This is a genomic window from Lysinibacillus louembei, from assembly GCF_033880585.1.
GTDB classification, from domain to species: domain Bacteria; phylum Bacillota; class Bacilli; order Bacillales_A; family Planococcaceae; genus Metasolibacillus; species Metasolibacillus louembei.
Window position 1 is genome coordinate 3,881,920 of the sequence record NZ_CP137624.1, and the last position, 57,671, is coordinate 3,939,590.

The following is a 57,671-nucleotide window of genomic DNA, read 5'->3' on the forward strand; positions in this document are numbered from 1 at the left end:
TCATCTTTTCATCTATTATAAAGCTTTTATGCCATTATGAACACGAAAATTCATAAAAAACAGCGATATTTATGATTTTTGCTCTAAACGTCCTATTTGTAATCGGATTTTATCCTTTTTTGTTCGTCCTTCAGTCATCAGTATTTTGAAGCGTCCGAAGCCTCTGACAGATACGATATCGCCTTCCTGCAATTCAAAGCTTACATGCTCACGCTCTGTCCAATTGACCTTCACTCTTCCTGATGTTACTAAGCTTTGTGATTTTTGACGTGACATATTTAAGACAGTAGCAAGTACAACATCCAGCCTCATCGATGAAATAAGCACAAGCTGCTCTCCCCATTCTTCCTCTGTTTGAATTAAAGGAGCTTGTTCATCTAATTCCTCGACATGAATCTTTACTTTGCCAATCGATGTTAAATTCGCCCTCACATAATCAGCTACTTCTGTCGCGACGGCAAACTGGGCTGTACTGTCTGCTACGCGAATATCACCAAATTTACTGCGATCTATGCCGAGTGACAATAAAGCCCCAAGCACATCTGGATGCTTTAATTGGACAAATTTAGCCGGATAATTGACACGAAATATCGTAATTTGGAAATCTTCTGCTACTGCCTCAAAATAGCTTGGCGCAATCATCATGCGCTCACGCTCAGCAGTATCAAACACGCCTGCTGATTTCACTTGCAACTCATCCACTTGTCCAACAACTGACATCACAATAAAGCGTTGACGCGGATCTAAAAAATCCGTCAATTTTGGTGCATAGCGATCCTCTACCTCTCGTTGCCAGCCAACAACTTGTTCAATAAAAGGCTGCTCATCTTTGCGAAAATGCTGAATTAAATGTTCCATCTTTTCTCTCCATTTGTCAGTAAATATAATAAAAGCCCCCTAAAAGGAGGCAAATGTTTAAAATACGATATAGCTTGCGACAGTAATAACTCCTTGCTGAATAAAACGCAATGCAAACAATGCAACGATTGGGGAAATATCAATCATCCCTAGTGGTGGAATGAATTTTCTAAAAATCCCCAAATAAGGTTCTACTAATGTTGCTAAAAAACGACCTACTGCTGAATCCTGTGCTGCTGGTATCCAAGACATTAAAATATAACCAATAATCATAAATGTGTATATTGTAAAAACTTGGTTAATAATTTGAAAAATCATCATATAAATTATATCCTCACTAATTTTAAATATCTTCTAAATAGCTTGAAATCTCTCCTGAAACCTCAACATTATCCGGTGTACATAAGAAAATATCTACACCTACTCGTTGAATATCGCCACCTAACGCATATACTGTACCGCTTAAAAAATCAATAATGCGTCTACCTTGATCAATATCGATACGTTGTAAATTGACAATCGTTGCACGCTTATTTTTCAAATGCTCTGCAATATCCTGTGCTTCTGCGTAGACACGTGGCTCAATCAATATCACCTTCGAGCCTTTTGATGACACTGCTGCCTGTAAGCTTACGACATTATTCACAGCATGCACTTGTGCGGGCTCTTCATGCACTTGAATTTTACGTTCTTTTTTCACGCGATTATTAACGACTGGTTTGGGCTGTTCTTGTTGCTTCGGCGGCTCATATGAAGTTTTGGGCGTTGATTGCTGCGCTACTTCCATTTCTTCTTCCTCGTCTAAATAAAAGAAATTTTTTATTTTATTTTTCATGCTCATATTTTATCCCTTCCTTCTAGCCAACAAGAGCTGTGCCGATTCTTACAAATGTCGCACCTTCCTCAACGGCAATTTCGTAATCGTTGGACATCCCCATTGAAAGTTCTGTACAAGGCGCATATGGTAGTTTTAATGCCACAACTTCCTGCTGTAATTTTTTCAAATTGCGAAATACTGACCGTATCAGCTCTTTATTATCTGAATATGGAGCCATTGTCATTAAACCAACAACTTCAATTTTTGTCATATTTGCTAAGCTATGCAGAAAATCAATTGTTTCTTCAGCAGTTAACCCATGCTTTGATTCTTCGCCTGACACATTTACTTGCACAAAGCATTTCACAACATGCTGTGCTCGCTTTTCAATTTCCTCAGCTAGGCTTAAGCGGTCTAGTGAATGTAAATAATCAATTTCATTAATTACTTGCTTTACTTTACGCGTTTGCAATGAGCCGATGTAATGCCAATTAGCAAATTGCTGTATCGCTTCTCTTTTCACTAATAATCCTTCTGGACGGTTTTCACCTAAATGTAACAAGCCTGCATCAATCGCTTCTGCTGTACGTGCTACATCTACTTCCTTTGTAACAGCAATAATCTGGACTGGCTGCCCGTAATTACTTCGTTCTTTCGCCTGGTCTATATTCACTTGAATTTGTGCTAAGTTTTCAATAATTTTTGCCAATGCTTTCCCAACTTTACATTCAAAATTTATTCACTTTAATTGTATTATATATGAACAAATGCTCACGATAAATCAAAAATTCTATGAGCTGTTGTTTATTACTAACGTAGTATTAGTCTTTCAAGTATTTTTACTTTGTTTCATTGTAACAAGCCTACTATAATTTATCAATGAATAGCTTAAGTTATTATCATTCTTTCCCTCTATGCCAAAACACCTTTTACTAAAATAACATCCTTACCAATTGTCAAAATATCATTTATAGAAATTTTTCGTGTTACTTCTTCCCCCTGAAAAATATGCAATATTTTTTTCGGCTCTGCTACAAGAAACCCTGTAATCATACCGCTCTTTTCGCAAATTTCAGCATCAACAATATAGCCGATAAAGCGGCCACTTCCTGCCTCAATAATTTCCTTTTGCTGCGCCACTGAAAAACGCATCATATCCACTCCTCGAATTGTGTCTAAATTGTAGGTGTGCCTGGCACTCTAAAATAAAAAAATCCACTTACAACGAGTGCGTCTAAGTGGATTTTCATTATTATATCGTCTGAAAGTGGCACGTTAGACCGCTTTCTTCTTGAAATATTCACCATTAAGAAAATGGTTACTTTTATGGACTTCAAAGTCTTTTTTTTTAATTTTAAAACAGATAAGTGCAAGTAGTGCACTAGCAACGCTCACCTATTACTGCAAATAATCGGCCTGCATCATTTCGATTGCGCTTTTTTCTAAGCGTGAAATTTGTGCCTGTGAAATGCCCAATGATTTAGCAATCTCCGTCTGCGTTTCACCATAGTAAAAGCGTTTCGCTACAATAAGCTGCTGTCTTTCATCTAATTTTTGCAGACTTTCCTTCACTGACACATAATCAACCCATTGATCCTCAGACACATCGCCCTTTAGCTGATCCATTAAATACATCGCATCACCGCCATCGGAATAAATTGGCTCCTGCAATGAAACAGGATCTTGAATGGCATCGAGTGCAAATAGCACATCCTCTGGCTTCATTTCAATCGCCGCTGCTAATTGTTCAATCGTTGGCTCATATAAATTTTCCGTGATAAATCGCTCTTTTGCCTGCATCGCTTTGTAAGCAATGTCTCGCAATGAGCGTGATACACGCAGCGCATGATGGTCACGCAAATGTCTGCGAATCTCTCCGATAATCATCGGTACAGCATATGTCGAAAAACGTACATTATGCTTTAAATCAAAATGATCGATTGCTTTTAATAAACCGATACAGCCCACTTGGAATAAATCATCAGCCTGCTCACCACGATATGAAAAGCGTCCTACAATACTTAATACTAAACGTAAATTACAAATAACAAGCTCCTCACGTACAGCGATATTTCCCGCTTGTAATTGAACGAATAACTCACGCATTTCCTCATGTTTTAACACTGGGAGCTTTGCTGTGTCTACACCACATAGCTCTACTTTTGTTCGCATCAACTATTCCCCTCCGAACGATTATCTTTCGTTCAGTTTGTCCCGGGATAAAGTAGGCTATGCGTAAAAATGGACGGCAAATTCATCCAAGTTATGCAATTGGCGCATTTAAATATTCGCGCAATTCCAATATTATTTTTTTCTCTAAGCGTGAAATGTATGATTGCGAAATTCCTAAATGATCAGCTACTTCCTTTTGTGTCATTTCTTCTTTACCATTTAAACCAAAACGACATTCCATAATGTATTTTTCTCGTGGGTTTAGGCAATTAATTGCACTAAACATATGTTGACGCTCGATTTTGCGCTCCACATCATTCGTTATAATATGCACCTCTGTACCTAAAATATCCGATAGCAATAACTCATTGCCATCCGCATCAGAATTCAGTGGCTCATCAAATGATACTTCACCTTTCATACGGCTTGTTTTTCGTAAATGCATTAAAATTTCATTTTCAATACAGCGTGAAGCATATGTTGCGAGCTTTATATTTTTTTCTTTATTAAATGTTTCAATCGCTTTAATTAAGCCAATCGAACCAATACTAATTAAATCCTCAATCGGTGTACCTGTATTATCAAAGCGTCTTGCGATATAAACAACGAGACGCAAATTTCGTTCAATCAATGTATCTCTTGCGGATAAATCCCCATTCATAAAGGCTTCAACGACAGTTAATTCTTCTTCTCTAGTCAATGGTACTGGCAATGAATCATGTCCTCCTATATAGTATGTTCCTTTGCGAAAGAACTTACTCCAAATATTTTGCAAATACGCTACTAGTTTTTGAATCAATCATTCTCCTCCTTTATTGTTGACTGGAAAGCGCTAAAACATGAAGCATCATATCAGCTTGCTGCGGAAAATTGGCATCATTTTTCGTTAGTACGACATAATGTCCCGTCACCTTTTGTTCATTAATCGTCCATTCTGTTAAACGAAATGCAGGTACAATCGCCTTACTTTGCACAGTGGTCAATGGTATTAGACGAATAGATGTTAACCACTCACGTGGAAACATCGACAAATTATAAGGTGATGCCGCATCCCATAAAGTGATTGCCTCATTGATAGCATCAGGTAGCTTATCCTTAATCATCTGATAGGAAATAAAATGTACAGGTTGTTGACTAATAGGCTCTGTACACATATTTCCCGTATCGATAAAGCCCCGTAGCTCCAATTTTGTATCACCTAAATGCAATTTACATGTTACTACATAGCTTGCCTGTATTTTTTGTTGCCAAAAGTTGCGCCATTTTATTTCTGCCCCTTTTGAGCTAAAAATGGCAAGCAGGCTACAAAGTACAATATAAAAAAGCAATGAACGACCTGCTAAAAAAGGTTGTACTGCTGTTAATAAGCCTCCTAGAAATATCGTTGCCACAACAAGTACTGCTGTTTGTTTCAGTAAAATACGATATTGGAATGAAAAGGCTATGCCAGCTAATAAAAGGGCACTTATAACAGCAACCATAAATGATTGTGTGAAAATTGCACTAATTGCACCACTTATAAAAGCAGCAAATAAAGCTCGCCTTTTCGTCACATAGACATTAGTTATTTTGCTTATAAACAAGACGAGTAAATAATTAAATAGTGTATTTATTAATACAAGCCATTCGCCAACCATGTATCGCTTCCTCCTAGTTAGAAGCTTACCATTAACACTATGTTAGAAATTGTCACTTCATTGTATTCATTTCATAAAAAATTTAGACAAGAAAACGCAAAAAAATTGGGAAATTGACAAAATAGGCAGGGAACGATAGAAAAAATGAGAGTAATACAGCACTCTTTCTGTAGCTATTCGTATTTTCTTTAGAAATATTGACTAGTAAAAAAAGTAAAATAGAGAGGCCTTGTTGTGAGGTCATTATAGAAGTGAATCTCTTTATCGGCTATTTTCATGAGCAAAACAAAAATGAGGATGTTAGGAAAAGCTTTTGCCTTTCCTAACATCCTCATCATTTGCTACCCACGATTTCTACGGTTACGTAAAAATGTTGGAATATCTAGTGTATCTTCTTGTTGATAGTTTTGTGTTTGACGTGGTGCTTCCTGCTGTACAGGCTCTTGACGAGACGTTTGCTGCTGTGCAGGAGCTTGTTGCTGTCTCGCCCCCATACTCGGGCGCACGTTTTGACGTTGTGTTAATATATCATCTGAGAAGCCTGTCGCAATAACTGTTACGATAATTTCATCATCTAAGTTATCATTAATAACAGAACCAAAAATCATATTTACTTCTTCATCTGATGCAGAAGCCACAATATCTGCTGCTTCTTGTACTTCGAATAAGCTTAAGTTTGTGCCACCTGTAATATTCATGATAACACCTTTTGCACCATCGATTGATGTTTCAAGCAGAGGGCTTGAAATTGCTTTTTTAGCAGCCTCTGTCGCGCGGTTTTCACCAGCAGCGATACCAATTCCCATCAAGGCTGAGCCTTTATCAGACATAATTGTTTTCACATCGGCAAAGTCTAAGTTGATTAAACCAGGTGTTGCAATTAAATCTGAAATACCTTGTACCCCTTGACGCAATACATTATCTGCCTCACGGAATGCTTCTAGCATAGGCGTTGATTTATCAACAATTTGTAATAGCTTATCATTTGGGATAACAATTAATGTGTCGACAGCTTCTTTCATTGCACCGATGCCACCTACAGCTTGTGTTTGACGCTTACGGCCTTCAAATGAAAATGGTCGTGTCACAACCCCTACTGTTAATGCACCTAAATCGCGTGCAATTTGAGCGATTACTGGAGCTGCACCAGTACCAGTACCACCGCCCATACCTGCAGTAACGAATACCATATCAGCGCCACGTAACACTTCTTCAATTTGCTCACGGCTTTCTTCAGCCGCCTTTTTCCCTACTTCCGGGTTTGCACCTGCTCCTAAACCTCTAGTAAGCTTTCCGCCAATCTGTAATTTATGTTCGGCTTTTGATAAATTTAAAGCTTGAGCATCAGTATTTACAGCGATAAAGTCTACACCTTGTACACCATGTTCAATCATACGATTTACAGCATTATTACCGCCGCCACCTACACCTATTACTTTAATGACAGCAAGCTGATCACTACTTGTATCAAATTCTAACATTCATTTATCCTCCCACTTCACTCGACTTTTCGTAAGCCTACTATTCAAAGAACTTATTAAAGATATTTTTTGCTTTATCAATAACGCTCACTTTATTACTATTATCTGTGTATTCTACTTGCTGAGATTGCTTTTTAGTAGGAGCTGCTTGCGATGTTACCGCAATATATGGTGAAGCATCTGTGACCGCACTTCTTCCGTAGAACTTATCATCTGCATATGCATAACGAATTAATCCTACTGATGTTGTAAATGCTGGGTCGCGTACACCTATATAATCTGGTACAAACACCCTTACACGTGTTTGCATTACTTCTCGTGCAAGCTGGGCAAGACCTTCTAGCTGTGCAACACCACCAGTAATAACAATACCTCCTGGCAAATCGCTAACACCTAGACGTGCTAGTTCATCTAGCACGAGCTCAAACATTTCTTCTAGACGTACCCCAATAATTTCAGCAATATAACGTTGATTATATTGATCTGTTGCATCTGTCCCTACTACAGGTACTTCAAACAACTCATCATCTGAGGCATCATCATAGAAAGCATGTCCAAATTGTCTTTTTATTTTTTCAGCTTGCTCAGTCGGTGTTTTTAGGACAATCGATAAGTCTTTTGTAATATGTTCCCCACCTACTGGGATAACTCCTGTATGCTTTAATAAGCCTTCTTCAAAGACAGCAATTGTTGTTGAACCGCCACCTAAATCGATGTAAGCAGTGCCCTGATTTTTTTCATCTTCTGTCAAAGCAAAATAACCTGCTGCTAAAGGCTGTAAATAAATTTCTCGAATTTGTAAACCAGCTCGCTCTACACAACGCAACACGTTATGTAGTAAAGTTTTTGAAGTTGTAATCATTGTTGCATCCATTTCTAAACGAATGCCTATCATACCGCGCGGGTCTTTAATTTCATCAAGATTATCCACAATAAACTGCTTAGGTATTAAGTTTACTAACTCACGCTCTGGCGGGATAGACATAACTTGTGCAGACTCAATGACGCGTTCTAAATCGTCATCACCAATTTCACGATTTTCACTATTTACAGCAACGACACCTTTTACCGGTTGTAAAAATGTTTGATTTGCTGGCACACCTAGTATTACATCGTGTATTTTAATCCCTGTCATTCTTTCAGCTTGCTCAACTGCTTTTTTAATTGATTGTACCGTTGCATCAATATCAACAATGGCGCCTTTACGAATTCCAGTCGATTTTACATGACCGACACCAATTACATGTAATTGTTGCTCACTCATTTCACCTATTAGCACTTTAATAGAGGATGATCCAATATCCAGCGAAATATAAATATCCTGTTGACTCAACTCGCTGCACCTCCTTCTAATACTCCTAATGTTCATTCTATTGCAATTTTTCGTTGTTGTCTAAGCTTATTCGCTTTTGTAATGAAATTTTAATGAGATTTCTCTTCATTCAGTACAATACTCCCACCTCTATCGTTAAAGAGATAGCTACTTTTTTAATAAATGTCTAAATACCTATTAAATTGCGCTAGACTTACAACGAATATGATAACTTAGAAAATGAAGCAAATTGGCTATCTATATATACTTTACCGCTTATTTCCTAGCAATTCACTCTAAAAATTTATTATATTTCTTGTTTTTTTACTTTTCTTTCATCCAGTTTCGTTAATAGTATACGTCGAATGACCGCTATATTTTGAAACAAGCGAACACCAAATGCAAAAATTGCGGCTAAATATAAATCAACACCGATATGGACACCTAAAAAGGCAAGACCTGCTGCAAGTGCAATGTTAAAGAAAAAGCCTGATATAAATACTTTATCATCGTATACTTCCTGCAATTTTGCGCGTATACCACCAAACATTGTATCAAGTGCAGCCAACACTGCAATCGATAAATAATTTTCATACACTGCTGGAATTTGAATATCCGTTAATAGACCTAGCGCAACACCTAAAATCAGTCCTAATAATGGCAGCCACATATTCTAATCCCCTTTAGTTGCTTCGCTCAAATAGCTCTTAGTTATTTGAGTTGCTATATTTTTAATTTGAATAAAGCTTTTCACATCGCCAACAACGAGCTCTAGATTATCAATATAAAACTCGTCCATTAATGAAGATGAAAGCAAATAATTATACAATTTTTGCGCTAGTTCTTTAGATGGCATAATAATTTTCACTTCGACATCCGTTTTGCTAATTGGCACACTATTAATTGTTGTGGCTCCATTAATATCTCGAATAGCTGAGGTATATAGAAGTCGCTGACCATCAATTTCAACATATTGACCACCATTCCGATAAATATCATTAACTAAACGAAATAAAAGCTCTGGAGAGATTGCCTCTATCTCATAGCCATACTCAATTAATTCTTTGGCAGGTTTAATTGTAAGCGTTAAACCTGGTCCTGTAACAGGTGCTAATCCAATTTGACGATGTAAATCAAGAACTGTTTCTTGCAATACAAGCTCTGGATTGCTTGAGTTCACATCCTCGTATTTACTTACGACTTCATTCATTGCTTGAATATTTGTTAATAATTCAGAATGGCGCTTTTTTTCCTCGGATAGTGCTTGTCTAATTTCCCAAATATCCCTCGTATCTCGTTCCTCTGGATTTTGCATCGTGTTATACTGCACAGCTAGCATAAAGCCTATGACAAAAGAAATAAGCGTAATATGCAAGCTTTTATTCTTCTTCATTTACCTCCCCCCTCAACTTTCTGCCGTATTGGAAGGCATGGAAATTAAATTGCTTTTTTCAAAGGTCACATTAATTTGCTCATTTAATAATTGATCAAAAACGCCTCCTGGAATTTCTAATGAGGCAATAAGCGTATTCGGCTCTCCTATCGCTTCAATAACAAATGGCGCTGGCGATTGCTTACCATCAATCGTAATGACAGGACCATTACAGCTTATATAAGAATTTGTTTTTAAGCGCTGGCCGTTAATAGCAATTGCCTCTGCTCCTGCAATTTTCAGCTCTGTTAGCACTTTAAAAATATGGCTTTCATGCACGATATAATCATTTGGATTCGTCGAATTTGGATCATACGCGCCATCTGCTAACGTTAAGCGGATGCCTTGTCCTTGCCCCGCAATATCACCAAGCAAAAGTCGTAAGCGCTCCGCCTCTGCCACTAAATCCTCATGCTGCTCTGCATTAGCTGTTAAATTCTTCTCATAGCTGCGAATGGTTTGCTGCAAATGATTCAGCTCATCGGCTAGCTCTTTATTACGCTCTTGCTGAGTAATGAGCTCTTCACGATATGTTTCCTGCTGTTGTAAATAGATAGGTGAGCGTGAGCTTAATTTCTTATTATCCTTTGTTAAATTATAGGAAATACCAATGATAAAGCCTATCATGATACAAACAATCAGCATAATAAAATATTTACGTTGAAACAAGGAGGGCCTATTATTCCTCTGATTGTTCTTCATTTTGCTCCACTCCTTGTTGCTCGTCCTCAACGTTCTCAACTTGGGCATACTCTTTGACATAAGAGCGATAATACTCCCCTACTTCAATGTCAATAACGCCTTTTTCATGCCCCTCTGTATTTTCAATTACTGCCACAATTTTTGGATAATGATTTAGCTTACTCGCAAGCGTTGTAATTTCTGCACGTACCTCATAGCCATCATTCATAAATAAAGTAATTGCATAGGGGTCAGTAGCTGTTGGTGTTGCTTTAATTTGTGAAATCATCGCTAACACCTCTTTATTTAGCTTGGCAAGCTCCTTTAATAGACGTTTGCGAACTTTTTCATCATCAAACTCAAGAAATATCGGTGCATCAATTGGCACAAGCTTGTCCTGCCATGATAAAATCACACCATTTTCTAGCATCGGATAAAAGTTACTATCCTTTGCTATATAGGCTACCTTGCTCCATTCCTCTATTTGAATAGAAACTGTTGTCAGCCATTTTCGCTTAACAGTGACGGCCTTCACCCAATCTTGCTTCAATATTCGAGCCTCAATATCATTTTCTTTAAAGCTCCACATAGAGTCTCCAACATTCAAGCCTGATTGCTCCTTATAAAATGTCTCATCTTCAATACTTCCACCGGTGACATCAATTGTTTTAATATCACTATAAGGTGATTGGAAGTAAAGGAGTAAAAATAAAATCACACCGAATATTGTTGTTAATAAAATAAATTTAACGTTTGAGCGCCGCCGACGTTTCGCTCTTAGTGTAGGGATACGTTCTTCTATATCAATTACTTTTTTCAATTTTTACTCCTCCTTCCTGTTGTATTCATTTACTATTTTTCATTGTCCTAAGAGAGAAAAATTGCTTTTCAATATCAAATTCATTACGTCTCGGCGTAATTGATTTTTATAATGAGCGCAACCGTTATCCAAATAACGATTAATGAAGTGCCACCGTAGCTAATGAATGGTAGCGTTACCCCAGTTACTGGTAATAGACCAATAACTACACCAATATTCAAACAAGTTTGTAGCACGAGCATCGTCGTTAAAGCACTTATCATATAAAATTGCTCTAAACCATATGCTCGAATGGCTAACGTATAGCCGCAATAAAATAAAGTAGCAAATAAAACTAATATTACGCCCCCACCAACGAATCCCATTTCCTCTAATATAATCGAGAAAATAAAATCATTTTGTGGCTCTGGTAAATACAAATATTTTTGGCGACTTTGCAAAAAACCATGTCCAAATAATCCTGCTGGTCCTATAGCCATTAAAGATTGCACTGCCTGAAAGCCACTGCCAAGCGGATCAGACCATGGATCTAAAAAGGATTTAATACGCTCTAAGCGATATGGTGCTGAAATGATGAGCCCTATTAAGCCAGCTCCACCAGCTAGCATTAAAAAAATATACAGCTTAATCGGATACTTTGCGATAAAAAGTACAATAAAGGCTGTCACAACTAAAATAAAAACAGAGCCAAAATCGGGCTGTAGCATAATCAAAATCACTGGTAAAAATATGATGATGAAATGCTCTAGCTTTACAACTTTTTCAAAGGACTTCACCTTTGAAAGCCGTGCACTTAAATATAGCAATGTTGTAATTTTCACAAGCTCTGCTGGCTGAAGTGTTAATGGACCAATACCAATCCAGCTTCGAGAACCGTTACGCCAAATCCCAATACCTGGTATTAACACAAGCACAAGCAGCAATAAAGAAAACAAATAAAGCATGAAAAGCTTTTTTTCAGTTAACGCTGGACCTTTTATAATCATGACAAATACAAGACATGCTATAACAAAATAAATCATTTGTTTAATATAAAAGGGCGTTTGTCCTTCATAATGAATTGCGCTCCAATATGTACTAGCTGAGTACACAAATACAATTCCAATTATCGTTAACAGCAATGCACAAAAAGCGAATAGCTTCTGATAATAGTGCGTCAGTAAGGGCATCCTTTCTTATAGGACTTTTTTAAATAAGCTTCATTACCGCATCAATAAACAAATCACCACGAATTTCAAAGCTCGCATATTGATCCCAGCTTGCACATGCTGGCGATAATAGCATGACATCTCCTGCTGTTACAAGCTTCGCCGCATACATCACCGCATCCTCAACATTCGTCGCTGCAACAGTTTGCTCGACACCACACGATTTAGCAAACTCAATAAAGCGTGCCCCTGTCTCACCAAATGCAACAACCGCCTTTACATTTCCCATGACATTGCGCAATTCCTCAAAGGAATGTCCACGATCAAGACCGCCAGCTAAAAGAACAATCGGTTGAGAAAATGCGGATAAGGCACTTTTTGTCGCAAGACAGTTTGTCGCTTTGGAGTCATTATAAATTTGCACACCTTGCCAATTGCGGACAAATTGCGTGCGATGCTTAACGCCAGCAAATGTTGCTAAAATCTCCTTTATCGCAGCAAGTGGACATTCCACTAACAATGCAGCCGCTACAGCACATAAAATATTTTGTAAATTATGCTCTCCAGGCAAGACGATGCTAGAACGATCAAATAAATATTCTCCCTGCCAATAAATAGCTGTCGCATCTGCACTAATTCCTTCTGCAGCTCTTCCGCTTGTTGTAAAAGGAATTTTTTGTGCCTTTGATTTGGCCGCATACGCTGCTACAATTGGCTGCTCTGCATTGTAGATGAAATAATCATGCTCATCCTGATTGCGTGTAATCGCAAATTTTGCATCAGCATATTCCTCAAAGGAGCTATGATAGTCTAAATGCGCCTCATAAATATTCGTTAAAATGGCAATATGCGGCTTAAATGTGCGTGTCCCCATTAATTGAAAGCTTGAAAGCTCTGTCACTAAAACTTGCTCTTTCGTTGCTGCGGCAGCTACACTACAAGCAACCGTTCCGATATTCCCTGCAATTAACGGCTGTCGATTGCCATGCTCTAGCATTTCAAACAGCAATGTCGTTGTAGTTGTTTTACCGTTTGAGCCAGTAATGCCAATAAAAGGAGCCTCACTTACTAAATATGCAAGCTCCATCTCCGTAATGACTGGTAATTGCCGATTTATTGCATCTGCTATAATCGGATTGCTATACGGAATACCTGGATTTTTGACAATTAACTCAAATCCTTCATCAAGTAAATCTTCTGGATGGCGACCACAAATAACGGTAATCCCCTTTGCTAAAAGGCTTTGCGCTTCTGGGTTTGCATCAAATGACTTCGCATCATTTACTGTCACAAATGCCCCGAGGTCATGTAGTAATTCAGCAGCTGCAACACCGCTTTTCGCAAGACCTAATACGAGCACTTTTTTATGCTGCAATCCTGTATAGTGAATCATAGAAACGCCTCCATTATTACTGCGATTAATGCCACAACTAACCCTGTAAACCAAAATACTAAAACAACCTTCCACTCAGACCAACCAGATAATTCAAAATGGTGATGGATTGGGCTCATCTTAAAAATTCGCTTTTTGCGCAATTTAAAGCTTCCTACCTGCAAAATAACTGACAATGTTTCAATAACAAACACTAACCCAACTAATAACAATAAAAGCTCTGCCTTGATTAAAATTGAAATCATCGCTAGTGCTCCACCAAGTGCTAATGAGCCTGTATCACCCATAAATACTTTAGCTGGATTGATATTAAAAATTAAAAACCCTAGCAATGCGCCTGTAATTGCAAATGCAACTAATGCGATGTCTGCCTGCTCATTAAACAAGGCAATGACAGCAAAGGCAGCAAAGGCAATGGATGCCGTTCCTGCAACAAGACCATCTAATCCATCCGTTAAATTAACAGCATTAGAGAAGCCGACAAGCCAAAAGATTAAGAAGGCTACATAAAATAAACCGAAATCAATTGAGTAATCTGTAAATGGAATTGCGACAGCTGTATCAAATGTTCCTAATCGCAATAACATAAATGCAGCAATCGCAATAATAATTTGACCAAGTAATTTTTGTAAAGACGTCAAACCTAAATTGCGCTTGAAAATTACTTTAATGCCATCATCTAAAAAGCCAATCACACCAAAGCCAATTAATACAAGTAACAGCACGACTGTATGTGTTGTAAATAAATTGAAGATATTAGCTGTAACCAATGTAGTCACAATAATAGCTACTAAGTAAATGATTCCACCCATCGTCGGCGTACCTGCTTTTTTCATATGCGATTGTGGACCTTCTTCTCGAATGCTTTGACCAAACTTCAATCTTCTTAAAAGTGGAATTGCGATAGGTGCTAACACAACCGTTAATATGAATGCTGTTGTTAAAATGGTCAATGTTGTTGCAAGTTTCATGTTAAATCTCCTTTAAGTTCATCAATGTTCATGTTTTTCTTCTGTTAAATATAAATGTATTGTACCTTGTTGTTCAAGCTTGCTCCCCGCAGAAGGCATTTGCTCAGAAACAATCGTTCCTTCACCGTGCCATTCAATCGTTAATGGATAATGCTGCTGTACGACTTCATCAACAGTTTGCCCAACAAAATCAGCTACCTCCACCATAATTGGATCTGTCCAAACCGTTACCTTTTCAATTTGTTCCTTTGACTTTTCAATGCCAACAACTGGTGCAACGTCCTCTATAATTTGCCCAACAATTGGCGCTGCAATAAGCCCACCAAATTGCAAATGATTTTTCGGATTATCAATTGCTACATAAACGATAATTTCTGGTTTATCTGCTGGAGCGAACCCAATAAATGATACAATATAATCGCCTTCTTTATATCGTCCATTTTCTACCTTTTGGGCTGTTCCTGTTTTCCCACCTATTCGCAAGCCTTCGCGAAATGCTTGCTTACCAGAGCCCTTTGCAACAACAGACTCTAATGCATGGCGCACTTGCGCTGATGTTTGTTCACTAATAACTTGGCGCTTTGCTTCTGGCGTATGCTCCACGATGACCTCTCCATCATCTGCAACAATTTTGGATACAACATGTGGCGTGTATAGCGTCCCTCCATTAATAGCAGCCGCTACAGCTTGCATTTGCTGAATCGGTGTCACAGAAATACCTTGCCCGAAGGATGTTGTCGCATGCTCAACAGGTCCAAAAGCCTTTTCAGAAAATAAAATACCACTTGCCTCACCTGCTATATTTGAGCCTGTTTTTTGACCAAAGCCAAAATCCTTAATATACTGCAATAGCTTTTGTGATCCAACACGCTGCCCGAGTTCAATAAAGCCTGGGTTACAGGAATTTTGAACAACCTCCAAAAATGTTTCATCCTTATGCCCTTCACGCTTCCAGCAACGCAAGCGTGCACCCTCAACCATCGTATAGCCAGGATCGTAAAAGTGATCCTTCTCCAAATCAACGACTCCTTCTTCTAAAGCAGCGCTCAATGTAATGATTTTAAAGGTAGAGCCTGGCTCATATGTCATGAAAACAGGTAAATTTCGATTGTAAATTGATGAATCAACTTTTTTAAAGTTGGTCGGGTCATATGTTGGAAAAGAGGATAAGGCTAAAATTTCACCTGTATTTGGATTCATTGCAATGCCAATCGCTTGATCCGCATCGTAGCGTTGCATTGCTTGCGCTAATTCTCTTTCCATTACTTGCTGTATTGTTAAATCAATCGTTAATTGAACGGTTGCACCCGACTCCCCCTCTTTCCATTCATCATCGACATGCTCCATCTCCATATTTTTCGCATCTGTAAATAAACGAATGGCAGCATTATTACCTGTCAGCATTTCATTATATTCATATTCAATTCCTGCTAAACCCTGGTTATCATAGCCCGTAAAGCCCAGAAATCTTGACAATAATGAACCGTATGGATATTGCCTTACATAATCAACACCGCTATATAAACCTTTAATTTTTAACGCCTGTATCGCCTCCACTTGCTCCTCCGTGATGTTTTTCCCTTCTGGTGCTAGCTTCACTAAATACACAGACTTCTTCATCTTCTCAAGCAATTCTGCCTCACTTGCCTGTAAAATTGGGGCAATCTGCTTTGCAGCAAGCTCCACATTATCATTTTGCTTCGGAATAAAGTAGAGCGTTGGTGCCAGCTTATTCGTTACAATCACTTCATTTTTCCGATCTACAATATTCCCACGCTCTGTAACAAATGGAATTTCGCGGTCCCAATTTGCCTTTGCAAGATCCGTTAGCTCATCATGTTGAATAATTTGCACATATACTAATCGTGCAATAATTGCGAGCCCGTATAAAAAAAAGGCGTACACAACAATTTTCAAGCGCTTTTTTGAAAGCAGTGAAATCCACTTCATTCGACACACTCCGTTTTTAACAAAGTATGTACAGAAGTGGACTTCTATTCTAACTATACAAAACGAACAACCTTAGTCTTGTGGTAATTGCTCGCCGTCTTCGTCAGTGTTTTCCACTTGCGGTGCAAAGCTTTCTTCAGGTGTTTTTAACTTTACAACGATTGGTGCTGTATCTTGAATAGCGGTATTTTCTGAGACGCTTTGACTATCTACATAGCCCTCACCAACAATTTCAATTGGCAAGCCAGATAACGCTTTATATATTAATACATTGCGCAACGACCAACCGATAAATGATGGCAACGTAATCGTTCCCTCCGTCTTTAAAAAGACGATGCTTCCTTTAGCTACCTCAGTATCTTTTGCAGGGTATTGCTCCACAATTGGTCCACCCTCACCAACAATGACTGGCGTTAAGCCTTGGTTAATAAGGTCTACTTGTACAGTTTCAGCGGATTTTTTTTCATAATCCGCTAATTTTGTTAGCTCTACCTCAGCACTTTCCTCAGGGTTAATATTAAAATATTTCAAGCTATTTTCCATTACCATTTTAAATACAGCTGCTGTTGGTTCAGAGCCAACTTCTGTTTCACCAAGCTTTGGTTTTTTCACAGCAATATACATAATAAGCTGTGGGTCCTCTACTGGCGCCATCCCTAAAAAGGAATACAAATAGTGATTTTTCCCTTCATAATAGCCTCCGCCATGCTCGTTAGCAATTTGTGCAGTTCCTGTTTTTCCGGCAACCTCATAGCCTTCTAGTGCAAAGCGTTGTGCTGTTCCTTTATCACTCGTTACAGTGGATGCCAAAATTTCCCGCACTTGCTTTGCTGTGTTTGCTGAAACAGGCTGACCTTTGACAATTGGCTCATCATCTAAAATCACTTTTCCTGTGCTTGGATCAACAATTTTATCAATGACATATGGCTGCATCATTTTGCCATCATTCGCAATGGCCGTCATCCCTTGAATAAGCTGCATTGGTGTTACAGTAGACCCTTGACCAAATGCTGTCGTTACTTTATTAACTGGATATTTAGATAGCAATGTACCTGTTACTTCGCCAGGCAAGTCAATACCTGTTTTCTGTCCAAAGCCAAAACGATCTAAATAGTCATAAAAAGTATCTGCCCCCATAATGGATAGCATATGTGCCATCCCTGTATTGGAGGAGCGTTGGATTCCTTCTAAATAGCTAATTTTCCCCCAGCCTACTCGGTTGTGGTCACGAATTTTGCGATCATAAACTACATATTCCCCTGACTGAAATTTCGCATTCGGATGCCAGTTACCTGAGTCAACCGCTGCTGCTAATGTGAAAGTTTTCATTGTCGAGCCTGGCTCGATAACATTTTCAATCGTTTCATTGAGCCAGTTACTTTCTAAGCCTACACGGTCTGCAGGATCAAATGTTGGACGCTGTGACATCGCTAAAATTTCACCTGTTTTAGGATTCGCAACAATCGCTGTCATCGATTCAGGATTATATTGCTTGTCCACTTGCGTCATTGCCTCATCTAAAAAGTTTTGAATTGTTTTATCTAATGTTAAGTAAATGTCCGCACCGTCTTTTGCGGGCTGAATCATTTTTTCACTATTTGGCAATAAGTAGCCTTTGCGATCGCTCTCATAGGATATTGAGCCAGGTGTACCTGTTAATTGTTCATTATACGTGTACTCTAGCCCCATTTTCCCAACAGTTTTTATTGTATTATCCTCCTGCTTTTCCTCGACTGCAAAGCCAATTAAATGCGAAGCGAACGGTCCATTTGGATAATAGCGCTTCGTATCCTTTTCAAAAATAATACCTGACAATCCATGCTCTTCAATTGCTAATTTTGTATCATAGCTAATCTTCCGTCCTGCCGCACCAAATTCAACCTGATATGGCGTTCTACCATCTGATAGCTTTCTCGTTAAAATTTGATAAATCTCTTGTTCATCCATTTCAATGTATTGCGCTAATATTTTTGCTGTTTCTGCTGGATCGACAACATGAACAGGCTCTTTTGAATTTTTAGATGCATCTTCATTAACAACTGCGACAAGCTTATATGCTAAAGTGTCTTCAGCAATAACATTGTCATTACGATCTAAAATACGCCCTCGATTTGCTGCAAGATGCACCTCTCGTGCATATTTAGCAGCAGCCTCCGCCTGTAATGAATAGCCATTTACTTCACTAGCCGTTTGTAAATGGACTATCCGCCAAAATAATAACAAAAAGAGCCCTCCATATAGTAAAAACATCAGGAAGGCTCCTTTTTGGAAACGAAATGTACTCTTTTTCATTCTCCCGGCACTACCTTTACATTTTTCTCGTTAAGAGTTAAACCGAGTTCTTGTGCTCTTTTCAAAATTCGTTCATAAGCCGACAACTCACTAACCTGCACTTTCAAACCTACATTTTGATTCGCAATTTCAGATATTTCTTTTTCGATTTGCTGTATTTCCATACTTGTTGTTTGAATTTTACTTTGTGTATGTAGGATTGCAACTGCCATAATTGCTACTACTACTAAAAATAACATGTATAAAAACTTTTCTCGTTTAGAAATAAATGCTTTGCTCTTTTTATAGTTCGGTTTCTTGCTAGGCTGCTGTGGTGGTTGTGGTGATACTGCAGGTTGTTGGATATACGGTTGTTGTCTTACACGTACTGCCATCGTCAGCCACTTCCCTTATTGATTAATTTTTTCAGCGATACGAAGCTTCGCTGAACGTGAACGGTTATTAGCCTCTAGCTCCTCTTCTGTCGGAACAATTGGCTTTTTCGTAATTAATTTTAGCCTTGGCTTCATATTATCTGGAATAATCGGTAAACCTGGCGGCAATTCCGGTAATGAAGAAGCCTCTTTAAATATCGTTTTGCAAAGACGATCCTCTAATGAGTGGAATGTAATAACGCTAACTCGTCCACCAATCGCCAATAGGTCTATCGCATCCACGATAGAGTCCTCAGCTACTCCAAGCTCATCATTGACAGCAATGCGAATCGCTTGAAATACGCGCTTTGCAGGATGTCCTCCTGTACGACGAGCAGCCGCAGGAATTCCTTCTTTAATTAATTCTACTAATTGCCCTGTCGTTTCAATTGGGGCAGTTTTACGTGCCGCTTCAATTTTGCGGGCAATTTGCTTTGAAAACTTTTCTTCACCATAGCGGAAGAAAATCCTCACTAAATCCTCGTATGACCATTCATTCACTACATGGAATGCTGTTAATTCAGCAGTTTGATCCATGCGCATATCAAGCGGGGCATCATGATGATAGCTAAAGCCTCTCTCTGGTGTATCCAATTGTGGGGAAGATACGCCTAGATCATATAAAATTCCATCCACTTGTTGAATATTTAGTGCATATAGCTCGTCCTTTAAATATCTAAAATTTGAATGGACAAACGTCACACGATCTAAATAATCGGCTAATCGCACCTTTGCATTATTAATTGCTATCGTATCTTGGTCAAAACATATAAGCCTTCCATTCGGAGACAGCTGCTGTACGAGGTATTCGCTATGACCAGCGCCACCTAATGTGCAGTCTACATATACCCCATCTGGATTGATGTTCAATCCATCAACCGTCTCCTTCAATAATACAGTTGTATGATTGAACATAGTCTTTACTCCTTCAAAGCTTTAAAAATCAAAGCCTATCATATTTTCTGCTATTTCGTTAAATGATGCTTCAGATTCATCATAATATGTGTCCCAAGCTTCCTTCGCCCAAATTTCTATCCTACTTGATACACCTAATACAACACATTCTTTTTCAAGATTTGCATATTGGATTAATGTAGCTGGAATATTGATGCGACCTTGCTTATCCAATTCAACCTCCGTTGCACCTGAAAAGAAGAAACGCGCAAATGCACGAGCATCCTTTTTCGTCATCGGTAGGTTCTTTAATTTTTCTTCAAGCTTTCGCCATTCATCCATAGGGTATCCAAAAATACAGTTGTCCAATCCGCGTGTAATAACAAACGTTTCACCTAGTGATTCTCGAAATTTCGAAGGCACTATGAGACGTCCTTTTACATCGACGGAATGTACGTATTCCCCCATGAACATGCTACTCACCCCACTTTACTAATAAATGTACCACAAGCCCCCACTTTTCACCACCCATTCCTCCCATTTCTTGTACTATAATAAGAAATTACGTAAATAGACCTTGCTTTCCTAGGGGTGAATGATAATATAAGCATACTAAAAAGCTATTCCTTAAAAGAAATAGCTTTTTGGTCTCAAATCATTATACAATTATGTCGGAACGAAGGGACTAAATTTAGTTCAATAAGACTATCTATTAAAGTCGAACCATATAGGTTTAAATACTGATACGGATTAAATAAGCGTTCTTGCAAATTATTATTAGGGAAAAGCTCTGTTAACAACAAATCAAATTGCTTTATTTTCACATCATGCTTCTGCAATATTTCTTGTTCAATCTTAGAAGCCAAATAATCAAATTGCATACAATGATATTGCTTATTTTTTTCTACAATATTATGCAGGTTTAATTGCTGACCATCTAAATAGTGCTCAAGCTCCTCATAGTGTGCAAGTAATTGCTGCTGCATTTGAGCAATTTTCTCTTTTACCTGCTCGTCTTGCACTTGCTCAATAAAGCGATTTTTTAATTGCTCCACCTTGCCTTCCATAACATTAAGCACCGTTAAATTATGCTGTGTCAACAAAGGCTGTACAGCGCGCGATACTAATGTAATATTTAATCTCGGAGCAAAGATCGGCATTTGTAATTCCAATAAGGAAAAGGCTGGCTTTAGTGTTGCCCAATAGGCTAATTCCCCAGGCCCCCCTACAAAAGCTAGTACAGGAATTGTCATTTCTTGCATTAATGGGCGTGTCACCACATTATTGCTTAATTTTTCAGGCGTTTGTTGCGCCACTTCCAGTAGCTGCTCCTTTGTCAGTTTGATATGACCTAGTGTATTTGTAAAATAGCCATCCTTACGCTCTAGTAAAAAACGTTCTCCCTCTTGTACGAAAAATAGATTGGCATTGCTTGCTGTTGCTTCAATAGGTTTGCCATAGCCCGCCTGATTGAATGCCTCCTCCTGTAAAACAACTCCTTGCGCAATTTCCTCATTGCGCTCTATTAATCTCACAAAAAATTTAGCTTCATATTGTCGGAATGCTGAAAATGCTGCATCTAACATCAGCAAGCCGTGCTTTGCAAATAGCTCATTCATCAACGCTGTGAAGAAGTCTGTAAATGTTGTGCTCGTTTGCAAGTGCATTAATACATTATGTAGTAAATCTTTTGTATGGGCAGTTTCGCCAAAGTCCGCAAAAACGGTACGTACAAATTGTTCCATCTCTTCTTTATTAATTGCTGTTGTCGATGCCATCGTTTTACGCTTTGAACGCTCTTTATAAGCGCGCTTTTTTAACGTTGCATCTACAGCTGTATACGTGTGGTTAATTTCCTCAATATCGTGATCCTCACCAGCAATCCAAAATAACGGTACAACAGGTTTACCAAGCTTTTCACGTTGTTCCTTTGCTAGTAAAATAACCGAAATCGCCTTATGCACTGAATATAAAGGTCCTGTTAATAAACCAGCTTGTTGCCCCCCAACAACGACAAAGGCACCTGCCGCTAGCTCATCTAAATGATGCTTGCTTGCCTCTGATAAGCCAAATGGTGTCATATATAACTGAATAATTTTGCTTAATTGCGCTGTATCATATGTTTTTGTTGCTAAATATTGTGCCCGTGCTTGAAAGGCATCTTCATTGAATGCATAATCAAAAAAGTCGTGTATCGTAGATTGCTCATTCCAATACTGTGCCAATATTTCATTTTGTACTGGTAAAACGTTTTGTTCCAGCTTCATTATTCAAACCCTCTCTATCCCTTACTATCTTCTAAAATGATATGCCAACTTACTACATTGTAAACGTTCTGTCGCATTTCGAAAAAGAATTTGCTTACATCGCGACATACTCCAGTACGTTTAGTGTGAGCCCTGCAATGAAAATGAAAAAATAACTTACGCTCAATAATATAAAATAAACACGCCATATTTTTTTTAACAGTTGTGGTACCGCAATTTCTTTTTTTGTTCGCCAATCAATATATGTAAAGGTAATGGCAATAAAAATAGCCATTATAATAAGCGGAATAACAATGGAAACCTTCCAAATGCTTGCAACAGCCATTGGCACTGAGAAAAAGAGTAAAAATGTTGCTACATCTGCCGCAAAACCAAATGCTTTTGTGCTGTTTAAGCGCATTTTACGGCATATAAAATAAGTGATAAAAAGTGCTATTAAGGGACAAATAATAATAATCGCTATTAAAAAAGATAAAAACTTCACATTTTTTCACCGCTCTCCTCTATTGCTAACAGTAGATAGTATAACACGCTTAGTGTTGGTACATCTGCTCCTATTTTTTTCGCTCTTTGAATAACTGCTCCGACAATCGTATCAATTTCAGTTTTTCGTCCAGCTTGTCTATCTGCAAGCATTGAAGAAATATTTTCAGCTGTCCGTTCACATAATTGATAAACAGCTTGAAACGGAAATTTTTGCTGCATTTCAGGAAATGCCTGCATTAATTCTTGATACAGCTGCTGTAATAAATGATACGCATGTGTATTTTGAATCAATTGCCCATTCCTTACCTGCAAAAGAGCTGTAAGCGGGTTGACGAAGCAATTGAGCAAAGCTTTTTCCAACAGCATTTGCTCCGCATCTGGCTGCTGCTCTATGAAAAACCTTTCGTTACTAGCCGCTTCAAAAGCTTTAATAATGGCTTCATTCCCTCGACCTATAGCTAATTTTAATACACCTAACCCTCGTTGATAAACAGTCGTTTCATTTATTTTCTCTGCACCAAACTGCGCTGAACCGAACATAATATTAGTTTGCTTTAATGTTAACGCTTGCTCATAATGAAGCAAGCCGTTTTGCATAAACAACAGCGAAACATTTTCTAATTTTTTTAATGTAGGAAATAGTGTTTGCAATGCATTATACTTCGTTGCCACAATCACAATGGCTCCACCCTCAACCTGCAATTGCTGCTCGGTAATTGCCGCAACATCAAATTTTTGTGGTTGCCCATTGACATTAAAACGCGTAATACCATCCTTACAAATTTCTATCGCCTGCTCCTCACGTCGCGTCACAATTGTTACTGGATAATGTGCCTCGCTTAAAAAGCTTGCCATTAACAAACCAACAGCACCAGCGCCAATTACATAAATACGCTCCATACGCTCACCATCTTTTGTAGTAAATTTTCAGAATTGTTTGTGTGCCTGGCACTCAAAAAACTGCTCTTACTAGTCATTATACATGACTTTCAGAGCAGTTTTCATTGTAAGGTTAAACTGGGTAAACAGGGTGTTTACGGAAAGGTGGTAATATTTGCTTTGAACCATAATAATGTAAGCGCTTCACTAATGTTTCACGCAAATGGCCTGGTGCAATGATTTCATCGATTACTAGCTCTGAGGCAAGCTTATATAAATCGATTTCTTGTTTATATTCCTCGATTTTTTCTTTCACAAATTGCATGCGTTCTTTCGGGTCCTCAATCGCTTCAATTTTATTTGAATATACCGCATTTACAGCTGCCTCTGGTCCCATTACAGCAATTTGCGCTGTTGGAAGGGCGATGCATACATCTGGCTCAAAGGCTGGGCCACACATTGCATATAAGCCTGCACCATATGCTTTGCGCACAATAACAGAGATTTTTGGCACTGTTGCAGAGCTCATTGCTGAAATCAGCTTAGCACCATGTCGGATAATTCCTGCTCGCTCCACCTTCGTGCCAATCATAAAGCCTGGTACATCGGCTAGGAATAGCAACGGAATTGAAAAGGCATCACATAGCGTAATAAATTTTGCCGCTTTGTCAGCTGAATCAACGAAAAGTACGCCACCTTTGACTTTTGGCTGATTTGCAACGATACCAACTACTTGCCCATTGATTCTCGCTAAGCCTGTAATAAGCTCTGGTGCAAATAGCCTTTTAATTTCAAAGAAGCTATTTTCATCAATTAATTGATTAATTGCCTCGTACATATCGAACGGTGCATTTTGATTTTCTGGAATAATTTCCTCCAACGTTCGCCCCGCAATAGGTTGAAGTGCCTCTTGCACAGGTGGCATTTCTCCAAAATTGCTAGGAAAATAGCTAATATATTGCCTCGCCTGCTCAATTGCCTCTTGCTCAGATGTAGCAAGTACATCACCACAGCCACTTACTGAGCAATGCATGCGTGCTCCGCCCATTTCCTCCAATGTTACTTTCTCACCAATTACCTTTTCCGCCATACGTGGTGAGCCTAAATACATTGAGGCATTGCCTTCCACCATAATAACGATATCGCAAAATGCCGGAATATAGGCACCACCAGCGGCTGAAGGGCCGAATAAAATACAAATTTGCGGCACAACTCCGCTCATTCTCACTTGATTATGGAATATTTTACCTGCACCACGTCGTCCTGGGAACATTTCGAGCTGGTCGGTAATACGTGCACCTGCGGAATCAACTAAATAGAGCATCGGTACTTGTAATTTTTCAGCTGTTTCCTGAATGCGAATGATTTTTTCAACTGTACGTGAACCCCATGAGCCCGCCTTAATTGTTGAATCATTTGCCATCACACAAACTGTTTCACCGTTTATTTTTCCGATAGCACAGACCACGCCATCCGCAGGTAAATCACCTGCTTCACAATTGGCAAAGCGGCCATCCTCTTCATATTGTCCATCATCAAATAGCAAGGCTAAACGGTCACGTACAAATAGTTTATTTGTTTCAGCTAGCTTATCATGATATTTTTGTGCGCCACCTGCATAAATAGCATCGATTTTTTGCTGTAGCTGCTCATTATATTGTTTTGTCATTTTACTCACCCCTTTGTGGCACTATTCTAGCTCTAAAAGGACCGCCTCTTCATCAATAAAGTCGCCCTCTGCTACAAGTATTTTCTTTACAGTGCCAGCAACTTCCGCTTCACATGGAATCTCCATTTTCATTGATTCTAAGATGATTAATGTTTGTCCAACCGTTACAGTATCCCCTTCTTTTACGCTTACCTCGAAAACTGTACCTGCCATTGGTGCTTTTACTTGTGTCATTTGAAAATCCCCCTTTGTGTAATTGAACAAAGTTGTTCCTCTTTATTGTACGTTACTCGTATAATGGTTTCCAACTATTTTTCACTTTTTCTTCTTTTATGCAGTCTATTTCTGCTCTAGTCCTTATTTTTATTTTGTATAAATTGCGCTCCTTGCTTCAACCATTTAAGCAAACGTTCATGCTCTGTTTGAAGCTCATGATATTTCAATTCTAGCTGCCCATACGCCTCTGTTAATTCCTCAAAGCTCGTTAAAGCAAGCTTCAAATGACTACGCATCAGCTGCTTTGGTCTTTTCTTAACGGTGCCGAGCATTTGCCCATATTGCGCTCTTAATGTTTTATTCCAACGAAAGCCACATGCTTGCTTCGTACGGTTTAATACAGCGGCTGCCTCTTCAAACGCTTCAAGCTGTGTTTTTCCATTTTGCACAAATTGAATAACAATTTCCGCTAATTTTTCATCATCAGCAACTGTCCATTGATCTTTTCTTCTTTTTGCTTCCATCTCTATCACCTCTTATTTTTTTACTACTATATGCAGCAGATGGTGAAATAGAATCGGGAATCTATTGAAAATATTAAATAGAATATACGTTTCTTTGTGGCTAGTTAACGTAGGTACAAATGGTTTTTAGCAAATAAATTAAGGCTGTCTGAAAAAATATAATTTTTCTCAGACAGCCTCTTCCTCATTTCTTTGGTTTTGTTAAAAAAACGTTAACAGCTTGGTGATGTGCATCACTCTCCCATAGCTTTGCACATGTCCGCACTTCCTCCATCACGCGCTCATACATATTGCGCTCACGCCATTTGCGCAGCTCAATCTCTTTATATGCTTGATGGACAGATGGATGGATTTTACGCATATCGTCAATAAAATCTAGTAGTGCCTCTTGCTTCGTTCCATAAAAAACATGCATAGCCCATCCGATATCGTATAATGTTTGCGCATCATAGGCCTTTGCATCAACAAGCATTTTTAATGCCTGGTCATGACGTAAGCCTCTTTCAAATAAATACGTACCGCCACCCCAGCCACTCGTAATCGCCAAAGTCCCTTGAATAAAGCCTGCCTTCGCATGATTTGCTATTAAACGGAAATCACAGGCTGTCGCAATTTCACAGCCTCCACCGACCGCTGTTCCATTAATCAACGCAATTGTTGGCACTGGTAATGTCGCAAGCTTATATAAAATTTTCGCCATTTTACTCAGCATACCAAATGCTTCGTCCTCTGTTTGCAATGCGTGAAAAACAGATAAATCCCCACCAGAGCAAAAAGACCTTTCACCTGTACCCGTAATAACAAAAAAGCGAACATTATCGTTTTGTTCCACATATGTAATTGCCTCTTGCAGGCCATTCATTACTTCATCATTAACTGCATTGCGTTTATCCTCACGATGGATAGTAAATGTAACGATTCCCTCTTTATGTTCTAATAAATAAGCCATTTCCATTCCCCCTCGAGTGCCAGGCACACACACAATTTACACACAATTTAATCGTAGCGAATAACATGCTGTTTGACAATACGAAAAAAGGCGAATGAAGAGCCATGGCCTCTTCATTCGCCTTTATATAGCGCAATACTGAATTATTTCGCTACTACTTCTTTACCTTTATAGTGTCCGCAAGCTTTACAAACACGGTGAGCTAATTTATGTTCACCACAGTTTGGGCAAGCTACCATACCAGGTACAGATAATTTGAAATGCGTACGACGCTTTCTTTTTGCAGTTTTAGAAGTTCTTCTAAATGGTACAGCCATTATTGGCACCTCCTTACAGATAGTTATTCATCTGTTTGATCAAAATACTTAGCTAAATCAGCCAGTCTTGGATCCACTTTTGGTTCGTCATCTTTACGACTAAGAGCCACATCTTCATCCGTAGCATAAGACCAGTTTTTTCCACCATGCACTTGTCCTTCGGTATTTTCTTTAAATACTTGCATTGGCACTTCAAGAAGCACTAGCTCCTCTAAAACCGGCTTCATGTCGATTACTTCGCCTTCGATATAATGTATATCTCCATCTAAATCGCCACGCTTATCCTCATCAATCCAGCTAAATACTTCAACTGTATCGACTTCAATCGGAAATTCCACATCTTCCCATGTTCTTGCACAAGGAAGCGTTAATGTCGCACTTAATGTAAATTGACAAGTCATTTGCGATGCACCAAATGTGCATAGCCCTTTTACATGTGCGGGTGAGATTGCACGAATATCTGTATTGCGTTCTTTCACTTCATCCAATTGTATTTCTGCATCAAGTGGAAGCCCGTTTTGACGATATTTCGACAGTTGATGAATTGACCATTTCATTCATTAATCACCTCGTTAGACAACAATGTTGATTATATAGATTTATAAATTAGATGTCAAGATAATTTCTTGTCACTATATGAAATTACGTTAAGACCATTTTTGAAGTATGCAAGAAAGCGACATCTCTATCATGTATAATGTGTATATTATACATTGAACATACTTATTAGTGGGGGGAGAATTTATGCAGGCTGTCGGTGTTGTCGTGGAATACAATCCCTTTCATAATGGACATGCTTATCATGTGCAGCAAGCAAAGAAATTAACAGGGGCAAATATTGTGATTGCCGTCATGAGCGGGCAATTTTTACAACGTGGTGAGCCTGCACTTGTCGATAAATGGTCTCGTACAAAAATGGCACTTGCCAGCGGTGTTGACCTTGTCATAGAGCTTCCATATGTTTTCAGCACTGCGCATGCCAAACAATTTGCCTATGGAGCAATTTCTTTACTACATGCGGTAGGCTGTAAAACTTTTGCGTTTGGCAGTGAAGATGGCAGACTTCAGCCATTCCTAGATAGTTTTGCGCTTATTGATCGAAATAGAGCCCTCTACGACGCTCTAATTAAAGAATATATTGCGACAGGTATTAGCTACCCAAAGGCTTTACAACAGGCGTATACGACTTTACAGCAGCAATTCCCTGGAGCTTATATTGATTTAGCGAAGCCGAATAATATTTTAGGCTTTCATTACATTGAAGCGGCATATTCATTAAATGCCGAAATACAGCCTGTGACGATTACACGCATTGGTGCTGGCTATCATGATGCAATTGACGAACAAAGCCAAATTGCTAGTGCGACAGGTATACGTCAGGCCTTGTTTCACAAGCAAACTTTGCAGCATGTAGCACAGTTCGTACCATCTACTACCTATCAGCTTTTAGAGGAGTGGCAGCAAACATACAAAGCGTTTGCAAGCTGGCATGCTTTTTGGCCATTTTTGCGCTTTGCTATTTTACGCCATACCCCTGAGCAGCTAACAATGTTTCCAGATGTAGCAGAAGGGATTGAACATGCCCTTATAAAGCACGCTAAAAATGCAAGGTCATTCGATGATTTTATGGAAAAAATCAAATCAAAGCGCTATACGTGGACACGCTTACAAAGAATTTTAACACATATTTATACAGGCATTACGAAGGAGCAGCTTCATGCTCATGTCACACCTTCTTACATTCGATTACTTGGTATGACAGAAAATGGCCAGCGTTATTTGTCCATTCATAAAAAACATATGACATTGCCCTTAATTAGCCGTGTCGCTGCTGTTCAAAATACTATGCTAGCACTTGATATACAAGCGACAACGATGTATCAACAAGGTTTGCCATGCCAAACAATCCACGATGACTACAATGTGCCACCTATACGCAAGTAAAATGTAGCAGCAGCCTAAAAAGCTGACAGAAACGTAGATGGACCTAGCGTTTCTGTCAGCTTTCCTCTTATTTTTTCGGCTCTAGTGCTTGTAAATAAGCTAATACATCATCCACTGTTTTAACAGGGACAACTTTCATCTTTGTGCCAATATCCTCTGCGGTCTTAACTGCAGCTGCATAGTTGGACTCGACTTTAGGGTTATACTGGCGCATTTCTGTTGTAATTTCATCATCTGGCGCAAAGAAAATCTCCATACCATCACGATCTGCAGCGATCACCTTTCGTTCAATACCACCAATGCGCCCTACGGTACCATCTTCATTCATTTCACCTGTTCCCGCAACAGCGTAACCCTTTGTTAAATCTTCATCTAATAATTGATTCAAAATTTCCAATGTAAACATCAAGCCTGCAGAAGGTCCACCGATATCCTCTGCATTGATTTTCACTTTTGGATCGGTTTTAATTGATTTACTTTCTGTAAACATAATGCCTAGCCCTACTCGCCCATCCGAATCAGGAATTTCCTTTAACTGTACATTTTTCGTTAATAATTCGTTATTGCGATTAATAACAAGCTCCACAGCATCATCTTTTTGCGCCTTACTAATAATTTCTACTAGCTCTGATTGCTTCTGTATGCGCTGTCCATTCACTTCAACAATTTCATCCCCAGCCTTGACGATACCTTCAGCGGCACCTCCAGCTAGCACGTTTAATACGTAGACGCCTTTCCATGTTACATTATAGTCTAGCCCTGCTTTTGAAAAGGCTACATAAAGTGCGTTAAATTGTGAATCTGTCATCAGCTTTAATTGACGAATATTATATTCTTCTTCATCTTCTTCTTTTTGACGTACAGTATTGAGCTGCATAATTTCCTGATGCTCATTAAAGAAAGCAACTGCATATAAAAGCGGCGTCGCCCTCATCATGGAGACAGTCATTAAATTAAATGTTCCTTCATCTTCTGTATCTCCATTTTGGACATTTACAAACTCACTAACATCATACGCACTTCCAGGACTCATAATGTACGAATCAAGCTTGTAAAGCGTTAAAAAACTGAACATGAGCAAAGCCACTACAATAATGGCTAACCTTTTTTTCATAGTGCCTCCGACTCCTTTTTGCCTCTTACAATCAATAACATCTAGATTTTTTCAAATAAATTTGAAAGAAATCTGCGATATCCTCTGAATTAAAACAATGTATGCATACGCTATACAACTTATAAATTCAGGCGTATTCTGATGAATCATGATAAATAGCACGAATGCATATAGTTAGTGTAACACTTGTGACAAAACTTCACAAAATATTGAAAAGAGTTGATGTTATTACACAGTTTTTCGCTATTTTCATTTGTTTCACATTAATTATTTTACTCCTTCTTTTCCCTGGTGTCGCACATGAAGGAGCAGATTTAGGTGTTCATTTATTTATGGAGGCACTATTTCCATATTTGCTGCCATACTTAATTTTAACGAGCTGGTTGTTGCGCATTACTAGTAAGTACACAGCACATCCATTTTTATTATATGTGAAAACATACGTCATTAGTGCCCTAGGTGGATTTCCTACAGGGGCCGCTGCAATTGCCCAGCTTGTCAAATCGCAGGAGCTGTCACAAAGAGAGGCAGCTATTTTACTTGGCATTTGTCACTGTCCAAGCCCTCTCTTTATTATAGGCTTTGTCAGTTTAGATTTAATCAGCGATGTCACGATTGGATGGCAATATTTAATTGTGCTACATATTTTCTCACTTCTCTTGCTTTGTATCGTTTATTTTGCTTTACCTCATCATAAAAGACAAAAAGCATCGCAATCCATTGCCGCTCGCCATGCTTTTGCTCATAGCCTTAAAGATAGCGTGCCAACAGTGCTCGTTGTTTGTGCAACAATCGTTTTTTTCACAACGATTTATGCAGTTCTCTTGCATAGTATGAATCATTTCTTCACATTGAATAACAATTTGCAAATTTTCTTCGCTGCTTTGCTTGAAATGACAAATGGCTTGCGTTTAATGCAGCTAAATTACGAGGGTACATTACTTGTGTTAGCACTTGTAACAGGATTAACTGCACAAAGCTTAAGTATTCATATGCAGGTGCTTGTTATTGCCAAGTCGAATGCTATCGCCTTTCGACCATATATATATATGCGCCTTCTTTATATTGCTGTTATCCCTGTATTGTATTGGTTGATTTTCATCTAAAATTTTTTAACGAAGAGAATAGAGGATACCTAAAAAGATATATCTCTTTAGGCATCCTCTACGTTATTTTTGATTAAATTTTTCCTTTAAAGCTTGCTCTACGATTGGTGGTACGAGCTCAGCAATATTGCCACCGTATTTCGCTACTTCCTTCACAATGCTAGAGCTTAAGAAAGAATATTGATTTTTTGTCATAATGAAAAATGTTTCAATGCTTTCATCGAGCACACGGTTCATCGATGTAATTTGCATCTCATATTCAAAGTCAGATACCGCACGTAAGCCACGGACAATAGCCTGTGCCCCTTTTTCCTTCGCATAATCCACCAATAAGCCTGTCGAGCTTTCGACGCGAATATTTGGGCGATTTTTCGTTACCTCTTGAATTAAATGAATACGCTCATCTATTGTAAATAAAGGATTTTTCGATGAGTTATTAAGTACCCCTACATACACGATATCAAAAACATCGGCTGCTCGATTAATAATATCTAAATGTCCATTTGTTATCGGGTCAAAGCTTCCAGGTACTACTGCAATTTTTTCAGCCAACTATTTCTCCCTCTTCCTTCGTACAACGATAAACCGATACGACCGCTGCCCCATATATTTCTTGTCTGATTAATTGAAATTCACCGTAGCTTTCAGGTAGTGTAACTTCTTTCGCATGCTCACATACAATAATACCTGTTGTGGCTACTTTATTATTTTCCACAAGCTGTGCAACTAAATCATAATACATTGCTTTATGATATGGTGGGTCCACAAATACATAATCAAGTACAATATCACGCTTTAATAAGCCTTTGATTGCACGCATCGCATCTGTTCTGAAAAGCTCTGTAACATCATCATAACGGCATTTTTTTATATTTTCCTGAAGCACTTGAAAAGCACGTCCATCCTTTTCAACAAAAATAGCCTTGTCCGCCCCACGACTAAGTGCCTCGATGCCTAGGCCTCCACTGCCTGCAAATAAATCCAATGCGACACCGCCTTCAAAAAACGGACCGATAATATTAAAAATTGATTCTTTCACCTTGTCTGTTGTCGGTCTCGTCGTTGTGCCATCTATAGCCTTTAACGGCATTCCTTTTCTTTCCCCTGCTACAACGCGCATAGTTTCACCAAACCTTTATTTTTCCTGCTCCATTTCAGCAGTTTGTAAATTAATATTGTCCTCTGTTTTTTGCACCTCAACTAAAAATAGGCGCTGCAACCATGTTTCCTCTATATAGTATTGTCCAGCTATTTGAACAATCGGCTCCGAATTTGTATTGTAACGTCGCTGGTTAAAGACATAGAAGCCTGGTTCATTTGGGAAACGGAAAGCGCGAGTGGCACTTTCAACATAGTAGCCTTTTGGACCTTTTCTAGCTGTGTAGCCTAGTCCATTCAATACATCCTGTGCAGAGTATAGCACAAGCCCATCTTTAAAAATTACATCGATTGATTTTTGTTGCTCTCCATTCAAATAAACAGTACGTTTATCATTAAACAAGAATGGGAATATTTCTTTAGAAGCTGTATTCATTGAAAAATATGATGTGTGAATGCCGAAGACAGCAGATAGTGCCTCGTCTAAAACGCTTGGTGTCACTTCCTTGCCTTCTAGCGCCTTTAGCTGCTCAAGCCATTTTGCTAGCTGCTCATCTGTCATTTTATTCATCAATGTCTGGATAATCTTGGTTGCTCGCTCTCCACCAAATGAGCTACCTGTTAAATAGCTGACCATTACTTCCTTAACCCATCTTGGCGTATCAACAAAATGATACATCGCATTTAATTGAGCAAATAGGACATGGCGTTGAATTTCATTCGTTGTAATTTGTGGTAAAAATAAAATACGCTTACTTGGCAGCTGTGAGTTATTTTCCCCTTCTACAACGGCAATATGCTCATCGCTTAAAAATTCAAGCTTTGCTAGCTTTTCATTAAAAGCAGCAGTAGTCGGTTTTTTCGCATACACAGAAATAGTATTTGTCATTTGCTGTAATGCTAAATTACCTGCCTTCCAATACAGGTCCTGTACATTGCCCTCTCCGTTAAACATTGAATAATTTACAAGCGACAATGATTGTTGACCAACTAACGGCAAGCCAGTTACCCATTGCCCACCAATTTCACTATCTGTTGAAATATGCAATGTTGTATATTTGACAGTACCATCCTTTAATTTAATAAATAAATCTTTCATCAATTCATTCGATTTCAAGCCACCATTTAAAGGAATTATGTAAGATAACGACTGCGTACCATTTTCTCCGCTATTAAATGTGTTTAAATCTTCACTTAAACGAGAGCAGCTATATTCTGTTTCAATAAAGCAGCTTGCATTTTCCGCTTTATTTGGCCAAACAATCGCAATTTCGCTATTCGGCAAATTTTTGAAATGATGGCGGATATCTAAGCTTTCTCCTCGATAAACAATTTCAATTTCCTGTGAATAATTAAATGTATGCTCATTCAAATCAATATGATCTGAATAAACCTGAAACTGCATAAATAGCAGCGCACTGATTGTAGTAACTAAAATAACGAAAAAGCTAATGGCAAATTTCATGTGCTCATCCTCCTGCATCATGATACTATTATGGTTGGAAAGGGTGTGACTTATAATGATTCAACAATTTATCGAATTAGGGCAAGGCTATGGTGATGTTTTTGAGCTTTGTGAGCTAATGCAAACAAATAAAGCCCGCATTCATCGCACATTTGTCTTTACCTCACAAAAGGAAGGAAAGACGTATGCCTCCTTTGCGCTTGCACTTCAGCCTGCGCAAGAAAGTAAATTTATGCCGATTTACATATGCCGTGAAGGAATTCCTTATAATGAAGAAAAGCCGACACAACGCTTTGAAATTTTTAAACAAGCTTCTGAACAAGTAAATCAGCCAATACACTATCTTGAAGTAAAGCATTCTTCTAACTTTACCGAGCCGACTTTATTTTACCAATATTTAATTGGGATTTTGCGATTAAATCACTATATTCCTGCAATGCATGCACTATAAACCTGATTTATAATCGTATTCTTTCGCTTTATCAGGCTTTGCATTTTCAAATTCCGTTTTTAAAAATGGGCGGAATGACTCTACAACGTCTTTCACAAATGGAAGGCGTTGTAATTTATTTGTAATTGCCTCAATCTCGTCGCGCTGACAATACATAACAACATACTTTAGCCTTCTTGAAATATAGTGAACATGACCATACTTACGCAAAGATTTGGCATGCTTCAATTGATTAACATAAACAATAAGTCCCTGTCTTTCATTCATAAATCTTCCTCATTTCTTCATCCTTTACACTTGGATACGCTGCTTTCAAATTATTATAGCAGCTGTAATTATATTTTAAATCAGCAAGATGCTCTCAACCTGCTGGAAAAACGCATGTTACACAGCTCGCTCACCATATATAAAAATGGGCATTTGCGACTGAATCATGATAAAAGCATACCAAATGTCTAATTTGATAGCAACAGAGTTTAGACAGTAAGTAACATTTTCAGCTATAATGAGGAATAATAGGCTTATTTGAAAAATGACAGCTGCTGTTAATCCAGTTGTTAGCTTCCATGTACTAGGCTTTATAGGTCATTTTCTAAGCTGTTACAACAAAATCAATACAGTCTATTTGTTTTCAATTCACAATGCTTGAGGGAACAATTTGAGGAGGAAGACATATGGGGAAAAAAGCAAAAGTTGCACTTGCTATTGCAGCTGCAAGCGCAGCAGTTTGGGCTGGCTCTAAAGCGGTAGCAAAGCCACAAAAACGACAAGTAAAAGAGTTATTGCAAGGAAAGCCGTTCATTTTTGCACATCGTGGTGGTGCACATTTAGCACCAGAACATACGCTATTGGCGTTCGATAAAGCAGCTGAGCTAGGAGTCGATGGCTTTTATGTTGATTTACGTTTAACAAAAGATGAAGAAATTATTGCCTTCACCGATGAAACTTTAGAGCGTACATCCACTGCGATTGGTTTTGTAAAAGATTTCACATTAGCTGAGCTTCAAGAAATTAATTTCGGTGAGAAATTCGAAGATTTAGAAGGTCATAAACCATTTGTCAATGAACACGTTACAGTTGTCACATTGCAAAAATTATTCGAAACATATCCAGATAAGAAATTTATTTTAAATATTCAAGATAACCCTGACACATATGAAGGTAGCTTAATTCCTTCAAAGCTATGGCGCATTATTGAAGAATTTAACCTTGCCCCACAAATGATTGTCACAAGTCCTTATCAGGAGCAAATTGATCGCTTTAATTTATATGCACAAAATCAAATCGTGTTAGGTGCTAATGAGGGCGAGGCGACAAAAGCATACACATCCTTTACAAGCCAATTTGGACATTTATTTAACCCAAAGGTCGATGTGTTTACAATCCCAACAAAATCTGCGCTCATTGCATTTGATTCAACGAAATTTATCCAATTTTTAAATGGATTAAATGTTGCTATTTTCTTTAAAGAGGTCAATGATTTAGTGGCGATGAGCCGCTTATTACGCACAGGTTCACAAGGCATCGTGACAGACCGTCCAGACTTAGCACAGCCTATATTATTGAAATATAAAGACGAATAAATACCTCAAAATAAAAAGGCACATGAAATTTCATGCGCCTTTTTAACTTGCTTTATGCTGAGCAAGAGCAGCTGCCACCTGTACCGCAGCCTGTGCCACAGCTACTACCACTATTAAAAAATGGATTGCTTACTGGCACTTTGACCGCTTCTGAGACGGAACGCCCTATAATTAGGCTAATCTCGTCCAATAAATCTTGCACATCATTTTCTGCAAGCTTTAATGCAGCAATGCGATCATCAAGGTCTAATGCTCGCTTTTGCTCGCGTATTTTTTTCATAATTGTATGGTAATCTGGGTGATATTTACCGAAGCGTTGCACGTCCTCATAATGCTCCTTCATTCGCCCAAATGCTTGAATTTGACTAGCAAGCTCGACATCTGTATAAACTACTGCATATGCCTCTTTCAGCCTTTTCACTGGCTCTGAAGAAAGAATCATCGCGCTTAATTCATCCGCTTCATCTAAAATAAATGCCCATTCAGAAGTCATTAACATTCTTTTTTCCTCCAGTCTGTCATTATCATAACAGAAATATAGATTATGTGGAATCGGAATGCTTATTCATCTCATACAAAATCTGTAAAAGACACTATATTCATTTGCCAAGTCTGTTGATATTTATCATGAATCAACTCGATTCAATACCGTTTCACCTTTCGCATAAGCAACTAGCGCTGCAACATTTAATTTCATCATTGCTGTTCTCGTTTGTAAGGAGGCGCTCCCTATATGAGGCAATACAACAACATTTGGTAGTGTAAGAAGTGGATGACTCAAAGCAATTGGCTCTTGTTCAAAAACATCTAGCCCTGCTGCCCACAGCTTACCATCTTTTAATGCTTGATAAAGCGCAACTTCATCAACAATACCTCCACGTGCCGCATTAATCAATACTGCATCTTTCTTCATCAGCGCCAATTGTCGCTCAGCGATAAGTCCCTCTGTTTCCTTACTAAATGGTGCCATCACGACAACAAAATCCGATTCCTGCAACAAATCCTCAAGCGTTTTATAATGAAAACCATATTGTTGTTCTTCAACAAGCTTACGGCTGCGATTATGATAAAGCACCTTCATATTAAAGCCTGATGCTCGTCTCGCTACAGCTTGACCAATCCGTCCTAATCCGATGATCCCAATAGTAGCACCACCAACATCTTTTCCAACGAGCTGTAATGGATACCAGCCTTGCCATTTCCCTTCACGTAAATAGCGCTCCGCCTCTGGAATTCGACGTGCAGTAGCTAATAATAAAGCAAATACTAAATCTGCTGTCGTCTCTGTTAAAACATCTGGTGTATTCGTTGCAATAATTCCTCTACTACGCACTGCCTCCATATCAATATTATTAAAACCAACTGATAATGTACTAACGATTTGTAAGTTTGGTGCATGTGCTAAAAGCTCTGCATCCACCTGATCGGCTAAGGTTACCCAAAGTGCATGACAATCTTTCACCGCAGCTAAAAGCTTTTCACGTGGTATGACAGCCTCCTCTTCAGACCATTCAGCAACATCAAAATAACTATGTAACGGCTCCACAATATGTGCTGGTAATTTGCGTGTAATGAATAATTTCTTTTTCAAACTGCTTTACCTCCAGTACAAAAAAGTCGCCTTAAAATAAATTTTCAAGACGACTCCCACTTTTATAATTCTTAAAATTATCATAATACAAATAGCGTTAGATAACAATTAAGCACATGGTGACTATTCATTCTGTACAGCCTAATTTTTTCAAGGCATTTTCCACACATTCTTTATCGGAAAATGGAATTGTAATAGAGCCAATTGTTTGTGTTTGTTCATGCCCTTTCCCAGCAATGACGATTACATCGCCTCGTCTTGCCTCGCAAATCGCTTTTTCAATCGCTCGTGCTCGGTCCTCTATTTCCTCATACGGCTGCTCGCTATAAAAGCCTGACTTTATTTGCGCATTAATATCAGATGGCTTCTCATTTCTTGCATTATCTGTCGTTAAATAAATTTTATAGGCATATGTTGAAGCAATTGTGCCCATCTTTCGCCTTTTATCTTTATCCCTTTCACCACCACAGCTAAAAACAAGGCGTATCCGTTCCATTTTTAATGCTTGTAGCACCGCTTTCAAAGCTGCTGGTGTATGCGCATAATCAATAATAATACGCAAGCCTCTATCATTCGTTATTTCCTGCATACGTCCTTCTGGCAATTTTACGTGCAAGCATCCTGGAATGAGCTGTGCTATATCAAAATTTAAAACATATAATGTGGCAAGTGCCGCAACGATGTTTTGAATTTGAAATTCACCAACAAATGGGAGCACAAGTATATGGTCCTCACCTTTGTATTGTATGCAGCATGTGCTATGTCCTTCGTTTTCCGTCAATAGCTGCCACTGCATATCAACTCGTCCCTTTGAGCCAAAGAGCACTGTTTTTTTCTTTAAATTGATGCCAACGGAGCGACTAAATGGGTCATCCCCATTTAAAACGACATTTTTCGCCAATACGGCAAGTCGTTGCTTCGCCTTTTTATAATTTTCAAGTGAGCCATGGTCCTCAATATGCTCTGCTGATAAATTTAAAAAAATGCCAACATCAATCGCACAATCATCTAATCGATGATGCGCCAAGCCCATTGAGGAAGCTTCTAAAATGGCATATTCGACACCTTGACGTACAGCAATTTGAAATACTTCTTGTAATTGCTTTGCCTGCAATGTTGTCAAAGATTCATAAGAAGTAAGTAAACGCTCACCATTTAAAAACACACCGTTCGTTCCGATAACGACACAGCTTTTCCCCTGTATTTGCAGCAGTTGACTAATAAAATGGCTGACCGTCGTTTTTCCATTTGTTCCTGTCACTGCAATTACGGTTAAAGCCTCCGCTGGAAAATTCCGCAGCTTTGCACTTGCAAATGATAAAAACTGCATACTATTTGGCACCCAGACAATTGGAATTGACAGTTTTAAATCGAGTAGTGCATCATCCTCTACAATAATAGCGCTTGCTCCATTGCGGATTGCTTGCTGTAAAAATGCCTGCCCATTATATTTTCTTCCTTTTCGCAGCACGTATATATAGCCTTGCTGAATATTTTGCGCATAATCATCAATTCCTGTTACTTGCTCTCGAATTGAGCCTTTTACAATACACGGCCAATCTTTTAACAATTCGGCTAGCTGCACATTTAGTTCACTCCTTTTCATTACTGTATGAAAAGAAGTAATAAATGCTACTGTAGCCCAGACAAATCTCGGTTATTTTTTGTGATTAATATTTGCGTATAATAATCCATATATGCACCTGTACCAATATGTGTAAAGCCTTCATCAAGCAATACTTTGCGATGCTCTTTTGAATTAAGCCAGCCATGCATCGCCTCAATGACATCGATATAGGTCGTAGCAGTTATTTCACTTGCTGATTTAAATTGAATATCTAGAGCAGTAAGACGATCCTTTAAGGAAATATCCTCAATCTCTGTTTCTTGCGTTGTCGCGTTTCGTAAAAATAAATTCTCGCTATTTTTCATCGCTAACTCCTGAATTACTGGGTCGCTTACAAGCAACTGTAAACCATACTGCTCTCGAAACACATTTGTTAAATCTAAAAGCTGGTCTACGTTTGCTTGATGGATATATTTTTGATGATAAGAAGATGGTGTTGGCGTATTAATAATTTCTCCAATAAATTGCATTTCATAAGGTTTATGCGTTACGAGCGTCTCCTTATCTAAAAAGCGGACACCTATTAATTTTTCTGTTTCTGTATCGATATAAAGCTGCGCAAAGATATCTTGAAACTTCACTAATATACGACTATGCAAATCGTAATCATTCATCGCAAACATATAAATATTATCGTCAATTTGAGCTGTCACTTCCGATTCAATAATCGTCATACGATAAATATCTCCTAGCATTTCTCCAATTTCATAAGGAGCGACATCCATATTGGGGCTATTCGTATAAACTTGCACGACAGTATCGTCCGCAATGCCAAACATTTTCAACCCATCTTGATTATGATAAACCCACCACTTGTAATGAAAAGGCGTTTTATCAATGCGTGTAGGTCGACCGTATGTAGATAAGATTTCCTTGCTTTGCTTTCCAATATACGTTGATAGGCCCTCTATCGGTCGTGTTAATGTCTGCTCACTATCGACAATATCCTTTTCTTCTAAAATCGGCTGCTGGACAACATTCGGTCCTTCTAGCGGATCATGCTGCTTGGCATTAGGTCCTGCGTAATAATATATAATACCTATAAAGGCGACAATAATTAAAATTCGGAAAAGGGATTCCATTTGTACCTCCTTAAACCTATTTGTTACTTCACATTATAGCAATTAAAGCAAGCTTGACACAATGTTGTCATTGCAACAAAGCTAAATTTGCTCTATTATAAAATGGAGCATATATAAGTATGTACGATTTTTTAGAGGAGGATTATACAATGTATTTTGAAAACACAAACCTTGAAGACGTAGTAGTTGATCAACAAGTGTTGACACGACTTTTAGAAAAACATGGATTAGAATGTCATGGTGCTTGGGATTATGACCGTATGACTTTTGACCGTCGCTTCGATGTACGTGAAGGTCGCTATTATTTACGTTTATTCTGCACTGCTATTTCAGGCGATGTAGGCGCTCATGATGCAACATTAAAATTACTTAAACCTGTTATCGGTAAATACTACTATCCACATGGCGTAGAATACACTGACGAAGTATTCCCTGCTCATTTAGTAAAAGATTGCGAAAAAATCTTAGCAGACGTTCGTAAGGATTTAACTGAATTTGGTATTTAATCAAAATGAGAGGCTGTAAGGAAAGATTAATCTTTCTTTACAGCCTTACGCATTTTTCCGTTTTAAAGTGAGAAAATAAGTAGCACCCTCCTATAACAAGAAGTCCCCCCATCACTTGTACTGAGGTCAATTGCTCTCCTAACAAAAGAAGTGCCAAAATAGCAGTAAAAATCGGATTGAAATTCAAAAAAACTCCCGCTGTTGTTGCTCCTAATTTTTGTACCCCTACATTCCACAACAGCATGCAAACAACCGTTGAAATAATCCCTGTATAAAGCAACGCTTGAATAAAGGAAGTATTGATATTCGTAACAGAAAAGCTTGCCACATTAAAAGGTAATAAAATAATAAGTCCAAAAATTCCTGCATATAACGTACATAGTAACGGAGAAACAATTTGCATTGCCCACTTACTACAAATAGAATAAATACCCCATATGCAAACCGCCACAATCATCCATACATCTCCTATGTTAAAGCCAACTGATAGAAGCATCCCTAGCTTTCCTTGCGTCAAGACTAAAATAACCCCAAATAGCGAAAGTAGCACTGCACCTATTTGCCAAATAGTAATCTTCTCTTTTAGAAAGATCAAGGAGAAAATAGCAATTGATATCGTATTTAATGTTGAAATTAAACCTGCATTTGTTGAAGTTGTATGCTCTAGCGCTAAAAACTGACAAATATTAAATAAAACAACCCCTGTTAGTCCCATTAAAAATAGTGGTAGCAATGCTTGGCGTGGAGGCAACAGCTTTTTTTCTTTCCACCATACGATTGGCAACAGGCAAACAACCGCAATCAACCATCTTAGGCTTGTCAACGTCATCGGAGAAGCATGTTCTACAAGCGATTTACTAACAACAAAATTTCCTCCCCAAAATAAACTTGTCACAAGCAATAATAATACATAACGGCTCGGCATTCCCTTTAGCTCCTTTCCCCATTGAACATAGAGCATTGCACAATGACATTTGTATTTAGTATAATAGATTCGTTCACACAGCAAAATAACATTCTTTTAAAGCCTATAAAAACAAAATAAAATTAAGTAAAGACTAATATTAATAAAATAAAATTCAAAATACATATTAGAAATAGCTTGAAATTTGAATGATTATTAAGGAGAGATTTTTGATGGAGTCATATGTAAGTAAAGTGTTAGATGCGATTGATTTCGAAATTTTAGATTTACTTCAAAAAGAATCACATATTAGCAATGCGGAATTAGCAAGGCGTGTAAATTTATCGTCACCAGCTACACATGCTAGAATTAAACGACTAGAAAGCGAGGGCTTTATCGAAAGACAAGTAGCTATTCTAAACCAAGAAAAGCTCGGCTTCGATTTACTTTGCTATATTTTTATTAGCACAAATATCCATCAATCTGAGCTACTAGAAAAACTCGAAGGCTCTTTAGCAACAATGGCTGAAATATTGGAGTGTCACTGTTTAACGGGGGAACACGATTATTTATTAAAGGTGGTCATTCGCGATCGTAAAGAATTAGATTACTTTATCAGAAAGCTAAACACACTTGGTATATCTAAAATCCAAACAAATTTATCATTAAGAGAAGTAAAAAATTCGACCATTTTACCAATCATCAATCATGAGCAATAACATAAAAAAGAGGGCGTCCGAAAAGTCATTTTGGGACGCCCCCTTTGCGACGAGGATGGTGACAATTTGCTCCTGCGATTACTCGTCGCAGTTAAAAACATTTGCTCCTGCGATTACTCGTCGCAGAAAAGCTCTATTGTGACAACCGCAGGAGCACAATTTTAATCAAAAATTGATTATGTAAAAAAGCGGAGCTGTTCAGAAAGTTCACTTTCTGGACAGCCCCTTTTTAAAATCCTAAAATCGCCTTAATAACCGAAGTTGTTTCTCCACCTTTGTAAATTACATATAACAGCATGTACACTGCTACACCTGTAATCGCTACGAAAAACCAAATAAGGCTTGTAATTGGTCCAATTCGACGGTGTAATTTTAAATTTGTTTTTAAACCAGATAAAATGCTAACGATACCAAATACCGCTCCAACTGTAGCTAAAATAATATGGAAAATTAAAAAGAACGTATAGTATCCTTTCACTTCATCAGGTCCGCCGAAAGCTGTATTGCCAACAAAAATTGTACGAGATGCATAAATAATAAAGAAGATTAACGCCGCAACACCTGCTGCTAGCATCACCTTTTTATGTGCTTCTATTTTGCGCTTATAAATTAAATACCACCCAATCGCAACTAAAACTGCACTAATTACGATAAACGTTGTACTAATTGTAGGTAAAATCGGTACACCCATTTTTCATTCTCCAACTCTCTGTCTTATTTATAAATTGTTTGCTCTTGAAATTCTTTTAATGCTTTCGCTGTAATTTCATCAGGGTCTTTTCTTTCACTGTTCCACCATATACGGAACACTCTAGCTAAAATAACAGCAAAAATAATTTCCTGAATAATTTTCATCAGCACACCACCGACTTGCTGGTCGCTCAGTGGGCTCATCGATGAAAACAGCTCTGGTCCTGATAATGTTAAGCCAGATAACGTAGATTGAGGTACACATAGCTCCATCGCTTTCAGCCATACATCCGCATCTGTATACGTTGCGTACATCGGGTTTGATGCAAAGATAATTAACGCACAAGCTGGTGTAATTAATACGGCATTCCCAATAATATAAGCAATTTTATACAGTGGCTTTAATTGATGCTGCCCCTCTACCATGTTTAATAACGGCCAGTACATAAAAATAGCTGAGACAAATAAAATAAATGTGTATAAGCCATGCAACGTTTCATCTAGCTTAATCGTATCAAAAATTGATGGGATATGATAAAACGAAAATAATGCAATAAACACAAATATAGCTACAAGCGGCTGTGTAAAGATTTTAAAAATCTTTCGAATCACAGGTGCATGGACCACAACATTCCACACCCACCATGGTATTCCCTTTATTAAAAAAATCGGGATTAGCAATAATAAAAATGCCATTTGTACCATATGAACAGTAAACATAATATGACCTAGCAAATCGACTGGTGAGCCTTTAATAATATAAAGAGTAATCATGGCTAATATAAAGTAAATCGCTTCACTTCTCTTCAAAGGCTCGCTCACTTTAAAATCTTTGCGCCATGTCACAGTAACTAAAAAATAGACAACAGTTAAAAATATGATGACCCCAATAAAATAAGGGCTCCATAAAGCTTGAAATCCAAAAATGCTCAATGGCATAATACCGCGCTCCTTTAACTTCAATATCTCTATTATAAAGCGCTATAACCATTAACATCAATAGAAGAACTATGACAATTAAAGTAATTTTGATAAGTAGACATCATCGAGTGAGAAAAAACACTTTCTCGGCATAACAATTATCTAAATTTAGCATTATTTCTGATATTGACAGACAAAACATATGTACTGTATGATTTAACACATTAAAACTACAGAATATGTTTAGCATATTCAAGAAAGGATGAATATATGGAATTAAAATTCACAAAAATGCAAGGTCTAGGAAATGATTATATTTATATCAATTGCTTCGAAGCTGAAATTAACTCACCTGAAGCCCTTGCTATTAAGCTGTCCGATAGACATTTTGGAATCGGGGGCGATGGCATTGTTTTAATACTTCCTTCCAATGTAGCTGATGCAAAAATGCGAATGTTTAACATTGATGGCAGTGAAGGAAAAATGTGTGGAAATGCGATAAGATGTGTTGCGAAATACTTATATGATTACAACATTGTAGCAAAAGAAGAACTAACAGTCGAAACGCTTTCAGGTATTAAAACACTTAGCCTTTACATAGAAAATGGAGCTGTAGAAAATGTAATGGTTGATATGGGGAAAGCTGAGCTTCTTCCAGAAAAAATACCTGTTTTATTGTCAGGAGAAGGCATTATCGCTGAGCCTGTGACAATTGGAACAGAAAATTATGAGATTACATGTGTATCGATGGGAAATCCTCACTGTGTCGTATTTAAGGACCATATAGATGATTTAGACCTACCAAAGCTTGGACCTTTATTTGAAAATAGTCCTCTTTTCCCTGACCGTATAAACACTGAATTTATCGAGGTCGTAGAGCGCAATGTTTTAAAAATGAGGGTATGGGAGCGCGGCAGTGGTGAAACACTTGCCTGTGGAACTGGTGCATGTGCCTCGGCAGTAGCGGCAGTTTTAAACGGCTATTGTGAGAAAAATGTCGATATTCAAGTCCATCTTTTAGGTGGTATGCTCACAATCCGATATACGGATGATACAGTCTGGATGACAGGTGGCTGTGCTAAAGTATTCGAAGGTACAATAAATATATAAATTAAACGATTCCTGAGGAGGAAAATCCATTGAATATTAATCAACATTATTTAGAGCTTCAAGACAGCTACCTTTTTTCTCTCGTCACTAAAAAAGTAAATGCCTATAAAGAAAAAAACCCTAGCAAAGAAGTGATTCGACTAGGTATAGGCGATGTCACGCTACCTCTTGTTCCAGCCGTTGTGGAGGCCATGCAAAAAGCCGTCGCTGAACAAGGCGAGAAAAGTACCTTTAAAGGTTATGGTGAAGAACAAGGCTATGAATTTCTTCGTCAAACAATTTGCCAATACTACTCCGAAAAAAAAGTTTCTCTCTCTGATACAGAAGTTTTTATAAGTGATGGTGCAAAAAGTGATATTGGGAACATTCTCGATATTTTCGATATAGACAACACAGTTCTTATTCCTGATCCTGTCTATCCTGTTTATGTAGACACAAACGTGATGGCTGGTCGAAAAATCATTTATGCAAACGGTACTGTAGAAAATAACTTCTCTCCTCTTCCAGATGAAAATATAAAAGCAGATATTATTTACCTTTGCTCACCAAATAACCCTACAGGAGCAGTTTATAATAAAGAGCAGCTTGAAAGCTGGGTATCCTATGCACTAAAGCATGATGCTGTTATTCTTTTTGATAGTGCCTACGAAACATTTATTCAAGATGAAAGCTTACCTACAAGTATTTATCAAATCGAAGGTGCAGAAAAATGTGCAATTGAATTTTGCTCTCTTTCTAAAACAGCTGGATTCACAGGAACACGCTGTGGCTATACAATCGTCCCACATGCGCTTATTCGTAATAATACGTCGCTTAATAAGCTATGGCTAAGAAGACAAACAACGAAATTTAACGGCGTTCCATATATTGTACAAAAGGGCGCAGAAGCTGTTTTTTCAAATGATGGCCTGCAACAAATTAAAGAAAACATCGCATATTATATGGAAAACGCCAAGCTTATTTCAGGAACACTGAAGGAGCTTAACATTTGGCATGTAGGCGGTGAAAACTCGCCGTATATTTGGCTGAAATGTCCGAACGATATGACATCATGGGATTACTTTGATTACCTTTTAGAAAATGCTCAAGTTGTTGGCACACCTGGCTCAGGGTTCGGCTCAAATGGCGAAGGATTTTTCAGACTTTCAGCTTTTGGAGAAAGAAAAAATGTGATAGAAGCAATGGAAAGATTGCGTAAACTGAAATAAAATTTTTAAGAAGCAGTTTGAAAGGAAGTTATCTTTTTTCAAACTGCTTCTTTTTCATTTTTACAGTAATGAAAAAGGTACTTGGCAAGTTAACTTGCCAAGTACCTTTTTTGAAGCAACAATTACCACCAAATAATTGTTAAGAAGCATAAGAAGAATGTGAAGGCGATAAAAGCGCCTCCCCACATGAAGAATGAAATTACTCCGATGTGGTGACCATTTTTATCATCCATATGCATGAATGCATATAATTGCTGTACTACTTGAACACCAGCAAGCAATAATACAAATGGCTTAACAAAGTTTGGTGCAAAATCTGCTACTGCTGATGCAAATGCTACGAAAGTTAATAAAATCATAATCGCAAATTGCGTTACTTGTGTGCGCATTTTTGCTGCATTTGCTTTACGATAATACTCTTGTTGGACTTGAGAACGAGCTTCGAAATGTGTATCGTGTGCCATATTATCCTAACACTCCCATCAAGTAAACTACAGTAAAGATGAATACCCATACAACGTCAATAAAGTGCCAATAAAGCGATGCAATAAAGTACTTTGGTGCGTTGTATAAATTTAATCCACGCTTCATATTACGGAAGATTAAACTAGAAATCCATACTAAACCGATAATAACGTGTAATCCGTGCGTTCCTACTAATGTAAAGAATGCTGAAGAATACGCTGAATGTGTGTAACCAAAGCCGATGTGTACATAGTGATAGAACTCGTAAATTTCAAGGCATAAGAAACCGATACCTAAAATTACTGTAATCCCCATCCATGTTTGAACACCTTTAAAGTTAAAGTTTTTCATATGGTACATTGCGTACACTGATGTTAAAGATGATGTTAAAAGCAACATCGTCATTGCAAATGCTAAAGGTAACTCATAAAGTGCCTTCGCTGAATATTTTGTTAAATCCATACTAGCAGGACCTGAATCCTTTAACGCTAAGTATGTTGCAAAAAGACTTGCGAACAGAACAACCTCACAGGCAAGGAAAATCCAGAAGCCAACAAACTTATTTTTCCCTTCCATTGTTGCTTGTTCAGCATGCTCAGGCCAATTTTGAGGAGTGAATTTAGTATTTAAATCCATTAGTTGTTCCCTCCTTTTTTACCTGCTGCACGGAATTGTGCTAAATCCTTCTCGATTGCTTCAACTTCAGCTACATGTACATGATAGCCTAAGTCGTCTTTCAATGAACGAGTAATCATTGAACCAACTGTAATACCTAAACCTACAACAATTAAACCAACAGATAATGCTGGTGATACACTTTCTGCTGTACCTGCAAGTGCTTGTTTGCCCCATGGACTATATAATGCACCAAATGCAGCGATAAATGTACCGATTGACATAATTAACGGTAAAATTGAGTTGTTCGGCATATGAATATCGCCTAGTGGCTCAGCATAAACCATACCCTCTTTATTTCCTTCTTGCTTCTCAATCCAATATGGATCATATCCACGTACAAGTGGCGTTTGCTTAAAGTTATAGAATGGTAGTGGTGTTTCAAGTGCCCACTCAAGTGAACGTCCATCACCCCAGTAATCGCGACGATTAAGAGGTTCAGATTTAATTGATAATAATACATTAAGTACTAATAAAATTACACCTACACCCATCATTGCAGCACCGATTGTTGAAATCATGTTGAATAAATCCCAACCTTGGTCTGGCATATATGTGAATACGCGACGTGGCATACCCATTAAGCCTAAGAAATGCTGTAAGAAGAATGTTAAATGGAACCCGATAAAGAAGATCCAGAAAGTTAATACACCTAGCTTTTCATTTAAAGCGCGGTTGAACATAATCGGCCAGTAGAAATGCGCTGCCCCGAATAATGCTGTAACGATACCACCTACGATTACGTAGTGGAAATGCGCTACGATAAAGTAAGAATCGTGTAATTGGTAATCAAGTGGTGCAGCAGCCTGCATAACCCCTGTTACCCCACCCGCTACGAATGACGGGATAAAGCCAAGTGCATAAAGCATTGGTACAGTAACTTTAATGGAGCCACCCCAGATTGTTAAAATCCAGTTGAACACTTTCATACCAGTAGGTACAGCAATTGTCATTGTTGCTACTGCAAAAATAGCGTTCGCTGTTGCACCAAGACCTGTTGTGAACATATGGTGAGCCCATACCATGAATCCTAAGAATCCGATTAAAATTGTAGCGAATACCATTGAAGAGTATCCGAATAAGCGTTTACGAGCGAATACTGGAATAATTTCAGAGAATAAACCGAACGCTGGTAATACTAAAATGTAAACTTCAGGGTGACCAAAGATCCAGAATAAATGCTCCCAAATAATTGTGTTACCACCCATTGTATGTTCGAAGAAGTTAGCGCCAAACATACGGTCCACTAACATTAAGAATAAACCTACAGTAAGTGGAGGGAATGCGAATAAAATTAACGTACTTGACACTAATGATGTCCACGTAAATAGTGGCATACGCATAAATGTCATACCAGGTGCACGCATCGTAATAATTGTTACGATAAAGTTGATACCAGAAATTAGCGTACCAGCACCAGAAATTTGTAAACCAAGAACATAAAAGTCAATACCATGTCCTGGAGAATATAAAGATAATGATGCATATGAAGTCCAACCTGCATCAGGTGCTCCACCTAAGAAGAATGATAGGTGAAGGAAAACTGCTCCTAGGAAGAATAACCAGAAACCTAGTGCATTTAAGAATGGGAACGCAACGTCACGTGCCCCAATTTGTAATGGTACAATGGCATTCATAAATGCAAACAGTAATGGTGTAGCAGCTAAAAATAGCATCGTTGTACCGTGCATTGTTAACAATTGGTTAAACATTCCCGCTGATACGAAAGTATTCTCTGGGAACAATAGTTGAAATCGCATAAACAATGCTTCAAGTCCGGCAATAGCAAAGAATAGCGTACCGGCTGCTAAATACAAAATGGCGATTTTTTTATGGTCGACAGTCGTTAAATAGTCCCATACTTGTGCGCCAAATCCTTTTTTTTGTGCAACAGAGCTCACAACTTTAACCTCCTTCAAAGTTTCTATCTCTTGTAATTATTATTTTTCTACAGATAATGTCATTAAGTACTCAGCAATCGCTTGAGCCTCTTCTTCTGAAACATTATATTTACCAGTCATTAAGTTACCTGGCTTGTAGTATTCTGGATCATTAATCCAAGCAGCTGTTTTTTCTGTTGTATGCTCTAAGAAACCAGCTACACGGTTACGATCTCCAAATGTCGTTAAATTTGGTCCCATACCGCCAGATACACCAACACCAGAAATTGCGTGACAGCCTAAGCAGCTGTTTGCAAATGTTGCTTCACCTAAATCCGTAGAATCAGCTGATGCTGTTTGACCTTCAGTAGCTTTCATTGCTGCTACCCAAGCATCAAATGCTGGTCGATCTAAAGCTTTTACTTTAAAGTCCATTAAGGCATGTGATGGTCCGCAAAGCTCCGCACACTTACCGAAGAATACGCCTTCTTTTAAGCCTTCTGATGTTTTATCAAACTCTAAGTAGAATTTGTTTAAGTTATCTACGTTTGTATCCATTTTCCCACCAACAGCAGGAATCCAGAATGAGTGCTTAACGTCTGCTGCTATTAAGTTGAAGTATACTTTTTCATCCGTTGGCACTACTAATTCTTGAGCAGTAACAATTCCTTGGTTTGGATATTCAAACTCCCACCAATATAATTTTGCTGTTACATTAACTGTTAAAGCTGTTTTTTCTCCATTTTCATCTACCTCTTCCATTGCAGCAACATCTGCAAATTTATAAGTAGATATTAACACTGGAACAGAAATGATAATTAATAAAATAATTGGAATAACTGTCCAAATTACTTCTAGCGTGTGACTTCCTTCAACTTGCTTCGGAATTACGTTTTCTCCGACTCTTGAGCGACGGAATTTAACGAATGCAAGTAAGTAAATTACTGAAACAATAATCGTTACTACTGTCATGATGATTGTTGTCAGCAGTAAAAGATTCAATTGTTCTTTCCCGACAGCACCAGATGGTCTTAGAGTGGAAAGATGTTCTTCACCACAAGCTGCAAGGAACACTGTCATTACTGCTAAAAGTGAAAATAGACGCCATTTTTTAAGCCCTTTCATCATAGCTTAATTAAACCCCTCTTTCTTTTTTGTATTTCCATGTGTGACTCGGACTATGGTTCTCTATATGAATTATTGTTACAGAAAGAACCTTTACCTAACGCTCAGTGTAATTACAGCTCTTGTACTAACTTCAAGCTGCCTTCGCCACTTTAATAACATTGATTGCCCCATACTAGCTTATCCTAAATGGGCAACTAGTATAATGTTATTTAGTAGAACGAATATTATTTTCTAATTGCACACTGAACAATCCTCGTATTTCTTCACATGCTAGCACGATAGATGCTAAAATTACAAAATCTCGCTTACAGCATTACTAAACAGCTTTTACAAATCAGCTTCAATTATGAAAAATAAAGTTTTTCTAAATTTCCTTCAATAACCTCTGCAAGGAAAAATTAAATAAAAAAGTTAGATTAAACGATAACAATCTGTCTAATAAATGCGAGAAGATTTTTGTACGATAGAAATCGTCTAAGCGCTACCTTTTTTCCATTGCTAAAGCGTTATCTAAATTGTAAATGAAACTGCCTTTCATTTTTGTAAGCATATTCCGCTAACATAACTATAGCGAAATTTGTCTTCAATTTCTAGACGTTTGGTGAAATTTCAGTGAAGAATACAGAAAAAGTCCATATACTGTTCTGAATATAGAAATACCATATTCTATAGTAAGCTATTTTACAATCACTTTTGTGAATGTAACGGCACGAATTTATGAACAATTTGTGAAAAGCTTTCTACATTGAAATGTCATTTTATGAATGAAGTTGTCTTTTACGTTATAATTCGCTATCATCTAAAACTAGAGACGCTTTTTTTTTAAGCGATGTTGATAGACAAAGTAGGTGGCATATCATTGCAGCATAGTAAATATTTAAAATGGCTTGCAGTAGCAGCAACAATTGGGATGTTATTAATCCTTCTAGGCGGCGCGCTTGTGACAAAAACTGATAGTGGTTTAGGCTGTGGACGAAATTGGCCTGATTGTAACGGTTCGCTCATTCCAAAGGAAATTACAACAGAAGTATTAATTGAATTCTCACATCGTGCTGTAACTGGCTCAGTATCCATTCTTATAGTTCTTTTAGTCGCATGGACTTGGCGCACGCTTGGCCATATTCGTGAAGTAAAGTTTTTAGGCTTTTTAGCTATTTTCTTTTTAGTCGCTCAAGCATTAATCGGTGCCGCACAAGTATTGTGGGGACAAGGTGATTTCATTTTAGCACTGCATTTCGGCATATCATTAATCTCCTTCGCCGCCGTATTGCTGTTAGCACTCATTGTATTTGAAGTCGATCGCAAATTCGACGCAGATAAAGTGTATATTGGTAAAACATTGAAATGGAATATCATTGGTGTGACACTTTATTCTTACATTGTCGTATACACAGGTGCATTAGTACGTCATACGGACTCTAGTCTTGTCTGTCCTGACTGGCCATTTTGCCGAAATAGCTCTCCAGCTGAGCTCCCTCGCAATATGTATGAGTGGGTACAGATGGGGCATCGCTTCGCAGTATTACTTATCGTTATTTGGATTGCCTATATTACATGGCATGTTGTCAAGCATTACAAAAATCAAGCAGTCCTTTATTGGGGCTGGATTCTCGCTTTCGGTCTTGTCATTGTACAAGCATTAGCAGGAATGCTTGTTGTTATTACAAGATTGAATTTATTTGTTGCATTATTGCACTCTTTATTTATTTCTATCTTGTTCGGTCTATTTTGTTATATGATTCTACTCGTTTCTCGTAGCAATTTGAATCAGAGACAATAATAAAAAAGTGAAACCAATGCGGTTTCGCTTTTTTATTTCTTCAAATGAGAAATACTTCAATAAAATGCAAATAGCTGATGAGCAATGTAGGAACTAGCCCACATTGCTCATCAGCCTTATTTTATTCTAGCTCGACTAATAAATCGCCTGTTGAAATCGCATCGCCTGCTGCTGTGTAAATTTCTTTGACAATGCCATCTTTCGGTGCTTGAACTGTCGTCTCCATTTTCATTGCCTCTGTAATTAAGAGGTGGTCGCCTCGCTTCACAGGACTACCTTTTGATACAACAACTTTTAACACTGTACCAGGCATTGTTGCTGCAATTTGGTTTGGATTAGATGGATCTGCCTTCATTGCAGCATTGCCATCCGCCTCAACCGTTAAATCTTGAATAACAAGTTCACGTGATTGACCATTTAGCTCAAAGTAAATTGTACGTGTACCATCATGCTGTGGCTCTCCAATCGATACGAGCTTAACGATTAATGTTTTCCCTTTTTCAATCTCTACTTCGATTTCTTCCCCAAGCTTTAAGCCGTATAGGAATGTCGGTGTATCTAAAACAGATGTATCACCAAATTGTGCATAAACATTCGCATATTCCTCAAATACTTTCGGATATAATGCATATGCAAGCACATCCTTTTTCGTTACAGCGCGCCCGATTTTCCCTGCAAGCTCAGCTTCTAATTGCTCAAAATCAACTGGTGCTAACAGCTCGCCTGGACGAACTGTTATCGCCTCTCGCTCCTTCAATACTACACGCTGTAAATCTTGCGGGAAGCCACCATGTGGTTGCCCTAAATAACCTTGGAAAAACTCAATAACAGAGTCTGGGAAGTCGATACTTTGCCCACGCTCTAAAATATTATCCTCTGTTAAATCATTTTGTACCATGAACAACGCCATATCCCCAACAACCTTTGAAGATGGTGTTACTTTAACAATATCTCCAAACATAAAGTTAACACGTGAGTACATTTTCTTTACTTCATCCCAACGATCGCCAAGTCCAACCGCCTTTGCTTGTTGCTGTAGATTACTATATTGTCCACCAGGCATTTCATGCACATAAATTTCTGAGTGTGGACTATTCATACCGCTCTCAAAATCTTTGTAGTATTTACGTACATCTTCCCAATAATAGTTTAATTGCTCCAATGCTTCAATATCAGCACGTACTTCGCGGCTACCGCCCTTTGTTGCATAGTATAGAGAGTTTGCGCTTGGCTGAGATGTTAAGCCTGCCATTGAGCCTAAAGCAGTATCAACTATATCTACTCCTGCTTCAATTGCCTTCGCATATAGGAAAATACCATTGCCGCTCGTATCATGTGAATGCAAGTGAATTGGTAAGCTTGTCGCCTCTTTCAATTCTGAAATTAGGCGATACGCCGCTTCTGGCTTTAATAAGCCTGCCATATCTTTAATCGCTAAAATATGTGCACCTGCTGCCTCTAGCTCACGTGCCATATCTTTATAATACTGCACCGTGTATTTGGCACGACTATCATCTAAAATATCGCCTGTATAACAAATTGCTGCCTCAGCGATTTTCCCTGTATTGCGTACTTCATCGATTGCAACTTCCATTCCTTTAATCCAGTTCAAGCTATCGAAAATGCGGAATACATCAATACCTGATGTCGCTGATTCTTGAATGAATTCACGAATTAAATTGTCTGGATAGTTCGTATAGCCAACCGCATTTGCTCCACGCAATAGCATTTGGAATAGTACATTTGGCATTTGCTGACGCAATTTTTCTAAACGAGCCCATGGATCTTCCTTTAAGAAACGGTAAGCAACATCGAATGTTGCACCCCCCCACATTTCCAGTGAGAAGAAATTATGCATCATGCGTGCCGTATGGTCTGCAATTTGGAACATATCCTGCGAACGCATACGTGTAGCAAGCAATGATTGATGTGCATCCCTAAATGTTGTATCTGTTAACAGCACATCTTCCTGTTCTTTAATCCAATCAACTAAACCAGCCGCACCACGCTCATCTAAAATTTGCTTCGTACCAGCAAGTGGTGCTGTTAATAAATCGATTTTAGGTTTATTTGGCTGTACAAAAATTGGCTTTGTTCGCTTTTCTACTCCTGGGAAGCCATTCAGCGTCACATTACCAATATAGCTTAATAGCTTTGTTCCACGGTCTTTTCTTTCTGGGAATCGGAACAGCTCTGGTGTTGAATCAATGAAGCTCGTATCAAATTGCCCGTTTAAAAACTTCTCATGCACAACGACGTTTTCCAAAAATGGAATATTTGTTTTCACACCTCGAATTCGGAATTCTCGCAAATTTCTGTCCATTTTAGACGCAGCTTGGGCAAAAGTCATTCCCCATGTTGAAATTTTCACAAGAAGTGAATCGTAATAAGGTGTCACAACTGCTCCTTGGAAGCCGTTCCCTGCATCTAAACGCACACCGAAGCCACCGCTTGAACGATACACCATCAGCTTGCCTGTATCTGGCATAAAATCATTCGTTGGATCCTCTGTCGTTACACGAGATTGAATTGCATAACCAAATAGCGGAATATCATTTTGTGCTGGAATGCCAATCGCTTCAGAATGTAATGCATGCCCTTCAGCTACTTTAATTTGCGCATGGACGATATCGATTCCTGTAATCATTTCTGTAATTGTATGCTCCACTTGAATTCGTGGATTCACCTCGATGAAGTAAAAATCATCGCCTGCTACTAAAAACTCCACAGTACCTGCATTAATATAGCCTACATTGCGCATTAGCTTTACTGCCGCATCGCAAATACGTTGACGTAAATCAGCAGAAATAGAGTTCGATGGTGCAATTTCTACTACCTTTTGATGACGACGTTGAATTGAGCAATCACGCTCATATAAATGAATAATCTCACCTGTTGTATCCCCTAAAATTTGCACTTCAATATGCTTTGGCTTGACGATGCATTTTTCAACATACACTTCATCAGAGCCAAAGGCTGCTTTCGCTTCTGATTTAGCTCGCTCGTAAGCTGAGACAAGCTCCTCTTTAGCTTGCACCATACGCATTCCTCGGCCACCGCCGCCTAATGCTGCTTTAATCATAATTGGATAACCATGCTTTTCACCGAATGCCTCTACTTCTGCTAAATCTGCTACAGGACCATCCGTACCTGGAATTACCGGAATATCTGCTTTAATTGCTTGCTCACGTGCTTTTACTTTATCACCAAACATATCTAAATGAGCTGACGTTGGTCCGATAAATTGAATGCCTTCCTCCTCACAGCGTCTAGCAAAGTCGACATTTTCTGATAAAAAGCCATAGCCTGGATGAATGGCATCAACTTTCGCATCTTTGGCAATCGAAATGATGCTTTCTATATCTAAATAGGCATCGATTGGCTTTTTGCCAATCCCTACTAAGTAAGCTTCGTCTGCTTTGTAGCGATGATAAGCGCCGCTATCCTCGCGTGAATAAATCGCAACGGTTTTAATATTAAGCTCGTTACATGCTCGAAAAATTCGAATTGCGATTTCTCCTCTGTTTGCTACTAAAATTTTGTTGATTTTCTTCATTCCCCAAAATCCCTCCTATGATTGCTTACGCTTATCAAATTTATAGTACATGGAAATATTGATTAATATTCCCATAGCTAACGATAATAAAAGTATTGACGTACCACCATAACTAATAAATGGCAACGTAACACCTGTTAAAGGGAAAATCCCAGCTAAACCTGCCAAATTTAAAAACGCCTGGAAGCCAATCCATACAGCAATTCCACCAGCAATCATACGCGCTAATGGATCTTTTGTCGTCATAGCAATATATAAACCTCGTAATACAATAAAGGCAAGTCCTCCAATCACAATTGCTACCCCAAGCACCCCAAGCTCTTCTGCAATAATTGCCATAATAAAATCGGTTTCAGGGTGAGGTAAATAGCCAAGCTTTTGAATCGATTGCCCTAGCCCCCGACCTTCAAGCCCTCCTGCTCCAATTGCCAAATAGCCATTCACAATTTGATAACCCGAGCCATCAGCATATTCAAACGGATTTTTTAAAACTAAAAAGCGGCCCATACGACTTTCAGTAAGAATATCGCCTTTGATTAAAAATACAGCAGCTATAATAATCGTACCGAAAATACCTAGTACCGCCACAAATTTCCCTAGCGTTCTACCTTTAATACCGCTAAACGCTAAAATAGACATCGCGATGACACCAATGATTAAAACAGCTCCTAAGTCTGTTTCCATCCCAACGCTAAATAAAATAAGCAGCCATATAGAAATTGGATAAATAATATCATTAGGCTGTACATTTTGAATGGAGCTTTCACGCAAGCCCTTTTTATAAAGTGAGCCTGCAAAGTATAAAATGACAAATAGTTTAGCATATTCGGAAGGCTGGAAGTTCATGATGCCAAATAAGGAAATCCAACTTTTAGAGCCTCCTGCCGACATCCCATTGATATTTACCCAAGCTAAAAGGACTGCCATTACACACATTAACATGAATAGAATTGTTTTATTACTATAGTGTTTATACGGGAAAAAGGCACCTACTATAAAGGCTAATGCCGCAACTTTTAAATTGGTTAATTGCTTTGCATAATAAGCATCTGGTGGCTTCTGTTCCGTAATAGCTACCATCATACTAGAGCTATAAATCATTACAAGCCCAAAAAGACATAGTAAAATATATGTAATAAATAATGGGTAGTCAAAATTGCGGAAATAAGTAGCAAAATATTTTTTCATTTCAAAAAACCTCATTTTAGAAAAAAAACTCAAAGCGCGTAAAGCGTTTGAGTTTTTTTATTTTTCTGTATACGCATCATGTAAAAGGGATAATTCTTTTTCTAATGAATCAAGAATCCCCTTTCCTTGCTCACGCTCAATTAAGCCAAGCTTCACAGCAAAATCGATTTCGCGTGATAAGCCAAACATTTGTGTATCTAATACTTCTTCGTATAAAGGACATTGTGGCATTGTCAAATTATCCATTTGCACTTTAATTAAGCGGGCAATTTTCTCTGCATCCGCCTGCAATTGTGTTAATG

At 38.3% G+C, this 57,671-nt stretch carries 59 protein-coding genes (1 of these 59 running past the window's edge); 9 read left to right on the plus strand and 50 right to left on the minus strand.

Annotated features, from left to right (window positions below; genetic code table 11):
- Nucleotides 1–69: 69 nt before the first annotated feature.
- The 31 genes from R6U77_RS19405 to R6U77_RS19555 form a co-directional block, all read right to left on the minus strand.
- Nucleotides 70–858 carry a YlmH family RNA-binding protein gene (locus R6U77_RS19405; protein WP_319836870.1) on the minus strand — a complete coding sequence of 263 codons (789 nt, stop codon included), beginning with the start codon at nucleotides 856–858 and terminating at the stop codon, nucleotides 70–72.
- A 57-nt stretch (nucleotides 859–915) separates the two neighbouring features.
- Nucleotides 916–1,179 (minus strand): YggT family protein, encoded by a 264-nt coding sequence (locus R6U77_RS19410; protein ID WP_293922063.1) that lies wholly within the window; start codon nucleotides 1,177–1,179, stop codon nucleotides 916–918.
- A gap of 22 nt (nucleotides 1,180–1,201) precedes the next feature.
- On the minus strand, nucleotides 1,202–1,699 hold the full coding sequence (locus tag R6U77_RS19415) for a cell division protein SepF (RefSeq protein ID WP_319836871.1): 498 nt from the start codon (nucleotides 1,697–1,699) through the stop codon (nucleotides 1,202–1,204).
- Nucleotides 1,700–1,715: 16 nt separating this feature from the next.
- Nucleotides 1,716–2,384 carry a YggS family pyridoxal phosphate-dependent enzyme gene (locus R6U77_RS19420; protein ID WP_319836872.1) on the minus strand — a complete coding sequence of 223 codons (669 nt, stop codon included), beginning with the start codon at nucleotides 2,382–2,384 and terminating at the stop codon, nucleotides 1,716–1,718.
- 203 nt (nucleotides 2,385–2,587) lie between these two features.
- Complete coding sequence (locus R6U77_RS19425) at nucleotides 2,588–2,827, minus strand: YlmC/YmxH family sporulation protein (RefSeq protein ID WP_319836873.1); 240 nt, start codon at nucleotides 2,825–2,827, stop codon at nucleotides 2,588–2,590.
- 246 nt (nucleotides 2,828–3,073) lie between these two features.
- A complete protein-coding gene (sigG, locus tag R6U77_RS19430) occupies nucleotides 3,074–3,847 on the minus strand; it encodes an RNA polymerase sporulation sigma factor SigG (RefSeq protein ID WP_319836874.1) in 774 nt (257 codons plus the stop codon).
- A gap of 91 nt (nucleotides 3,848–3,938) precedes the next feature.
- A complete protein-coding gene (gene sigE, locus R6U77_RS19435) occupies nucleotides 3,939–4,643 on the minus strand; it encodes an RNA polymerase sporulation sigma factor SigE (RefSeq protein WP_066170302.1) in 705 nt (234 codons plus the stop codon).
- Nucleotides 4,644–4,659: 16 nt separating this feature from the next.
- On the minus strand, nucleotides 4,660–5,484 hold the full coding sequence (locus tag R6U77_RS19440) for a sigma-E processing peptidase SpoIIGA (protein WP_293922077.1): 825 nt from the start codon (nucleotides 5,482–5,484) through the stop codon (nucleotides 4,660–4,662).
- Between the two features lie 341 nt (nucleotides 5,485–5,825).
- Nucleotides 5,826–6,965 carry a cell division protein FtsZ gene (gene ftsZ / locus R6U77_RS19445; protein WP_319836875.1) on the minus strand — a complete coding sequence of 380 codons (1,140 nt, stop codon included), beginning with the start codon at nucleotides 6,963–6,965 and terminating at the stop codon, nucleotides 5,826–5,828.
- Nucleotides 6,966–7,005: 40 nt separating this feature from the next.
- On the minus strand, nucleotides 7,006–8,298 hold the full coding sequence (gene ftsA / locus R6U77_RS19450; RefSeq protein WP_293922080.1) for a cell division protein FtsA: 1,293 nt from the start codon (nucleotides 8,296–8,298) through the stop codon (nucleotides 7,006–7,008).
- A 286-nt stretch (nucleotides 8,299–8,584) separates the two neighbouring features.
- The gene (locus R6U77_RS19455; RefSeq protein ID WP_293922081.1) at nucleotides 8,585–8,947 is read right to left on the minus strand and encodes a small basic family protein; all 363 of its coding nucleotides are present in this window, start codon (nucleotides 8,945–8,947) and stop codon (nucleotides 8,585–8,587) included.
- 3 nt (nucleotides 8,948–8,950) lie between these two features.
- Nucleotides 8,951–9,670 (minus strand): DUF881 domain-containing protein, encoded by a 720-nt coding sequence (locus tag R6U77_RS19460; RefSeq protein ID WP_319836876.1) that lies wholly within the window; start codon nucleotides 9,668–9,670, stop codon nucleotides 8,951–8,953.
- 12 nt (nucleotides 9,671–9,682) lie between these two features.
- The gene (locus tag R6U77_RS19465) at nucleotides 9,683–10,411 is read right to left on the minus strand and encodes a DUF881 domain-containing protein (protein WP_319836877.1); all 729 of its coding nucleotides are present in this window, start codon (nucleotides 10,409–10,411) and stop codon (nucleotides 9,683–9,685) included.
- A complete protein-coding gene (locus R6U77_RS19470) occupies nucleotides 10,389–11,210 on the minus strand; it encodes a cell division protein FtsQ/DivIB (protein ID WP_319836878.1) in 822 nt (273 codons plus the stop codon). Before R6U77_RS19470 ends, R6U77_RS19465 begins: the two co-directional genes overlap by 23 nt.
- Nucleotides 11,211–11,293: 83 nt before the next feature.
- Nucleotides 11,294–12,379 carry a putative lipid II flippase FtsW gene (gene ftsW, locus R6U77_RS19475; protein ID WP_293922088.1) on the minus strand — a complete coding sequence of 362 codons (1,086 nt, stop codon included), beginning with the start codon at nucleotides 12,377–12,379 and terminating at the stop codon, nucleotides 11,294–11,296.
- A gap of 19 nt (nucleotides 12,380–12,398) precedes the next feature.
- Nucleotides 12,399–13,751 carry a UDP-N-acetylmuramoyl-L-alanine--D-glutamate ligase gene (gene murD, locus R6U77_RS19480; RefSeq protein WP_319836879.1) on the minus strand — a complete coding sequence of 451 codons (1,353 nt, stop codon included), beginning with the start codon at nucleotides 13,749–13,751 and terminating at the stop codon, nucleotides 12,399–12,401.
- Nucleotides 13,748–14,722 (minus strand): phospho-N-acetylmuramoyl-pentapeptide-transferase, encoded by a 975-nt coding sequence (gene mraY / locus R6U77_RS19485; RefSeq protein WP_293922092.1) that lies wholly within the window; start codon nucleotides 14,720–14,722, stop codon nucleotides 13,748–13,750. Before mraY ends, murD begins: the two co-directional genes overlap by 4 nt.
- 21 nt (nucleotides 14,723–14,743) lie before the next feature.
- Nucleotides 14,744–16,672: a penicillin-binding transpeptidase domain-containing protein gene (locus R6U77_RS19490; protein WP_319836880.1), complete on the minus strand. Its 1,929-nt coding sequence runs from the start codon at nucleotides 16,670–16,672 to the stop codon at nucleotides 14,744–14,746.
- Nucleotides 16,673–16,744: 72 nt separating this feature from the next.
- Complete coding sequence (locus R6U77_RS19495) at nucleotides 16,745–18,895, minus strand: penicillin-binding protein (RefSeq protein ID WP_456319658.1); 2,151 nt, start codon at nucleotides 18,893–18,895, stop codon at nucleotides 16,745–16,747.
- Between the two features lie 65 nt (nucleotides 18,896–18,960).
- Nucleotides 18,961–19,338: a cell division protein FtsL gene (gene ftsL, locus R6U77_RS19500; protein ID WP_293922095.1), complete on the minus strand. Its 378-nt coding sequence runs from the start codon at nucleotides 19,336–19,338 to the stop codon at nucleotides 18,961–18,963.
- 15 nt (nucleotides 19,339–19,353) lie between these two features.
- Nucleotides 19,354–20,292, minus strand: a complete 939-nt coding sequence (gene rsmH / locus R6U77_RS19505) for a 16S rRNA (cytosine(1402)-N(4))-methyltransferase RsmH (protein WP_293922097.1) — start codon at nucleotides 20,290–20,292, stop codon at nucleotides 19,354–19,356.
- A gap of 21 nt (nucleotides 20,293–20,313) precedes the next feature.
- The gene (gene mraZ, locus R6U77_RS19510; protein ID WP_042471679.1) at nucleotides 20,314–20,745 is read right to left on the minus strand and encodes a division/cell wall cluster transcriptional repressor MraZ; all 432 of its coding nucleotides are present in this window, start codon (nucleotides 20,743–20,745) and stop codon (nucleotides 20,314–20,316) included.
- A gap of 176 nt (nucleotides 20,746–20,921) precedes the next feature.
- Nucleotides 20,922–22,538, minus strand: coding sequence for a bacillithiol biosynthesis cysteine-adding enzyme BshC (bshC, locus tag R6U77_RS19515; RefSeq protein ID WP_319836882.1), 1,617 nt, complete (start codon nucleotides 22,536–22,538; stop codon nucleotides 20,922–20,924).
- 94 nt (nucleotides 22,539–22,632) lie between these two features.
- On the minus strand, nucleotides 22,633–23,022 hold the full coding sequence (locus tag R6U77_RS19520; RefSeq protein WP_293922103.1) for a DUF3397 domain-containing protein: 390 nt from the start codon (nucleotides 23,020–23,022) through the stop codon (nucleotides 22,633–22,635).
- Nucleotides 23,019–23,924 carry a 2-dehydropantoate 2-reductase gene (locus R6U77_RS19525; protein WP_319836883.1) on the minus strand — a complete coding sequence of 302 codons (906 nt, stop codon included), beginning with the start codon at nucleotides 23,922–23,924 and terminating at the stop codon, nucleotides 23,019–23,021. Before R6U77_RS19525 ends, R6U77_RS19520 begins: the two co-directional genes overlap by 4 nt.
- A 112-nt stretch (nucleotides 23,925–24,036) precedes the next feature.
- Nucleotides 24,037–25,572 (minus strand): acyl-CoA carboxylase subunit beta, encoded by a 1,536-nt coding sequence (locus tag R6U77_RS19530; protein WP_319836884.1) that lies wholly within the window; start codon nucleotides 25,570–25,572, stop codon nucleotides 24,037–24,039.
- Between the two features lie 21 nt (nucleotides 25,573–25,593).
- Nucleotides 25,594–25,806, minus strand: coding sequence for an acetyl-CoA carboxylase biotin carboxyl carrier protein subunit (locus R6U77_RS19535; RefSeq protein ID WP_042471665.1), 213 nt, complete (start codon nucleotides 25,804–25,806; stop codon nucleotides 25,594–25,596).
- A gap of 116 nt (nucleotides 25,807–25,922) precedes the next feature.
- The gene (locus tag R6U77_RS19540) at nucleotides 25,923–26,312 is read right to left on the minus strand and encodes a transcriptional regulator (RefSeq protein WP_293922109.1); all 390 of its coding nucleotides are present in this window, start codon (nucleotides 26,310–26,312) and stop codon (nucleotides 25,923–25,925) included.
- A gap of 184 nt (nucleotides 26,313–26,496) precedes the next feature.
- Complete coding sequence (locus R6U77_RS19545; RefSeq protein WP_319836885.1) at nucleotides 26,497–27,261, minus strand: enoyl-CoA hydratase/isomerase family protein; 765 nt, start codon at nucleotides 27,259–27,261, stop codon at nucleotides 26,497–26,499.
- Nucleotides 27,262–27,404: 143 nt separating this feature from the next.
- Complete coding sequence (gene rpmF, locus R6U77_RS19550; RefSeq protein ID WP_107839265.1) at nucleotides 27,405–27,578, minus strand: 50S ribosomal protein L32; 174 nt, start codon at nucleotides 27,576–27,578, stop codon at nucleotides 27,405–27,407.
- 23 nt (nucleotides 27,579–27,601) lie between these two features.
- Nucleotides 27,602–28,135, minus strand: coding sequence for a YceD family protein (locus R6U77_RS19555; RefSeq protein ID WP_293922114.1), 534 nt, complete (start codon nucleotides 28,133–28,135; stop codon nucleotides 27,602–27,604).
- Nucleotides 28,136–28,322: 187 nt separating this feature from the next.
- On the opposite strand from R6U77_RS19555, the gene R6U77_RS19560 reads away from it, so the two are divergent.
- Entirely contained in the window at nucleotides 28,323–29,522 is a 1,200-nt protein-coding gene (locus R6U77_RS19560; RefSeq protein ID WP_319836886.1) for a nucleotidyltransferase, read from the plus strand.
- A gap of 67 nt (nucleotides 29,523–29,589) precedes the next feature.
- Here R6U77_RS19560 and R6U77_RS19565 read toward each other — a convergent pair whose 3' ends face one another.
- Nucleotides 29,590–30,636 carry a SepM family pheromone-processing serine protease gene (locus R6U77_RS19565; RefSeq protein ID WP_319836887.1) on the minus strand — a complete coding sequence of 349 codons (1,047 nt, stop codon included), beginning with the start codon at nucleotides 30,634–30,636 and terminating at the stop codon, nucleotides 29,590–29,592.
- A 188-nt stretch (nucleotides 30,637–30,824) separates the two neighbouring features.
- Between R6U77_RS19565 and R6U77_RS19570 the strand changes: the two genes are divergently transcribed.
- Entirely contained in the window at nucleotides 30,825–31,742 is a 918-nt protein-coding gene (locus tag R6U77_RS19570; RefSeq protein ID WP_319836888.1) for a hypothetical protein, read from the plus strand.
- A 63-nt stretch (nucleotides 31,743–31,805) separates the two neighbouring features.
- On the opposite strand, the gene coaD is transcribed toward R6U77_RS19570, so the two are convergent.
- Genes coaD through R6U77_RS19585 form a run of 3 tightly spaced genes read right to left on the minus strand, consistent with a single transcriptional unit; the run spans nucleotide 31,806 to nucleotide 34,305 of the window.
- On the minus strand, nucleotides 31,806–32,294 hold the full coding sequence (gene coaD, locus R6U77_RS19575) for a pantetheine-phosphate adenylyltransferase (RefSeq protein ID WP_293922121.1): 489 nt from the start codon (nucleotides 32,292–32,294) through the stop codon (nucleotides 31,806–31,808).
- Nucleotides 32,287–32,862 (minus strand): 16S rRNA (guanine(966)-N(2))-methyltransferase RsmD, encoded by a 576-nt coding sequence (gene rsmD, locus R6U77_RS19580; protein WP_293922123.1) that lies wholly within the window; start codon nucleotides 32,860–32,862, stop codon nucleotides 32,287–32,289. Before rsmD ends, coaD begins: the two co-directional genes overlap by 8 nt.
- Nucleotides 32,863–32,877: 15 nt before the next feature.
- A complete protein-coding gene (locus R6U77_RS19585) occupies nucleotides 32,878–34,305 on the minus strand; it encodes an RNA polymerase II (RefSeq protein ID WP_319836889.1) in 1,428 nt (475 codons plus the stop codon).
- Between the two features lie 55 nt (nucleotides 34,306–34,360).
- Here R6U77_RS19585 and R6U77_RS19590 point away from each other — a divergent pair, with 55 nt between their 5' ends.
- Nucleotides 34,361–34,756, plus strand: coding sequence for a DUF7147 family protein (locus R6U77_RS19590; protein WP_319836890.1), 396 nt, complete (start codon nucleotides 34,361–34,363; stop codon nucleotides 34,754–34,756).
- Here the strand turns inward: R6U77_RS19590 and R6U77_RS19595 are convergent.
- Nucleotides 34,751–35,023 (minus strand): YlbG family protein, encoded by a 273-nt coding sequence (locus R6U77_RS19595; protein ID WP_293922127.1) that lies wholly within the window; start codon nucleotides 35,021–35,023, stop codon nucleotides 34,751–34,753. The two genes, R6U77_RS19590 and R6U77_RS19595, sit on opposite strands and share 6 nt — an antisense overlap.
- 407 nt (nucleotides 35,024–35,430) lie before the next feature.
- Between R6U77_RS19595 and R6U77_RS19600 the strand changes: the two genes are divergently transcribed.
- Nucleotides 35,431–36,339, plus strand: a complete 909-nt coding sequence (locus R6U77_RS19600; RefSeq protein WP_319836891.1) for a glycerophosphodiester phosphodiesterase family protein — start codon at nucleotides 35,431–35,433, stop codon at nucleotides 36,337–36,339.
- A gap of 52 nt (nucleotides 36,340–36,391) precedes the next feature.
- Here R6U77_RS19600 and R6U77_RS19605 read toward each other — a convergent pair whose 3' ends face one another.
- From R6U77_RS19605 to R6U77_RS19620, 4 genes are all read right to left on the minus strand, one after another.
- Nucleotides 36,392–36,838 (minus strand): YlbF/YmcA family competence regulator, encoded by a 447-nt coding sequence (locus R6U77_RS19605; protein WP_293922130.1) that lies wholly within the window; start codon nucleotides 36,836–36,838, stop codon nucleotides 36,392–36,394.
- A gap of 126 nt (nucleotides 36,839–36,964) precedes the next feature.
- The gene (locus tag R6U77_RS19610; RefSeq protein ID WP_319836892.1) at nucleotides 36,965–37,930 is read right to left on the minus strand and encodes a 2-hydroxyacid dehydrogenase; all 966 of its coding nucleotides are present in this window, start codon (nucleotides 37,928–37,930) and stop codon (nucleotides 36,965–36,967) included.
- Between the two features lie 127 nt (nucleotides 37,931–38,057).
- Nucleotides 38,058–39,515, minus strand: coding sequence for a UDP-N-acetylmuramoyl-L-alanyl-D-glutamate--2,6-diaminopimelate ligase (locus tag R6U77_RS19615; protein WP_319836893.1), 1,458 nt, complete (start codon nucleotides 39,513–39,515; stop codon nucleotides 38,058–38,060).
- A 47-nt stretch (nucleotides 39,516–39,562) separates the two neighbouring features.
- Complete coding sequence (locus R6U77_RS19620) at nucleotides 39,563–40,639, minus strand: CAP domain-containing protein (RefSeq protein ID WP_319836894.1); 1,077 nt, start codon at nucleotides 40,637–40,639, stop codon at nucleotides 39,563–39,565.
- A 149-nt stretch (nucleotides 40,640–40,788) separates the two neighbouring features.
- Here R6U77_RS19620 and R6U77_RS19625 point away from each other — a divergent pair, with 149 nt between their 5' ends.
- Complete coding sequence (locus R6U77_RS19625; protein ID WP_293922139.1) at nucleotides 40,789–41,145, plus strand: YugN family protein; 357 nt, start codon at nucleotides 40,789–40,791, stop codon at nucleotides 41,143–41,145.
- A 37-nt stretch (nucleotides 41,146–41,182) separates the two neighbouring features.
- Here the strand turns inward: R6U77_RS19625 and R6U77_RS19630 are convergent, their stop codons facing one another.
- Nucleotides 41,183–42,070: a DMT family transporter gene (locus R6U77_RS19630; protein ID WP_293922142.1), complete on the minus strand. Its 888-nt coding sequence runs from the start codon at nucleotides 42,068–42,070 to the stop codon at nucleotides 41,183–41,185.
- Nucleotides 42,071–42,282: 212 nt separating this feature from the next.
- On the opposite strand from R6U77_RS19630, the gene R6U77_RS19635 reads away from it, so the two are divergent.
- Nucleotides 42,283–42,768, plus strand: coding sequence for an Lrp/AsnC family transcriptional regulator (locus tag R6U77_RS19635; RefSeq protein ID WP_293922145.1), 486 nt, complete (start codon nucleotides 42,283–42,285; stop codon nucleotides 42,766–42,768).
- Nucleotides 42,769–42,997: 229 nt separating this feature from the next.
- Here the strand turns inward: R6U77_RS19635 and R6U77_RS19640 are convergent, their stop codons facing one another.
- Both R6U77_RS19640 and ctaG read right to left on the minus strand, forming a co-directional pair.
- Nucleotides 42,998–43,459: a DUF420 domain-containing protein gene (locus R6U77_RS19640; RefSeq protein WP_293922148.1), complete on the minus strand. Its 462-nt coding sequence runs from the start codon at nucleotides 43,457–43,459 to the stop codon at nucleotides 42,998–43,000.
- A gap of 23 nt (nucleotides 43,460–43,482) precedes the next feature.
- Nucleotides 43,483–44,397 carry a cytochrome c oxidase assembly factor CtaG gene (gene ctaG, locus R6U77_RS19645; RefSeq protein ID WP_293922150.1) on the minus strand — a complete coding sequence of 305 codons (915 nt, stop codon included), beginning with the start codon at nucleotides 44,395–44,397 and terminating at the stop codon, nucleotides 43,483–43,485.
- 252 nt (nucleotides 44,398–44,649) lie between these two features.
- Between ctaG and dapF the strand changes: the two genes are divergently transcribed.
- Entirely contained in the window at nucleotides 44,650–45,489 is an 840-nt protein-coding gene (gene dapF, locus R6U77_RS19650; protein ID WP_319836895.1) for a diaminopimelate epimerase, read from the plus strand.
- A 29-nt stretch (nucleotides 45,490–45,518) separates the two neighbouring features.
- Entirely contained in the window at nucleotides 45,519–46,697 is a 1,179-nt protein-coding gene (locus R6U77_RS19655) for an LL-diaminopimelate aminotransferase (RefSeq protein WP_319836896.1), read from the plus strand.
- A gap of 122 nt (nucleotides 46,698–46,819) precedes the next feature.
- Here the strand turns inward: R6U77_RS19655 and R6U77_RS19660 are convergent, their stop codons facing one another.
- From R6U77_RS19660 to coxB, 4 genes are read right to left on the minus strand one after another with little or no spacing between them, the layout of a single operon-like run.
- Complete coding sequence (locus tag R6U77_RS19660) at nucleotides 46,820–47,161, minus strand: cytochrome C oxidase subunit IV family protein (RefSeq protein WP_293922158.1); 342 nt, start codon at nucleotides 47,159–47,161, stop codon at nucleotides 46,820–46,822.
- 1 nt (nucleotide 47,162) lies between these two features.
- A complete protein-coding gene (locus R6U77_RS19665; protein WP_293922161.1) occupies nucleotides 47,163–47,798 on the minus strand; it encodes a cytochrome (ubi)quinol oxidase subunit III in 636 nt (211 codons plus the stop codon).
- On the minus strand, nucleotides 47,798–49,738 hold the full coding sequence (locus tag R6U77_RS19670) for a cytochrome c oxidase subunit I (RefSeq protein WP_293922204.1): 1,941 nt from the start codon (nucleotides 49,736–49,738) through the stop codon (nucleotides 47,798–47,800). Before R6U77_RS19670 ends, R6U77_RS19665 begins: the two co-directional genes overlap by 1 nt.
- 39 nt (nucleotides 49,739–49,777) lie before the next feature.
- On the minus strand, nucleotides 49,778–50,845 hold the full coding sequence (gene coxB, locus R6U77_RS19675; RefSeq protein WP_319836897.1) for a cytochrome c oxidase subunit II: 1,068 nt from the start codon (nucleotides 50,843–50,845) through the stop codon (nucleotides 49,778–49,780).
- A gap of 859 nt (nucleotides 50,846–51,704) precedes the next feature.
- Between coxB and R6U77_RS19680 the strand changes: the two genes are divergently transcribed.
- Entirely contained in the window at nucleotides 51,705–52,625 is a 921-nt protein-coding gene (locus R6U77_RS19680; RefSeq protein ID WP_293922167.1) for a COX15/CtaA family protein, read from the plus strand.
- 121 nt (nucleotides 52,626–52,746) lie between these two features.
- Here R6U77_RS19680 and pyc read toward each other — a convergent pair whose 3' ends face one another.
- The 3 genes in view from pyc to R6U77_RS19695 are tightly spaced (at most 57 nt apart) and all read right to left on the minus strand, a layout consistent with a single transcriptional unit that may run on beyond the window.
- Complete coding sequence (gene pyc, locus R6U77_RS19685; RefSeq protein WP_319836898.1) at nucleotides 52,747–56,181, minus strand: pyruvate carboxylase; 3,435 nt, start codon at nucleotides 56,179–56,181, stop codon at nucleotides 52,747–52,749.
- A gap of 15 nt (nucleotides 56,182–56,196) precedes the next feature.
- Nucleotides 56,197–57,369 carry an FtsW/RodA/SpoVE family cell cycle protein gene (locus R6U77_RS19690; protein ID WP_293922173.1) on the minus strand — a complete coding sequence of 391 codons (1,173 nt, stop codon included), beginning with the start codon at nucleotides 57,367–57,369 and terminating at the stop codon, nucleotides 56,197–56,199.
- A gap of 57 nt (nucleotides 57,370–57,426) precedes the next feature.
- Nucleotides 57,427–57,671, minus strand: the 3' portion of a protein-coding gene (locus R6U77_RS19695) for an Fpa/YlaN family protein (protein WP_293922176.1). The gene runs 37 nt beyond the window's last position; 245 of the gene's 282 nt are visible here — the last part of the coding sequence; its start codon lies beyond the right edge, outside the window; the stop codon is at nucleotides 57,427–57,429.

Excerpts from the sequence above, each read along its gene's own strand:
- rsmD (WP_293922123.1), bottom strand. The coding sequence starts at position 32,862 with ATGCGCGTTGTAGCAGGGGAAAGAAAAGGAATGCCGTTAAAGGCTATA.
- rsmH (WP_293922097.1), bottom strand. The coding sequence starts at position 20,292 with ATGTTCAATCATACAACTGTATTATTGAAGGAGACGGTTGATGGATTG.
- mraZ (WP_042471679.1), bottom strand. The coding sequence starts at position 20,745 with ATGTTCATGGGGGAATACGTACATTCCGTCGATGTAAAAGGACGTCTC.
- dapF (WP_319836895.1), top strand. The coding sequence starts at position 44,650 with ATGGAATTAAAATTCACAAAAATGCAAGGTCTAGGAAATGATTATATT.
- R6U77_RS19545 (WP_319836885.1), bottom strand. The coding sequence starts at position 27,261 with ATGGCTTATTTATTAGAACATAAAGAGGGAATCGTTACATTTACTATC.
- R6U77_RS19605 (WP_293922130.1), bottom strand. The coding sequence starts at position 36,838 with ATGTTAATGACTTCTGAATGGGCATTTATTTTAGATGAAGCGGATGAA.
- sigG (WP_319836874.1), bottom strand. The coding sequence starts at position 3,847 with ATGCGAACAAAAGTAGAGCTATGTGGTGTAGACACAGCAAAGCTCCCA.
- R6U77_RS19465 (WP_319836877.1), bottom strand. The coding sequence starts at position 10,411 with ATGAAGAACAATCAGAGGAATAATAGGCCCTCCTTGTTTCAACGTAAA.
- R6U77_RS19585 (WP_319836889.1), bottom strand. The coding sequence starts at position 34,305 with ATGAAATTTGCCATTAGCTTTTTCGTTATTTTAGTTACTACAATCAGT.
- R6U77_RS19600 (WP_319836891.1), top strand. The coding sequence starts at position 35,431 with ATGGGGAAAAAAGCAAAAGTTGCACTTGCTATTGCAGCTGCAAGCGCA.
- R6U77_RS19635 (WP_293922145.1), top strand. The coding sequence starts at position 42,283 with ATGGAGTCATATGTAAGTAAAGTGTTAGATGCGATTGATTTCGAAATT.
- R6U77_RS19560 (WP_319836886.1), top strand. The coding sequence starts at position 28,323 with ATGCAGGCTGTCGGTGTTGTCGTGGAATACAATCCCTTTCATAATGGA.
- R6U77_RS19620 (WP_319836894.1), bottom strand. The coding sequence starts at position 40,639 with ATGGAATCCCTTTTCCGAATTTTAATTATTGTCGCCTTTATAGGTATT.
- R6U77_RS19460 (WP_319836876.1), bottom strand. The coding sequence starts at position 9,670 with ATGAAGAAGAATAAAAGCTTGCATATTACGCTTATTTCTTTTGTCATA.
- coxB (WP_319836897.1), bottom strand. The coding sequence starts at position 50,845 with ATGATGAAAGGGCTTAAAAAATGGCGTCTATTTTCACTTTTAGCAGTA.
- mraY (WP_293922092.1), bottom strand. The coding sequence starts at position 14,722 with ATGAAACTTGCAACAACATTGACCATTTTAACAACAGCATTCATATTA.
- R6U77_RS19540 (WP_293922109.1), bottom strand. The coding sequence starts at position 26,312 with ATGGAAGCAAAAAGAAGAAAAGATCAATGGACAGTTGCTGATGATGAA.
- R6U77_RS19415 (WP_319836871.1), bottom strand. The coding sequence starts at position 1,699 with ATGAGCATGAAAAATAAAATAAAAAATTTCTTTTATTTAGACGAGGAA.
- ftsW (WP_293922088.1), bottom strand. The coding sequence starts at position 12,379 with ATGCCCTTACTGACGCACTATTATCAGAAGCTATTCGCTTTTTGTGCA.
- R6U77_RS19665 (WP_293922161.1), bottom strand. The coding sequence starts at position 47,798 with ATGGATTTAAATACTAAATTCACTCCTCAAAATTGGCCTGAGCATGCT.
- R6U77_RS19640 (WP_293922148.1), bottom strand. The coding sequence starts at position 43,459 with ATGGGTGTACCGATTTTACCTACAATTAGTACAACGTTTATCGTAATT.
- R6U77_RS19490 (WP_319836880.1), bottom strand. The coding sequence starts at position 16,672 with ATGAAGTGGATTTCACTGCTTTCAAAAAAGCGCTTGAAAATTGTTGTG.
- R6U77_RS19425 (WP_319836873.1), bottom strand. The coding sequence starts at position 2,827 with ATGCGTTTTTCAGTGGCGCAGCAAAAGGAAATTATTGAGGCAGGAAGT.
- R6U77_RS19525 (WP_319836883.1), bottom strand. The coding sequence starts at position 23,924 with ATGGAGCGTATTTATGTAATTGGCGCTGGTGCTGTTGGTTTGTTAATG.
- pyc (WP_319836898.1), bottom strand. The coding sequence starts at position 56,181 with ATGAAGAAAATCAACAAAATTTTAGTAGCAAACAGAGGAGAAATCGCA.
- R6U77_RS19660 (WP_293922158.1), bottom strand. The coding sequence starts at position 47,161 with ATGGCACACGATACACATTTCGAAGCTCGTTCTCAAGTCCAACAAGAG.
- murD (WP_319836879.1), bottom strand. The coding sequence starts at position 13,751 with ATGATTCACTATACAGGATTGCAGCATAAAAAAGTGCTCGTATTAGGT.
- R6U77_RS19530 (WP_319836884.1), bottom strand. The coding sequence starts at position 25,572 with ATGACAAAACAATATAATGAGCAGCTACAGCAAAAAATCGATGCTATT.
- R6U77_RS19590 (WP_319836890.1), top strand. The coding sequence starts at position 34,361 with ATGATTCAACAATTTATCGAATTAGGGCAAGGCTATGGTGATGTTTTT.
- R6U77_RS19405 (WP_319836870.1), bottom strand. The coding sequence starts at position 858 with ATGGAACATTTAATTCAGCATTTTCGCAAAGATGAGCAGCCTTTTATT.
- ctaG (WP_293922150.1), bottom strand. The coding sequence starts at position 44,397 with ATGCCATTGAGCATTTTTGGATTTCAAGCTTTATGGAGCCCTTATTTT.
- R6U77_RS19555 (WP_293922114.1), bottom strand. The coding sequence starts at position 28,135 with ATGAAATGGTCAATTCATCAACTGTCGAAATATCGTCAAAACGGGCTT.
- bshC (WP_319836882.1), bottom strand. The coding sequence starts at position 22,538 with ATGAAGCTGGAACAAAACGTTTTACCAGTACAAAATGAAATATTGGCA.
- R6U77_RS19625 (WP_293922139.1), top strand. The coding sequence starts at position 40,789 with ATGTATTTTGAAAACACAAACCTTGAAGACGTAGTAGTTGATCAACAA.
- ftsL (WP_293922095.1), bottom strand. The coding sequence starts at position 19,338 with ATGGCAGTACGTGTAAGACAACAACCGTATATCCAACAACCTGCAGTA.
- R6U77_RS19595 (WP_293922127.1), bottom strand. The coding sequence starts at position 35,023 with ATGAATGAAAGACAGGGACTTATTGTTTATGTTAATCAATTGAAGCAT.
- R6U77_RS19630 (WP_293922142.1), bottom strand. The coding sequence starts at position 42,070 with ATGCCGAGCCGTTATGTATTATTATTGCTTGTGACAAGTTTATTTTGG.
- R6U77_RS19455 (WP_293922081.1), bottom strand. The coding sequence starts at position 8,947 with ATGTGGCTGCCATTATTAGGACTGATTTTAGGTGTTGCGCTAGGTCTA.
- R6U77_RS19535 (WP_042471665.1), bottom strand. The coding sequence starts at position 25,806 with ATGACACAAGTAAAAGCACCAATGGCAGGTACAGTTTTCGAGGTAAGC.
- R6U77_RS19565 (WP_319836887.1), bottom strand. The coding sequence starts at position 30,636 with ATGAAAAAAAGGTTAGCCATTATTGTAGTGGCTTTGCTCATGTTCAGT.
- R6U77_RS19690 (WP_293922173.1), bottom strand. The coding sequence starts at position 57,369 with ATGAAAAAATATTTTGCTACTTATTTCCGCAATTTTGACTACCCATTA.
- R6U77_RS19410 (WP_293922063.1), bottom strand. The coding sequence starts at position 1,179 with ATGATGATTTTTCAAATTATTAACCAAGTTTTTACAATATACACATTT.
- rpmF (WP_107839265.1), bottom strand. The coding sequence starts at position 27,578 with ATGGCTGTACCATTTAGAAGAACTTCTAAAACTGCAAAAAGAAAGCGT.
- ftsZ (WP_319836875.1), bottom strand. The coding sequence starts at position 6,965 with ATGTTAGAATTTGATACAAGTAGTGATCAGCTTGCTGTCATTAAAGTA.
- R6U77_RS19440 (WP_293922077.1), bottom strand. The coding sequence starts at position 5,484 with ATGGTTGGCGAATGGCTTGTATTAATAAATACACTATTTAATTATTTA.